This window comes from Pantoea sp. ARC270 (genome assembly GCF_003236725.1).
Lineage (GTDB): Bacteria > Pseudomonadota > Gammaproteobacteria > Enterobacterales > Enterobacteriaceae > Pantoea > Pantoea anthophila.
The window spans coordinates 170,187-218,773 of sequence record NZ_PUGA01000005.1; the positions used below are offsets into that span (position 1 = coordinate 170,187).

Annotated in this window: 41 protein-coding genes (1 of these 41 only partly in view); 21 read left to right on the top strand and 20 right to left on the bottom strand. The window is 57.6% G+C overall.

What is annotated here, in order from left to right:
- On the top strand, positions 1–1,278 hold the 3' portion of the coding sequence (tyrR, locus tag CKF42_RS04275) for a transcriptional regulator TyrR (protein ID WP_058957869.1). Its footprint begins 288 nt before the window's first position; only the last 1,278 of its 1,566 coding nucleotides appear in the window; its start codon lies off the left edge, out of view; its stop codon occupies positions 1,276–1,278.
- 50 nt (positions 1,279–1,328) lie between these two features.
- On the opposite strand, the gene tpx is transcribed toward tyrR, so the two are convergent.
- Entirely contained in the window at positions 1,329–1,832 is a 504-nt protein-coding gene (tpx, locus tag CKF42_RS04280) for a thiol peroxidase (RefSeq protein WP_046101893.1), read from the bottom strand.
- A 146-nt stretch (positions 1,833–1,978) separates the two neighbouring features.
- On the opposite strand from tpx, the gene ycjG reads away from it, so the two are divergent.
- Positions 1,979–2,962 (top strand): L-Ala-D/L-Glu epimerase, encoded by a 984-nt coding sequence (gene ycjG / locus CKF42_RS04285; RefSeq protein ID WP_111207603.1) that lies wholly within the window; start codon positions 1,979–1,981, stop codon positions 2,960–2,962.
- On the opposite strand, the gene mpaA is transcribed toward ycjG, so the two are convergent.
- Positions 2,937–3,644: a murein tripeptide amidase MpaA gene (gene mpaA, locus CKF42_RS04290; protein ID WP_058957867.1), complete on the bottom strand. Its 708-nt coding sequence runs from the start codon at positions 3,642–3,644 to the stop codon at positions 2,937–2,939. The genes ycjG and mpaA overlap by 26 nt on opposite strands.
- A gap of 152 nt (positions 3,645–3,796) precedes the next feature.
- Here mpaA and CKF42_RS04295 point away from each other — a divergent pair, with 152 nt between their 5' ends.
- From CKF42_RS04295 to CKF42_RS21475, 3 genes are all read left to right on the top strand, one after another.
- Complete coding sequence (locus CKF42_RS04295; protein WP_111207604.1) at positions 3,797–5,416, top strand: ABC transporter substrate-binding protein; 1,620 nt, start codon at positions 3,797–3,799, stop codon at positions 5,414–5,416.
- Between the two features lie 118 nt (positions 5,417–5,534).
- Positions 5,535–6,518, top strand: coding sequence for a zinc transporter ZntB (gene zntB / locus CKF42_RS04300; protein ID WP_009090042.1), 984 nt, complete (start codon positions 5,535–5,537; stop codon positions 6,516–6,518).
- 116 nt (positions 6,519–6,634) lie between these two features.
- On the top strand, positions 6,635–6,961 hold the full coding sequence (locus CKF42_RS21475; RefSeq protein WP_140925444.1) for a hypothetical protein: 327 nt from the start codon (positions 6,635–6,637) through the stop codon (positions 6,959–6,961).
- Between the two features lie 46 nt (positions 6,962–7,007).
- Here CKF42_RS21475 and ttcA read toward each other — a convergent pair whose 3' ends face one another.
- The 3 genes from ttcA to CKF42_RS04315 all read right to left on the bottom strand — a co-directional run bounded on the left by ttcA (position 7,008) and on the right by CKF42_RS04315 (position 10,184).
- Positions 7,008–7,943, bottom strand: a complete 936-nt coding sequence (ttcA, locus tag CKF42_RS04305) for a tRNA 2-thiocytidine(32) synthetase TtcA (protein WP_009090046.1) — start codon at positions 7,941–7,943, stop codon at positions 7,008–7,010.
- Between the two features lie 1,093 nt (positions 7,944–9,036).
- Positions 9,037–9,297 carry a hypothetical protein gene (locus CKF42_RS04310; protein WP_009090049.1) on the bottom strand — a complete coding sequence of 87 codons (261 nt, stop codon included), beginning with the start codon at positions 9,295–9,297 and terminating at the stop codon, positions 9,037–9,039.
- Between the two features lie 230 nt (positions 9,298–9,527).
- Complete coding sequence (locus CKF42_RS04315) at positions 9,528–10,184, bottom strand: MgtC/SapB family protein (protein WP_033736241.1); 657 nt, start codon at positions 10,182–10,184, stop codon at positions 9,528–9,530.
- 184 nt (positions 10,185–10,368) lie between these two features.
- Between CKF42_RS04315 and CKF42_RS04320 the strand changes: the two genes are divergently transcribed.
- Positions 10,369–10,644: a DUF333 domain-containing protein gene (locus CKF42_RS04320; protein ID WP_009090053.1), complete on the top strand. Its 276-nt coding sequence runs from the start codon at positions 10,369–10,371 to the stop codon at positions 10,642–10,644.
- A 31-nt stretch (positions 10,645–10,675) separates the two neighbouring features.
- Here CKF42_RS04320 and CKF42_RS04325 read toward each other — a convergent pair whose 3' ends face one another.
- Entirely contained in the window at positions 10,676–11,668 is a 993-nt protein-coding gene (locus CKF42_RS04325; RefSeq protein ID WP_111207605.1) for a 2-hydroxyacid dehydrogenase, read from the bottom strand.
- Between the two features lie 146 nt (positions 11,669–11,814).
- Between CKF42_RS04325 and CKF42_RS04330 the strand changes: the two genes are divergently transcribed.
- From CKF42_RS04330 to CKF42_RS04340, 3 genes are read left to right on the top strand one after another with little or no spacing between them, the layout of a single operon-like run.
- Positions 11,815–14,445 carry a YdbH family protein gene (locus CKF42_RS04330; RefSeq protein WP_111207606.1) on the top strand — a complete coding sequence of 877 codons (2,631 nt, stop codon included), beginning with the start codon at positions 11,815–11,817 and terminating at the stop codon, positions 14,443–14,445.
- Complete coding sequence (locus CKF42_RS04335) at positions 14,442–14,630, top strand: YnbE family lipoprotein (protein WP_009090058.1); 189 nt, start codon at positions 14,442–14,444, stop codon at positions 14,628–14,630. The genes CKF42_RS04330 and CKF42_RS04335 overlap by 4 nt, the downstream gene beginning before the upstream one ends.
- 11 nt (positions 14,631–14,641) lie before the next feature.
- On the top strand, positions 14,642–14,980 hold the full coding sequence (locus CKF42_RS04340) for a YdbL family protein (RefSeq protein WP_111207607.1): 339 nt from the start codon (positions 14,642–14,644) through the stop codon (positions 14,978–14,980).
- Positions 14,981–15,044: 64 nt separating this feature from the next.
- On the opposite strand, the gene CKF42_RS04345 is transcribed toward CKF42_RS04340, so the two are convergent.
- Positions 15,045–15,644, bottom strand: a complete 600-nt coding sequence (locus tag CKF42_RS04345; RefSeq protein ID WP_111207608.1) for an FMN-dependent NADH-azoreductase — start codon at positions 15,642–15,644, stop codon at positions 15,045–15,047.
- Positions 15,645–15,900: 256 nt separating this feature from the next.
- Between CKF42_RS04345 and hrpA the strand changes: the two genes are divergently transcribed.
- Positions 15,901–19,803: an ATP-dependent RNA helicase HrpA gene (hrpA, locus tag CKF42_RS04350; protein ID WP_111207609.1), complete on the top strand. Its 3,903-nt coding sequence runs from the start codon at positions 15,901–15,903 to the stop codon at positions 19,801–19,803.
- Between the two features lie 54 nt (positions 19,804–19,857).
- Here hrpA and CKF42_RS04355 read toward each other — a convergent pair whose 3' ends face one another.
- The 5 genes from CKF42_RS04355 to rstA all read right to left on the bottom strand — a co-directional run bounded on the left by CKF42_RS04355 (position 19,858) and on the right by rstA (position 25,105).
- Entirely contained in the window at positions 19,858–20,667 is an 810-nt protein-coding gene (locus CKF42_RS04355; protein ID WP_009090066.1) for a serine protease, read from the bottom strand.
- A 276-nt stretch (positions 20,668–20,943) separates the two neighbouring features.
- Positions 20,944–21,417, bottom strand: a complete 474-nt coding sequence (gene asr / locus CKF42_RS04360) for an acid resistance repetitive basic protein Asr (RefSeq protein ID WP_058957862.1) — start codon at positions 21,415–21,417, stop codon at positions 20,944–20,946.
- 157 nt (positions 21,418–21,574) lie between these two features.
- The gene (locus tag CKF42_RS04365; protein ID WP_111207610.1) at positions 21,575–23,062 is read right to left on the bottom strand and encodes a carboxypeptidase M32; all 1,488 of its coding nucleotides are present in this window, start codon (positions 23,060–23,062) and stop codon (positions 21,575–21,577) included.
- Between the two features lie 19 nt (positions 23,063–23,081).
- Positions 23,082–24,383, bottom strand: coding sequence for a two-component system sensor histidine kinase RstB (rstB, locus tag CKF42_RS04370; RefSeq protein ID WP_009090073.1), 1,302 nt, complete (start codon positions 24,381–24,383; stop codon positions 23,082–23,084).
- A complete protein-coding gene (gene rstA, locus CKF42_RS04375; protein WP_009090075.1) occupies positions 24,380–25,105 on the bottom strand; it encodes a two-component system response regulator RstA in 726 nt (241 codons plus the stop codon). Before rstA ends, rstB begins: the two co-directional genes overlap by 4 nt.
- A 178-nt stretch (positions 25,106–25,283) precedes the next feature.
- On the opposite strand from rstA, the gene CKF42_RS04380 reads away from it, so the two are divergent.
- On the top strand, positions 25,284–25,697 hold the full coding sequence (locus tag CKF42_RS04380; protein ID WP_111207611.1) for a hypothetical protein: 414 nt from the start codon (positions 25,284–25,286) through the stop codon (positions 25,695–25,697).
- 14 nt (positions 25,698–25,711) lie between these two features.
- Here the strand turns inward: CKF42_RS04380 and CKF42_RS04385 are convergent, their stop codons facing one another.
- Positions 25,712–27,103, bottom strand: a complete 1,392-nt coding sequence (locus CKF42_RS04385; RefSeq protein WP_111207612.1) for a basic amino acid/polyamine antiporter — start codon at positions 27,101–27,103, stop codon at positions 25,712–25,714.
- A 205-nt stretch (positions 27,104–27,308) separates the two neighbouring features.
- Positions 27,309–28,262, bottom strand: a complete 954-nt coding sequence (gene ydgH / locus CKF42_RS04390) for a DUF1471 family protein YdgH (protein WP_046101882.1) — start codon at positions 28,260–28,262, stop codon at positions 27,309–27,311.
- A 542-nt stretch (positions 28,263–28,804) separates the two neighbouring features.
- On the opposite strand from ydgH, the gene pntA reads away from it, so the two are divergent.
- The gene (gene pntA / locus CKF42_RS04395; RefSeq protein ID WP_111207613.1) at positions 28,805–30,337 is read left to right on the top strand and encodes a Re/Si-specific NAD(P)(+) transhydrogenase subunit alpha; all 1,533 of its coding nucleotides are present in this window, start codon (positions 28,805–28,807) and stop codon (positions 30,335–30,337) included.
- 3 nt (positions 30,338–30,340) lie between these two features.
- The gene (pntB, locus tag CKF42_RS04400) at positions 30,341–31,729 is read left to right on the top strand and encodes a Re/Si-specific NAD(P)(+) transhydrogenase subunit beta (protein ID WP_111207614.1); all 1,389 of its coding nucleotides are present in this window, start codon (positions 30,341–30,343) and stop codon (positions 31,727–31,729) included.
- 44 nt (positions 31,730–31,773) lie between these two features.
- On the opposite strand, the gene uspE is transcribed toward pntB, so the two are convergent.
- A complete protein-coding gene (gene uspE / locus CKF42_RS04405) occupies positions 31,774–32,730 on the bottom strand; it encodes a universal stress protein UspE (RefSeq protein ID WP_046101879.1) in 957 nt (318 codons plus the stop codon).
- Between the two features lie 117 nt (positions 32,731–32,847).
- A complete protein-coding gene (locus CKF42_RS04410) occupies positions 32,848–33,600 on the bottom strand; it encodes an FNR family transcription factor (protein ID WP_009090088.1) in 753 nt (250 codons plus the stop codon).
- Between the two features lie 316 nt (positions 33,601–33,916).
- Here CKF42_RS04410 and smrA point away from each other — a divergent pair, with 316 nt between their 5' ends.
- The gene (smrA, locus tag CKF42_RS04415) at positions 33,917–34,483 is read left to right on the top strand and encodes a DNA endonuclease SmrA (protein WP_009090089.1); all 567 of its coding nucleotides are present in this window, start codon (positions 33,917–33,919) and stop codon (positions 34,481–34,483) included.
- Here the strand turns inward: smrA and CKF42_RS04420 are convergent.
- On the bottom strand, positions 34,480–35,400 hold the full coding sequence (locus CKF42_RS04420) for a LysR substrate-binding domain-containing protein (RefSeq protein ID WP_111207615.1): 921 nt from the start codon (positions 35,398–35,400) through the stop codon (positions 34,480–34,482). The two genes, smrA and CKF42_RS04420, sit on opposite strands and share 4 nt — an antisense overlap.
- 322 nt (positions 35,401–35,722) lie before the next feature.
- On the opposite strand from CKF42_RS04420, the gene CKF42_RS04425 reads away from it, so the two are divergent.
- The 4 genes from CKF42_RS04425 (at position 35,723) to CKF42_RS04440 (ending at position 42,234) form a co-directional block, all read left to right on the top strand.
- The gene (locus tag CKF42_RS04425) at positions 35,723–37,057 is read left to right on the top strand and encodes an aromatic acid/H+ symport family MFS transporter (RefSeq protein ID WP_046101878.1); all 1,335 of its coding nucleotides are present in this window, start codon (positions 35,723–35,725) and stop codon (positions 37,055–37,057) included.
- 67 nt (positions 37,058–37,124) lie between these two features.
- The gene (locus CKF42_RS04430; RefSeq protein ID WP_058958406.1) at positions 37,125–38,468 is read left to right on the top strand and encodes a VOC family protein; all 1,344 of its coding nucleotides are present in this window, start codon (positions 37,125–37,127) and stop codon (positions 38,466–38,468) included.
- 363 nt (positions 38,469–38,831) lie between these two features.
- Positions 38,832–40,352, top strand: a complete 1,521-nt coding sequence (locus tag CKF42_RS04435; protein ID WP_111207616.1) for a carboxylesterase/lipase family protein — start codon at positions 38,832–38,834, stop codon at positions 40,350–40,352.
- Positions 40,353–40,569: 217 nt separating this feature from the next.
- Positions 40,570–42,234: a methyl-accepting chemotaxis protein gene (locus CKF42_RS04440; RefSeq protein WP_009090099.1), complete on the top strand. Its 1,665-nt coding sequence runs from the start codon at positions 40,570–40,572 to the stop codon at positions 42,232–42,234.
- Here the strand turns inward: CKF42_RS04440 and CKF42_RS04445 are convergent.
- Positions 42,192–43,073, bottom strand: a complete 882-nt coding sequence (locus tag CKF42_RS04445) for a LysR substrate-binding domain-containing protein (protein ID WP_111207617.1) — start codon at positions 43,071–43,073, stop codon at positions 42,192–42,194. The two genes, CKF42_RS04440 and CKF42_RS04445, sit on opposite strands and share 43 nt — an antisense overlap.
- Positions 43,074–43,198: 125 nt before the next feature.
- On the opposite strand from CKF42_RS04445, the gene CKF42_RS04450 reads away from it, so the two are divergent.
- Both CKF42_RS04450 and CKF42_RS04455 read left to right on the top strand, forming a co-directional pair.
- Positions 43,199–44,365: a methionine aminotransferase gene (locus CKF42_RS04450; protein WP_111207618.1), complete on the top strand. Its 1,167-nt coding sequence runs from the start codon at positions 43,199–43,201 to the stop codon at positions 44,363–44,365.
- 57 nt (positions 44,366–44,422) lie between these two features.
- Positions 44,423–45,199, top strand: a complete 777-nt coding sequence (locus CKF42_RS04455; protein WP_046101873.1) for an ABC transporter substrate-binding protein — start codon at positions 44,423–44,425, stop codon at positions 45,197–45,199.
- 36 nt (positions 45,200–45,235) lie between these two features.
- On the opposite strand, the gene pepT is transcribed toward CKF42_RS04455, so the two are convergent.
- Entirely contained in the window at positions 45,236–46,462 is a 1,227-nt protein-coding gene (pepT, locus tag CKF42_RS04460) for a peptidase T (RefSeq protein WP_111207619.1), read from the bottom strand.
- 127 nt (positions 46,463–46,589) lie between these two features.
- Here pepT and CKF42_RS04465 point away from each other — a divergent pair, with 127 nt between their 5' ends.
- On the top strand, positions 46,590–48,185 hold the full coding sequence (locus CKF42_RS04465) for an ABC transporter substrate-binding protein (protein WP_111207620.1): 1,596 nt from the start codon (positions 46,590–46,592) through the stop codon (positions 48,183–48,185).
- A 46-nt stretch (positions 48,186–48,231) separates the two neighbouring features.
- Here CKF42_RS04465 and CKF42_RS04470 read toward each other — a convergent pair.
- On the bottom strand, positions 48,232–48,587 hold a 356-nt coding region (locus tag CKF42_RS04470; RefSeq protein WP_146239915.1), incomplete at its 5' end, for an aldehyde dehydrogenase family protein.

Genomic DNA, 48,587 nt, shown 5'->3' on the forward strand with positions numbered 1-48,587 from the left:
GATCTGAAAAGTAAGGTTGAGTTAGCTAATCCGGCGGCACAGAACCTCTTCAATCTCGATGAAGAGAAGATGCGCAATTTCAGCGCCGGTCATCTGATCACCGGCTTCAACTTCATGCGCTGGCTGGAGAGCGATCGGGTGGAAGCGCAGGCGCAGCATGTCGTTATTGAGGGCCGGGATTTTCTGATGGAAGCGCGTCCCATCTATCTGCCGGGTGAAGAGGGCCAGAGCGACCGGCCGGTCGGCGCGATGGTGATGCTGAAGTCGACCGCCCGCATGGGCCGTCAGCTGCAGAATCTGGTGGTCACTGACGATTCGGAGTTTGATCACATCATTGCCGTGACGCCGAAAATGCGGCAGGTAGTGGATCAGGCCCGCAAGCTGGCGATGCTGGATGCGCCGTTGCTGATTGTGGGCGACACCGGCACCGGGAAAGACATGCTCGCGCGCGCCTGCCATCTGCGCAGCGCCCGCGGGAAGAATCCTTTCCTGGCGCTGAACTGCGCCTCACTGCCTGACGACGTTGCGGAAAGCGAGCTGTTTGGACATGCTGCGGGCGCCTATCCTAATGCGCTTGAAGGCAAGAAGGGCTTTTTCGAACAGGCGAACGGCGGCTCGGTGCTGCTGGATGAAATCGGTGAGATGTCGCCGAGAATGCAGACCAAACTGTTGCGTTTTCTCAATGACGGCACCTTCCGCCGCGTCGGTGAAGAGCATGAAGTGCATGTGAATGTGCGGGTGATCTGCGCCACGCAGAAGAACCTGATTGAGCTGGTACAGCGCGGAGAGTTCCGCGAAGATCTCTTCTACCGTCTCAACGTCCTGACGCTGCAGTTGCCGCCTCTGCGCGATCGTCCGCAGGATATTCTGCCGCTGACCGAGATGTTTGTTGCCCGCTTTGCGGATGAGCAGGGGATGGCGCGTCCACGTCTCTCTCCGCAGCTCAACGCGTTTCTGACCCGCTATGCCTGGCCGGGCAACGTGCGTCAGTTAAAGAATGCGCTTTACCGGGCGTTAACCCAGCTGGAGGGTTACGAACTGCGTCCTCAGGACATCGTACTGCCTGAGCAGGCGCTGGATGTGTCGCTGGGTGATGAGGCGCTGGAAGGAACGCTGGATCAAATCACCAGCCGTTTTGAGCGCTCAATCCTGACGCGGCTTTACCTCTCCTATCCCAGCACCCGAAAACTGGCAAAACGGCTCGGCGTGTCACACACGGCGATTGCCAACAAGCTGCGGGAATATGGTCTGGGGCAGAAGCGCAGCGACAGCGAATAGGCTATGCGCGAAAGGGAAAAAGCGGATAACCGGGTTATCCGCTTTTTTGATTACTTCAGCGCGGCCAGCGCAGCGTCATAATCAGGTTCGTTGGTGATTTCATCCACCAGCTGGCTGTAAAGCACTTTATCATTCTCATCCAGCACCACCACCGCACGCGCGGTCAGACCTTCCAGCGCACCATCGGCAATTTCCACGCCATAATCATACTTAAACTCTGAGCCGCGCAGCGTCGACAGGGTCACCACGTTGCTCAGGTTCTCTGCGCCACAGAAGCGCGACTGGGCAAACGGCAGGTCAGCAGAGATACATAACACCACGGTGTTATTCAGTTCGCTGGCTGCCTGATTAAATTTACGCACTGATGACGCACACACGCCGGTATCCACACTCGGGAAAATGTTCAGAATTTTGCGTTTTCCTGCATACTCAGAGAGCGCAACGTTAACCAGGTTCTTCGCCACCAGGGTGAACGCTTTGGCTTTATCGCCCGCCTGTGGGAACTGACCTGCAACCGGGACGGCATTACCCTGAAAATGAACAGTCTGAGACATAGTGATTCCTTTTGATGATAAAAAAGTGCTGATACAAAAAGGCTAAACTTAGCCGTTGTTTATGACATAAATGTTAAGGGTTTACGAGTGTAATTGTCGAAATCTCTGTGGCGGTCTGCCACTGCGTCATTCATTCTGGAGTGGAAATGAGAACGGTAAAAAGTTATCCCGAAGCCTGGCCGTTGCATACCCCGTTTGTCATTGCCCGTGGAACCCGAACCGAAGTGAAGGTGGTGGTGGTTGAGATTGAAGAGGCGGGCGTCAAGGGGGTGGGTGAGGCGACGCCTTATGCCCGCTACGGCGAAACCGAGGCCTCTGTACTGGCGCAGATCGCCTCTCTGCTGCCCGCGCTGCAGCAGGGCATGACGCGCGAGGCACTGCAGCAGGCGCTGCCCGCCGGTGCCGCGCGTAACGCTATCGACAGCGCGCTGTGGGATCTCGCCGTTCATCAGCAGAAAAGCAGCCTGTGGCAGCTGAATGGCGTCACCGTGCCCCCGGAGGTGGTGACCGCCCAGACGGTGAGCATCGACACTCCGGCAGCGATGGCCAGCAGCGCGCTGGCGCTGTGGCAGCATGGTGCCACGCTACTGAAAATTAAGCTGGATGATAATTTCATTACCGAGCGGTTGATGGCGATCCGCGCAGCGGTGCCGGAAGCCACCCTGATAGTCGATGCGAACGAATCCTGGCATGCAGAGGGGCTGGCGGCGCGCTGCCAGCTGCTGGCCGATATTGACGTGGCGATGCTGGAGCAGCCGCTGCCCGCCGGTGAAGATGCGGCGCTGGAAAACTTTATTCATCCCCTGCCGATCTGTGCCGATGAGAGCTGTCACACGCGTGACAGCCTGCCGGCGCTGCGCGGCCGTTATGAGATGGTCAATATCAAGCTGGATAAGGCTGGCGGGCTGACCGAAGCGCTGGCGCTGGCCGAAGCGGCGCAGCAGCAGGGCTTTGCGGTCATGCTTGGCTGCATGCTCTGCACCTCGCGGGCGATACGCGCCGCACTGCCGCTGGTGCCGCAGACCCGTTTTGCCGATCTTGATGGCCCGACCTGGCTGGCGGTGGATGCCGAACCACCGATTAACGTGCGGAACGGTCAGTTGCTCATTGCTGCCAGCGCAGCAGGTTAACCATCACCTCAAGGTAGACTTCCGTCGCTTCATCCACGGAGATTACCGGCAGTTCCGCGGTCACGCAGGGCAGGCTGAGATCTTTGCACCAGCTGCCGAAGGAGCCGGGAGTGTCATATCCGACGCTGGTGACGCGGGGGAGGCCGGTGTGGTCGGCCAGCCAGCCGCCTATCTCTGACTGATGCGGGTCATCAATGCACCCCAGCGGCTCATGCCAGGAGACGATCCAGCGTGGTTTGATCTGATGAATCAGGGCGCAGAGCGCCTGGGTTTCCGGTTCTGAGGCGGGATGATTGCCGGTTGAGAGCGCCACATCGCGCGCATCGGCGGCGCTGTTCCAGCGATAAACGGTATCGCCCGACTGCCAGTTTGCGGCCGGAAAGTTACGGTTGAGATCCACACCACTGGCATTCGCGCGCAATCCCAGCTGACAGCCGTCTGGATTAACCGCTAACACCACATGATGCCGCCGCATGCCATCGGGCAGCGTCCGCAATGCGGCGGAGAGCGTGGCGATAGCCGCATTCTCATCCCCATGGGTGCCTGCCAGGATCAGCCCGCTCTCCGAATCGCCCAGCGGAGCCGGAAACCAGAGCAGCGGTGCGCCCAGGAGTGAGCGACCATACTGCTGATACGGAACGTCCAGCTTGCCACGCAGCGGGCGCGGATGAAGTGGCGACATAATGATTTCCTCGAAGGGTTTTATTAAAAGTAGCGGAAAAGCAGAAGGCGGAAAATAGTTATTTATCCATCAGCGATTTGCGTTAAAGTGCCCTGCACAAGCTGCATCGCGATCGGCGTCGTGCAGCGCTTCTTTAGGGTAAAGGAGTGATTATGGTTAAAACCTTTCGCATGACGCTGGCCGCCATCAGTCTGAGCAGCCTCTTCACACCCGCCCTCGCGGCGAATCCACCCGCTGGCGCGCAGCTGGCTGAGCAGCAGCAGATCGTGCGTCATATCAAGGATGAACCCGCTTCGCTCGATCCGCTTAAAGCGGTCGGCCTGCCAGAGATTCAGGTCATTCGCGATCTCTTTGAAGGCCTCACCAATCAGGATGCGCACGGTAAAATCGTACCGGGCGTGGCCCAGAGCTGGAGCAGCAGCGACAACAAAACCTGGATCTTTACGCTGCGCAACAACGCACGCTGGTCGAATGGCGAGCCGGTCACCGCGCAGGATTTTGTTTACAGCTGGCAGCGCCTTGTCGACCCTGAAAACAGTTCACCGTCGGCCTCGTTCGCCGCCTTAAGCGGTATTGAGAACGCGGCGGCGATCGCTAAAGGTCAGATGACACCGGATAAGCTGGGCGTGGTGGCGCAGGATAACAGCCGCCTGAAGGTCACGCTGGATCGTCCGGTGCCGTGGTTCCCGGCGCTGGTGGCTAATGTGGCGCTCTTTCCGGTGCCGCAGAAGACCCTGGCGCAGCAGGGCGACAGCTGGACCGCGCCCGGTAAACTGGTCGGCAACGGGGCCTATCAGCTCAGCGAGCGCGTGGTAAACGAGAAAATTGTCCTGACGCGCAATCCGCACTACTGGGATGATGCCCATTCGGTTTTGACCCGTGTGACGTTTGTTCCGATCAATGAAGAGTCGAGTGCCACCAAGCGTTATCGCGCCAACGACATCGATATCACCGAATCATTTCCTAAAGAGATGTATGGTCTGCTGAAGAAAAGTCTGCCGGGTGAGGTCTACACGCCTGACCAGCTGGGCACCTATTACTATGCGTTTAATACGCAAAAGGGGCCGACGGCTGATGCGCGGGTTCGCAAAGCGCTCTCCTGGTCTATTGATCGCCGGATCATTGCGGAAAAAGTGCTGGGAACCGGTGAAAAACCCGCATGGCACTTTACCCCGGATGTCACCGCTGGCTTCAGGCCGCTGCCTTCTTTCCTGCAGCAACATGACCAGAACAATCTCAACGCGCAGGCAAAAGCACTGCTCACCGCAGCGGGCTATGGCCCGGGTAAACCGCTCAGGCTTAAGCTGCTTTATAACACCTCGGAGAGCCATCAGAAGATTGCTATCGCGGTGGCGTCTATGTGGAAAAAGAACCTTGGCGTGGATGTCTCGCTGGAAAATCAGGAGTGGAAAACCTACATCGACAGTCGTAACAGCGGCAACTTCGATGTGATCCGGGCATCCTGGATCGGCGATTACAATGAGCCGTCCACCTTCCTGAATCTGCTGACCTCCGGCAACAGCAGCAACATTCCCCGCTTCAGCAACGCGGATTACGATGCCGTGCTGGCCAAAGCGAGTCGCGAGACCAGTGACGAGGCGCGCAACAGCGATTATAACCGCGCGGAACAGATTCTGGCGGATCAGGCACCCATCGCCCCGATCTATCAGTACACCAATGGCCGCCTGATTAAACCCTGGGTCAAAGGGTATCCCATCACTAACCCCGAAGATGTCGCCTACAGCCGCGAGCTCTGGATCGAGAAACATTAAGCCTCCGGTGGCTGTTCATCCGGCCACCGGCTGACATCTTTCTACACAGCCCGGAGATTGCAACTCATCGCCGCCACGCTAGACTGTATCGTATTGATTTTGATAGTGAGGGGACGGTGTGGACGTAATTGAAGGAAAAGCATTGCAGGTTTCAGATGCCATCATTTCCTGCCAGCTTGATGGCAAGGGCGGCATGATCCCGATCGCGGAAGATGAGGTGATTCAGTGCGAGCAGCCCTGCTGGCTGCATCTGAACTACACCCATCGTAAAAGCGCAGAGTGGCTGCAGTCGACGCCTCAAATTCCCGATGCCGTCCGTGATGCCCTGGCGGGTGACAGTATGCGTCCGCGCGTCAGCCGTCTGGGTGATGGCTTCATGATTGTGCTGCGCAGCGTTAACCACAACAGCGATGCGCGCCGTGACCAGCTGGTCGTGATGCGGGTCTTTATCAACGACAAGCTGATTGTTTCGACCCGCCGGCGCAAAGTCTCTGCCGTGGATGAAGTACTGACCGACCTGCAGAACGGCAATGGCCCGATCGATTGCGGCAGCTGGCTGGTGGATGTCTGTGATGCCCTGACCGATCACACCAGCGAATTTATCGAAGAGTTGCATGACAAAATCATTGAGCTGGAGGATGCGCTGCTGGATCAGCGGATGCCCGCGCGGGGTGAGCTGGGTCTGCTGCGCAAACAGCTGATTGTGATGCGACGTTATATGGCCCCGCAGCGCGATGTCTATGCCCGGCTGGCGAGCGAAAAACTGGCCTGGATGGATGACAACGAGCGGCGTCGGATGCAGGAGATTGCCGACAGGCTGGGACGCGGGCTGGATGACCTGGATGCTGGCGTGGCGCGAACCGCCATTCTGGCCGATGAGGTTGCCTCTGCCATGGCCGAATCGATGAACCGGCGCACTTATACCATGTCAGTCATGGCAATGATCTTCCTGCCAGCCACCTTCCTGACCGGTCTGTTCGGCGTCAACCTCGGCGGCATTCCGGGCGGAGAATGGCGATACGGCTTTTCCATTTTCTGCCTGCTGCTGGTGGTTCTGGCTGTCGGCGTCGCCGGTTATCTGCGTAAACGGCACTGGCTGTAGCGCGACGGGGAGGGACCATCTCAGTCCAGGCGCTGAAATTCGAGGAAAGGCGGCAAAAGCTGATCGATATCAAGAACCCGATGTTGCCGTTGACGCAAACTCTCTCCCGCAGGTGAATGCAACGTCAAGCGATGGGCGTTGCGCTCCATATTGTCTTACTTCCTGATTTAGAATTAATGCATAGCACATTTAATTCGAAACATGCCGGCCAGTGCGCCGGCTTTTTTTTGCCTGGCTGGCTGGAACGCCGTTCCTTACCTAAGCTTAAAGTCCATTCGCAAGAAAAGGAGTACGGCATGAGCGCGATTTATAACAGCGAGCCGATCCCCACGGATCCGACCCCGATTCCTGACCCGATCCCCCATCCGCAACCTCAGCCCGATCCGCCGACGGATCCGGAGTTTCCGCCGATAATGGATCCACCGCCACACCGCAACATATAAAAAAAGGGCGTGCTGCCAGCAGCACGCCCTTCTGTTTTTCCGGCACTTACTTAATCTGAAGCACATCCAGACGTGCGCCTGTGACAGGGGCATCTTCATCATCGAGCCGCCAGCCTGCCGGCTGCAACGGCAGCGTTTCGCGGTCAAAGGCGATATCGCCCCCGTCCACCACCGCATCGCCATGTTTGATGCCTTTGAAGTCGAACAGATTGACATCGGCGAGGTGCGACGGCACGACATTCTGCATCGCACTGAACATCGTTTCGATACGGCCCGGGTAGCGCTTATCCCAGTCTCGCAGCATATCGGCTACCACCTGCCGCTGCAGGTTTGGCTGAGAACCGCAGAGGTTGCAGGGGATAATCGGGAACTGACGCGCTTCCGAGAAGCGGATGATATCTTTTTCACGGCAGTAGGCCAGCGGGCGGATCACAATCTGCTTGCCATCGTCGCTCATCAGCTTCGGTGGCATGCCTTTCATTTTCCCGCCATAGAACATGTTGAGGAACAGCGTCTGCAGAATGTCATCGCGGTGGTGGCCCAGCGCAATTTTCGTGCAGCCCAGCTCCGTGGCAACGCGGTACAGAATGCCACGGCGCAGGCGTGAGCAGAGAGAGCAGGTGGTTTTCCCTTCCGGAATCTTCTCTTTGACGATGGAGTAGGTATCTTCTTCGATAATCCGGTACTCCACACCCTGAGACTCCAGATAGGCCGGGAGAATATGCTCAGGGAAGCCAGGCTGCTTCTGGTCCAGGTTAACGGCAATCAGGCTGAAACTGACCGGGGCGCTTTTTTGCAGACTGCGCAGAATTTCCAGCATGGTATAGCTGTCTTTTCCGCCCGACAGGCAGACCATGATGCGGTCACCTTCTTCGATCATATTGAAATCTGCAATGGCTTCGCCGACATGACGGCGCAGGCGTTTCTGCAGTTTATTGAGGTTGTACTGTTCTTTCTTGTCAACCGTTTGATTATCTTGCATTTTTACCTATCTCTAAAACCAGAAAGCGTAGCCTGAGGGCAAATCAACGTGCGCATTCAGCCAGCCACTTCTCTGCGGTGTCACGAATATGCAGCGTATGGTACGGATTGTTGCCGCGAATGCCAGTGCCGGAGTGAAGTAATCCATGGATTAAGACGCCAGAGTTCACCTTCCGCACGTTGCGTAAAGGCAAACGGGGAGAGAAAGGGATGTTGCAGCATTTCGCAGTGGCGCATGCGGAGGAGAAAAGTCAGCGTTACGTCCTCAGCTGGCGGGGACCTCTTTCCACTGACAGTCGATTTCATCACTGTGCGAGGAGCAGGAGGGGGATGAAGCCTGGTCAGTCGCGGTTCGCGCGCTATCGTTCTTTGTCGCGCAGCCTGCGATCATAAAAATGAAGGGGAGGATTAACAGATATTTCATTGACGCCACCGGTTCAGCAAATTAACCAGCATGAGCAGGTAAAGATCAATCAGACATAAACAGGCACTATTATATCGGGAGTGAAATTTGACCCATATCAAATTTAAATATTTTGCTTTTTAAATCGGGCGTTCTGCGTGAGTCAGGCTGGGACAGATTAAACGGAGTGATCTGAAAGTCGCACGCGGTTTAATCTGTGTTGAGCGGAAAAGCTTATAATCAGCTTCATCGACAGGCTGGATTAATGGCCTGAATCGAACGCTCTGTTAATTTCAGACTGCACTTTGTTATCTGGAAAAAGAAATAGTAAACAGTCAGTTGTCTATTGCTTAAGAACGTCTTCACCGGATAAAAAAGCATAACGTCAGGCTGGGGTTTATCCAACGTAAAATCAACAGACAGACATCCGGGGCGTCGTTTCGCACATTTCGGCAATACAGCGGAACAAAGGAACCGTTTAATATCCCGCTGTGCAATCAGGTTAAAAAAGGAGTGGTGATTAACCGCGATGAGAAAGCCGGATGACGATCACAAAATAAAAAAGTCTGGTGTGAAATTTTTCATGACGCTGCTGCTTTTTTTAATCTGTTATGTCGCCGTAATGTATGGTGGCGTTCTGCTGCTGCTGAACCGGCACGGCTTACTCCATTTTCTGCTGCACTGAATTTAATTAGCCGCAGGCTTTAAAGATCCAGCGATAGGCATGGTGTAAAAAATGCCTGAGTACGCCAAGAATGTTTTCAGCGCCTTCCTCAGCCAGACATTGTCCGGTTTCGAGCGCATTATTCACCGAGTTGCGATGGTCCAGAATCATGATAATCGCCACCGCAGCCGCGATCAGGATAACCGTTAGCAGGCTTAACCCGCGCCAGTTACTTTTACGTGCGGTAGCGGACAGGGCATTGTCTGCAGGGTCAGAGTCAGGGCGCATTGGTCTCCGGCTGTCATCATTTCGCTGATAAATAATACCGGATTATGTCATTAATTTCTGACCGGCTCCATGTGTCAGGTCAGGGGATGGTCATTCTGAAGGGTGACAGTGGATCAGGCTGTTAACAACGTCGGCAGCAGGCAAGGGGAGCGCCATCGTCTGCGCCAACATTTTCAGGGGGGTTGAACCCACCGGGCTGGCGCACCGGCCCGGTGAGACAGGAGAGATGCTCACATCATCTCCAGCGACTGCACCCCTTTAATCTCCATCACCTTATCGTAAAGATGCGCGTCATTTGACCTGCGCGACAGCGTAACCTGCACGCTGAGTTCACACAGTCCGCTTTCCTGATCGCGATTAATCACCGTCACGTTGCCGTAGCGGATGCCTTCCCGCTGCATCACCAGCAGCACCAGCGGCACACTCTTCGGCTTCAGGAAAACCAGCAGGGTATGGTGTTTACCGATTAAAACGTGGCTCAGACGGCGGAACACTTCCAGCACGACCAGCGCCAGTACGGTGCCATAGATGCCGATCTCATACATGCCGCTGCCGATGACCAGGCCAATCGCTGCGGTTACCCATAAACCCGCCGCCGTGGTTAAGCCTTTCACCACCTGCTTCTGGATCATGATGGTACCCGCGCCAAGGAAGCCCATGCCGCTGACCACCTGCGCCGCAATACGGCTGGGGTCCAGCGCGACATGGTCGCTGTTCAGCATATCGGCAAAGCCATATTTCGACACCAGCATGAACATCGCACTGCCGATCCCGACCAGAATGTGGGTGCGAAGTCCGGCTTCCTTGGCCCGCATCTGCCGCTCCAGGCCGATGAGGCCGCCAAGAATACCGGCCAGCGCAATGCGAATTAACATATCCATTAACATGGCTTTACTCCGAAATAAGGGGGGCCGGAAAAGGGTGACAGTTCAGTGTTACCAGGTAAACAAGATAATTCTGCTTGCAAAACACGCCGCAGAAATTTGTAAAAAGCTGTTTCACCTCTCGACCCCTTGTGCTGCCTGACATATGCTGAGCCAGCCTATTATCCCAATTCCCGGAGTCCGACTGATGAAAGCAGCCACCTTTTTGCTGGCCGGTGCCGCGTTATTCCTCTCTGCCTGCAGCAGCCACAGTGATGATAACGAGCCACCGCAACAAGCCACCGCCGCCCATGTTCAGCCCCGCGTGGTGATGTCTTCTCTGGCAGAAAGCACCTGTGAAAATGCAGGCGGAACCCTGGCTTTTTCGCATCAGCTGGATGGATCCCGGGTGGGGATGTGTCAGTTAGTGAACGGGCGTCGTTGTGATGAGCAGGCGCTGATCGGCGGGCACTGCGCGCGCTGATAGACAGGCCGGATTGCTCCGGCCCGCGCCCTCAGACGGAGAGTCGGTTCGGGCAGTCTTCACCGCGATCGAGCTGACTGAGATTGCTTAACGTGGTTTCAGAAATGGCGGTCAGGGCTTCGGCGGTTAAAAACGCCTGATGGCCTGTGAAGAGCACGTTATGGCACGCCGACAGACGGCGGAAGACATCGTCCTGAATCACATCATTCGACTTATCTTCAAAGAACAGGTCGCGTTCGTTCTCATAAACATCCATGCCGAGCGCGCCAATCTTCTGCTGCTTCAGCGCATCAATCGCCGCCTGTGAATCGATCAGACCACCGCGGCTGGTATTGATAATCATGACGCCGTCACGCATCTGGCTGAACGCCTCGGCGTTGAGCAAATGGTGATTTTCCGGCGTCAGCGGGCAGTGCAGCGTAATGACGTGCGACTCCGCAAACAGCGTCTTCAGATCGACATACTCCGCGCCAAGTTCCAGCGCCTGCTCGCTCGGCCAGGGGTCAAACGCCAGCAGCCGCATGCCAAAGCCCTTCAGGATGCGCATGGTCGCAATGCCGATTTTACCGGTGCCTATTACGCCCGCCGTTTTGTTATGCATATTAAAGCCGGTCAGGCCGTCGAGTGAAAAGTTCGCGTCACGGGTGCGCTGATAGGCGCGATGAATACGGCGGTTCAGCGTCATCATCAGGCCGATAGCATGCTCCGCGACCGCTTCCGGCGAATAGGCGGGCACACGCACCACCTCCAGGCCCAGCTCTTTTGCAGCGTCCAGATCGACATTATTAAAACCGGCACAGCGCAGCGCGATATACTTCACACCCAGCGCGGCCAGCTCTTCCAGCACCGGTCGGCTGCCATCATCATTGACAAAGATGCAGACCGCATCGCAATCCACTGCCGTTTTTGCTGTGCTTTCAGTGAGTAAAAAGTCGAAGAACACCAGTTCAAAGCCGAACTGCTGATTGACCTGCTCAAGGTATTTCTGATCGTAATGCTTGGTGCTGTAAACCGCGATCTTCATCGTTGTGCTCCTGCAGAGGTGATAGACCAAGGATAACGTTTTCTGACGGACTTTGCTGAAACCGCTGAAATGCGTCCGGGGCAGACCTTCACCTCGCGCAATTTACATGCCATCATCATGGTCAGGATAGGGTGAGGAAAAGGATTATGGCTTTTATGCCACGGAGAGTCCGGCGGCGGCTGGCGGCTGTTCTGGCGCTGATTCTGCTGCTGCTCGGCCTGATGTTAACAGTGACACAGTGGCTGCCCCGGCTGGTCGGGATCTGGCTGCCGCAGGAGACCCGCATTGAGCTGACTGGCGCACCGCGCTGGCGGGAGGGAGGCCTGTGGTTGCCAGAAATTCGTTATCTGGCGGGCGACTGTACGCTGGCAACGGTTGAAGCCGTCTCGCTGGGCTGGCATCAGTCGCGCTGGAAACTTAACGCGTCCGCGCTGACGCTGGACAGCGCCTGTCTGCAAAAACTGCCGGCGAACGACGACAATCCCGGTTCGCCCAGAACGCTGGCCGAATGGCAGGCAATGCTGCCGGGTGCCGATGTCCATCTGGATAAGCTGACGGTGGCCCCGTGGCAGACCTACGCGGGTGCACTGGATCTCACGCTGGAAAAAGATCGCCAGCGTCTGACTTATCGGGGTGACAATCTGCAGCTGGCGGCAACGCTGACCGGTCAGCAGCTGGCAGTCGATCATCTGACGCTGACCCATCCGGCACTCTCTGAACCCATCACCCTCAAGGGGCACCTTGAACTTCCCACCTTTGCCAGTGACCTGCCGGTAAATGGCGAGGTGGCCGGACAACTGGCGCTGGCTGCGCTGCCGCATCCGCTTCAGCTCAGCCTCAACTGGCAGCAGCAGCAGGGCGTAGTCGTCGCAACGACGGCGGAACAGGATCGCCCGCTTCTGCGTCTCCCCTGGCAGATCAATCGCGACCAGATTCAGATCGAGAAGGGGGAATATTACTGGCCGTTCGCCGCCCAGCCGCTCTCCGGCTTTGTGAACCTGACGCTGGAGAACTGGCAGTCGGGGCTTGAACAGAGCCAGATCAGCGGACGCCTCAATCTGCTGACCCGCGGGCGCGGCGGCAAGGGCAACGTTGTACTGGGGCTCGGCCCCGGCCACCTCAGCCTGACAGAGAGCCATCTGCCGTTTCAGCTGACCGGCGAAAGTAAGCTGGCGGAACTGCAACTCTACGGCTCCATTCCGGGCGTGCTCAGCGGGTCACTCCTCGATCCTCAGCTGCAACTCCAGCCTAAATCGCTGCTGCGCCTGCGGGGCCGCCTGCTCTCCACGCTGGAGGTGGACGAGGCGCGCTGGCCGCTGGCGGGCGTGCGCCTCTCATCGCAGGGAATTGATGGCCGTCTGCAGGCGATTCTTAACGCGCACGATGCCAGTTTTGGCCGTTTCCGGCTGCATCTCGATGGGCGTGCCAGCGACTTCTGGCCTGATAAGGGCGAATGGAACTGGCGCTACTGGGGCGGAGGCGAGATGCTGCCGCTTCAGGCACGCTGGGATGTCAAAGGCACGGGCGGCTGGCACGATACGCTGATCCATCTGGATACGCTCTCCACCGGGTTTAATCAGCTGGCCTACGGCAGTGTCAACGTCGCCAGTCCGCGTCTGACGCTCACTGAACCGGTTAACTGGCAGCGCGATGCGGCCCACCCGGCGTTTAATGGCCATTTCCGGCTGCAGGCGGGTGAAACCCGGTTCAGCTATGGCGGCAGGCTGGCTGATTCCACGCTCGATTTCGAAGCGAAAGGCCGCGACCCCGGCGACTTTATCTGGCGGGGCAGTCTGAATGCCGGCAGGATTGGCCCGCTGCGGGTCAATGGTCGCTGGGATGGCGAACGGCTGCGCGGTCAGGCCTGGTGGCCGTCACAGTCGCTCCGGGTGTTTCAGCCGTTAATCAGCCCGGACATGAAAATGCAGATTCAGGATGGTCAGCTGCAGGCGCAGTTCGCCTTTTCCGCTGCCCCCGATCAGGGTTTTCAGGCCGGTGGACACTGGTCGGTGAAGCAGGGCAGCGTCTGGACGCCGGACAGCCAGATCAATGGTATCGACTTCTCACTGCCCTTTCGCTTCAGGGCCGGGCAGTGGCAGTTTGGTCAGCATGGCCCGGTTTCTCTGCGCATTGCCGAGGTAAAAAACCAGTTTGCGATGCAGAATATCCGTGCCGATCTGCAGGGCAGCTGGCCGTGGAGCGAAGCCGCGCCGCTGAGGTTGCAGGATGTCAGTCTGGAACTCCTCGGCGGGCAGATTACGCTGCCCGCATTGCAGATGCCACAGCATGAGCCTGCGCGGGTAACGCTGCGTCAAATCAGCCTCAGCGAGCTGGTGACCGCACTGAAGCCTAAGCAGTTCGCCATGTCGGGACGGGTTAACGGTGAACTGCCGCTGTGGCTCAATAATCCCCGCTGGCTGGTCGAGAAAGGGTGGATAGCCAACAGCGGCCCTCTGACTTTCCGGCTGGACAACGATATGGCGGATGCGATTACCCGTAATAACGTCGCCACCGGCGCGGCGCTGGACTGGCTACGCTATATGGAGATCTCCCGCAGCTGGGCGACGATTAATCTGGATAACCTCGGCGACCTGAGCATGACAGCAGAGGTGCAGGGCGTCAGCCGGTTCAGCAACCGTCGTCAGACGGTGAATCTTAACTACCATCATCAGGAAAATCTGTTTCAGCTCTGGCGCAGCCTGCGCTTTGGCGATAATTTGCAATCCTGGCTGGAACAACACGCGACTTTGCCATCGAACAAGGACACTTCACCATGAGCCTGAGGGCACTACTGGTTCTGGCAGCCGGACTGCTGAGCATCGGCTGCGTGCCGCGCATTGAGGTTACGGCACCCAAAGATCCCATCACCATCAATATGAACGTAAAAATTGAGCATGAGATCCACATCAAGGTGGATAAAGACGTGGAAGCGTTACTGAAAAACCAGAGCGGTCTGTTCTGAGGAGAGCACGTATGAGACGCAAAAGCGCGGCGCTGCTACTCGCGCTGATGATGATGCAGCCCGCCTGGGCGCTGACGCTGGATCAGGCCCGGCAGTCGGGGCTGGTGGGCGAAACGCTCTCCGGCTACCTTGCGGCGCGCGCCGGAGACAGCGAAACCCAGGCACTGGTGCAGCGCATCAACGCCGGACGGCATCAGCAATATCAGCGGCTGGCAGAACAGAACAATCTCTCCACGGCAGATATCGCCAGCATTGCCGGGCAGAAACTGGTGAGCCGGGCGGCGGTGGGGGAATATGTGCGGGGCATTAACGGTCAGTGGCTGAGAAAAGAGGCTCCTAGCACGCCCTAAGCCGTAAAAAAAACCGGGCGCGTGGCCCGGTTGATTGTGCGTCTCATCCTGAGATGAGCGCCTTTTAAGCGGTGACGATCTGTTTGATCGCGTCTTTCGCTTCAGCGGTCGCTTTGCTGGCCACTTCTGGACCGTAGGCGATACCTTCAGCAAACACGAACTTAACGTCAGTGATGCCGATGAAGCCCAGGAACAGCTTAACGTATGGCGTCAGCAGATCGGTCGGGGTGTCTTTGTGAATCCCGCCACGGCTGGTGATCACAACCGCTTTTTTCCCTTTAACCAGACCTTCCGGGCCTGCTTCGGTGTAGCGGAACGTCACGCCTGCACGGGCAATCAGGTCGAAATAGTTTTTCAGCTGGGTCGGGATGTTGAAATTGTACATCGGTGCCGCAATAACCACTTCGTCATGTGCCTGCAGTTCTTCAATCAGCGCGTTGGAGAGATCCAGCGCTTCCTGCTGACGCGGAGACAGCGGCGTGTCAGAAGGACGCATAGCACCGACCAGTTCACCATCCAGAACCGGAATCGGGTTCGCCGCCAGATCACGAACGGTCACGTCTTTACCCTGGGCTTTTGCCTGTTCAACGTAGAAGTCAGCAAGCTGGCCTGATTGTGAGTAGCCTGCGAGGATGCTTGATTTCAGAACTAAAACTTTGCTCATGGTGATTTCCTGTCTGTAACGCGGAAGGGTTTCCGCTCAATGGTTTACACTCTACGGTTATCAATGGCGCGGTGAAAGCGCAATATTTCGAGAGCTATGTTCGAATTTATTGAATAAGCGTAACCGGGGCACGTCCCCGGAACAGTTCAGAATGTGCTATTATGCGCGCAATTATTTTCACTGAATCAGCTGGTTATCCCGGCGTCCAGGGCGCTGTTTCTGCAGCGACACTGTCTGAGTAAGGTACGTCACTATTATGTCATCTCCCGATACGTCTCCACTGACCGCGCTCCGGGCCAGGCTCGACGGCTTAATGCTTCGCGATCGCCAGCGGCTGCAGCGCCGTCTGCAGGGGGCCAGAAAAGTCAAAAGCCCCGAGGCACAACAGGGCATAGCCCGCGAGCTGGAGCAGGACGTTTTCGCCGCTGAACAGCGTGTCGCCCAGCGGCGCGCGGCGACGCCAGCCATCACCTTCCCGGACAATTTGCCTGTCAGCCAGAAACAGCAGGATATCGCTGAGGCGATTCGCGATCACCAGGTCGTGATTGTGGCCGGGGAAACCGGCTCCGGTAAAACCACTCAGCTGCCGAAAATCTGTCTGGCGCTGGGGCGCGGCGTGACCGGATTGATTGGTCACACCCAGCCCCGTCGCCTGGCGGCACGCACCGTGGCCAATCGCATCGCCGATGAGCTGAATACCTCGCCCGGCGGCTGTGTCGGCTATAAAGTGCGGTTTAATGACCAGGTGAGCGAGCTGACCCAAGTCAAGCTGATGACCGATGGGATCCTGCTGGCGGAGATCCAGCAGGATCGTCTGCTGATGCAATATGACACCATCATCATCGACGAAGCGCACGAGCGCAGCCTGAATATCGACTTCCTGCTCGGTTATCTGCGTGAGCTGCTGCCGCGGCGTCCCGATCTCAAGGTGATCATCACCTCTGCGACCATCGACCCGCAGCGTTTCTCGCGGCATTTCAACAATGCGCCGGTTATCGAAGTCTCCGGCCGCACCTTCCCGGTGGAAGTGCGCTACCGGCCGGTGGTTGAAGAGGCGGAGGATGGCGACCGTGACCAGCTGCAGGCGATCTTTGATGCCGTCGATGAACTCGGACAGGAGAGCCGGGGCGATATTCTGATCTTCATGAGCGGCGAGCGCGAAATCCGCGATACCGCCGACGCGCTGAATAAACGCGACCTGCCGCACACTGAAGTGCTGCCGCTGTATGCACGACTGTCGAACGCCGAACAGAACCGGGTGTTTCAGTCACACAGTGGCCGCCGCATCGTGCTGGCCACCAACGTGGCGGAAACCTCGCTGACGGTGCCCGGCATCAAATATGTGATTGACCCCGGCACTGCGCGTATCAGCCGCTACAGCTTCCGCACCAAAGTGCAGCGTCTGCCGATTGAGCCGATTTCTCAGGCCTCGGCCAATCAGCGTAAAGGACGATGCGGACGTGTTTCCGACGGTATCTGTATCCGCCTCTACTCGGAAGAGGATTTCCTGAGTCGTCCGGCCTTTACTGACCCCGAAATTCTGCGCACCAACCTGGCGTCGGTGATCCTGCAGATGACCTCGCTGGGGCTAGGCGATATCGCGGCGTTCCCCTTTGTGGAAGCGCCCGATAAGCGCAATATTCAGGATGGTATCCGCCTGCTGGAAGAGCTGGGCGCGCTGACGCTGAATGAAGAGACGGGTCACTACACCCTCACCGGCTCCGGGCGACAGCTGGCGCAGTTGCCGGTCGATCCGCGCCTGGCGCGAATGGTGCTGGAGGCGCAGCGGCTGGGCTGTGTGCGCGAAGTGATGATCATCACTGCGGGCCTGTCGATTCAGGACCCCCGCGAGCGTCCGGCAGAGAAGAAGCAGGCCTCTGATGAAAAACACCGGCGCTTTGCTGACAAAGATTCCGACTTCCTGGCCTATGTCAATCTGTGGAACTATCTGGCGGAGCAGCAGAAAGCCCTGTCCGGCAACCTGTTCCGACGCCAGTGCAAAAGCGACTTTCTCAACTATCTGCGCGTGCGGGAGTGGCAGGATATCTATACTCAGCTGCGGCAGGTGGTGCGCGAACTGGGTATTCCGGTCAACAGCGAACCGGCTCCGTTACAGCAGGTTCACTGTGCGCTGTTGAGCGGTCTGCTGTCGCACATCGGGCAGAAAGATGCCGACAAGCAGGAGTATACCGGCGCGCGCAATACCCGCTTCGCCATCTTCCCCGGCTCCGGACTGTTTAAGAAGCCGCCGAAGTGGACCATGGTGGCAGAGCTGGTCGAAACCAGCCGCCTCTGGGGGCGGACGGCGGGACGCATTGAGCCGGAGTGGATTGAACCGCTGGCGCAGCATCTGACGAAGCGCAGCTACAGCGAACCGCACTGGGAGAAATCGCAGGGGGCGGTGATGGCAACCGAGAAGGTCACGCTCTACGGCCTGCCGATTGTTGCCGCGCGCAAGGTCAACTACGGCAGCATCGATCCCACCCTGAGCCGCGAACTCTTTATCCGTCACGCCCTCGTCGAGGGCGACTGGCAGACGCGTCACGCTTTCTTCCGCGCCAACCAGAAACTGCGCAGCGAAGTAGAAGATCTGGAGCATAAATCCCGTCGCCGCGACATTCTGGTCGATGACGAAACGCTGTTTGCTTTTTATGACCAGCGCATCGGCAAAGAGGTGGTCTCGGCCAGGCATTTTGACAGCTGGTGGAAACGGGCCAGCCGCGATAACGCCGATCTGCTCAACTTCGACAGGCAGATGCTCATCAAAGAGGGCGCGGACAAGGTCAGTCAGCTCGACTATCCCAACTTCTGGCATCAGGGCAACCTGAAACTGAAGCTGAGTTACCAGTTCGAGCCAGGCGCAGATGCCGATGGCGTGACGGTCCATATACCGCTGCCGTTGCTGAATCAGGTTGAGGATAGCGGCTTTGAATGGCAGATCCCCGGCGTGCGCCGTGAGCTGATTATTGCGCTGATTAAGTCGCTGCCGAAACCCCTGCGCCGCCATCTGGTGCCTGCTCCCAACTACGCCGAGGCGTTTCTGGGAAGGGTAACGGCGATGGAGATGCCGCTGGCAGATGCGCTGGCGCGCGAGTTTCGCCGCATGACCGGCGTTACGCTGGAGCGGGAGAACTGGCAGTGGGATCAGGTTCCCGATCATCTGAAAATGACCTTCCGGGTAGTCGACGAGCACAATCGTAAATTGCTGGAAGGCAAGGACCTCACCACGCTCAAGGCCCGGCTGAAAGACAAGGTGCAGGAGACGCTGTCGAAAGTGGCCGATGACGGGCTGGAACAGAGCGGGCTGCATCTCTGGAGCTTTGGCGAACTGCCTCGCAGCTATGAACAGAAGCGCGGCAGTTACCAGGTGAAAGCCTGGCCTGCGCTGGTGGATGAAAAAGAGAGCGTCGCGATCCGCCTGTTTGACAGCGAGCAGGAGCAGCAAAAAATGATGTGGCGCGGTCAGCGTCGTCTGCTGCTGCTGAATGTGCCGTCGCCGGTGAAGTATCTGCACGAGAAGTTACCGAACAAGGCCAAACTCGGACTCTACTTTAACCCCTATGGCAAAGTGCTGGAGCTGATCGACGACTGCATCGCCTGCGGCATCGATAAACTGATGGGGGAAGCGGGCGGCCCTGCCTGGGATCAGGCCTCGTTCGAGCAGCTGCGTGACAAAGTCCGCGGGGAGCTTAATGAGACCGTAGTGACGATAGCTAAGCAGGTAGAGCAGATTCTGACGGCGGTCTTTAACATCAATAAACGGCTGAAAGGCCGGGTGGATATGACCATGGCGCTGGCGCTGTCCGATATCAAAGCGCAGTTAAACGGACTGGTCTATCGGGGCTTTGTCACCGGCAACGGCTGGCAGCGACTGGCCGACACGCTGCGTTATCTGCAGGGTATCGAGCGGCGACTGGAGAAACTGCCTGCCGATCCGCACAGCGATCGGGCGCGGATGCTGAAAGTTCAGGCGGTGGAACAGGCGTACCAGGCGTGGCGCAACAAGCTGCCGCCGCAGCGTCAGGATGATGAAGAGGTGCTCAGCATTCGCTGGATGATTGAAGAGCTGCGCATCAGCTACTTTGCTCAGCAGCTGGGTACGCCTTATCCGATCTCGGATAAGCGTATTCTGCAGACGATGGAGCAGATAGCGGGCTGAAAGCCGGGTGCGCACGGAGCGTGCGCACCCGACAGCCGCTCAGGCTGCACGCAATTACTGCGCGAGGGATTCCAGCTTATCTTTAAATGAGGTGACCGCAATCGCGCGGTTGTCCGCCAGATAGCGATCCTTTGCCGCGGGCGCGGAGCTCTGCACCGCAATCAGCTGCCAGCCTTTGTCGCTGTTGAGCAGCAGCGGTGAACCGCTGTCGCCAGGCAGGGTGTCGCACTGATGTGACAGCACGGCGCGCTGCGCCCAGCCGGTAATCAGACAGTTGCTGTGGGAATAGAGGGTATCCAGATGATCGGCCGGATAGCCCGCCTGCGTCACTTTACGACCGGTCAGCTTCAGGGCGGCCGTCAGGTCGCTGCGTGAGCCCTCAAACAGCGGGATAGGGGTAATGGCCGACGGTGGATTGCGTAATATTACAATGCCATAGTCATACGGGGCCGCACTGCTCGGCACGATCCAGCCTTCACCATCCGCCTTTAACTTAGAGGCCAGCGAGGGCTCAACCCGCGCATCAATGTCATGCAGTTCATAGCGCCAGCCTTTGTCGCTGGCCATAAAACGCAGCGCAACCGGCTTATCAAAGTTACCCGGCGGGGCGAGCAGACAGTGTCCGGCCGTCAGCGCCAGATGGGGAGAGATGAGCGTGGCTGTACAGAGGTTACCGCTTTCTGTTTCGAGCTGACCAATCGCATCCCAGGGAGCAGCGGTGATATCCGTGATTGCCTGGCGATGATCCTTGCCGAAGAACAGCATCTTAATTTCAGCCGGTGTCGGCGAATCATCGTCATCATCGGCATGAACCGTCGTGGCAAAGCTGAAAAGTCCAACCATTAACAAGGTAGCCAGGCGCATAGAAATCTCAATGGCGAGAAAATAGACGTTATTGTTATCACGTAAGAACGGTAACTATAGTCGGTGAGCGTTAAAAAAGGGAGTTTTATCGGTTAATCAGTACGCTACAGCAGTTAAATAAAGAAGCTGGCAGCAACAATGCCACACAGGATCATCACAAGCAGAATAATTTCGAAGCGATAGCGACGCACCATTTCATCCACTCCAGTAAAGAAACACCCGGCAGAACCGGGTGTTTTTAAGCATTATCGCGTGGCTGTGCGCCTGAGGGCGATCTTATTTAGCCGCTGATTTAACAACTTTCTTATGGTGAACTTTCTTAGCAGCCTGCGCTTTCTGAGCAGGTTTTACCGCTTTTTTGTGATGAACTTTTTTCGCAGCCTGGGCTTTCTGTGCAGCGGGCTGAGTGGCTTTTTTGTGGTGAACTTTTTTAGCTGCCTGCGCTTTCTGGGCAGCAGGTTTTACCGCTTTCTTGTGGTGAACTTTTTTTGCTGCCTGCGCTTTCTGAGCAGCATCTTTTTTCACCGCTTTTTTGTGGTGAGTCTTTTTAGCAGCCTGCGCTTTCTGTGCTGCTTTATGGTGTTTCTTGTGTGCAGTTTTGTGAACGGTTTTAGCCGGTGCAGCTGCGGTGGTTGTGGTGGTCGCTGTTGCGGCTGGCGCAGCGGCTGGCGCAGCTGTGGTTTCAGCAGCGAAAGCAACAGAAGACATACCCATAGCAGCGGCGACAACCAGTGCAAATAATTTTTTCATTGCAAATCCCTCGGACTCTTTTTTCATGTGTAGCCCACTGCGGGGCCGGTGAAGAGACTATAGGGAAATCAACAAAGCCTGTCCGTGGGTGTTTGGTATCGGCGTGTAACCGATTGTACAAAGGAGGGAAAGGGCGGCGTGATGGCCGCCCGGAGGGTCAGTTCTTCAGATAACGCTGTTCAAGATGCTGGCGGAAATAAGCCGGGTTCAGCGCTTCGCCTGTCGCATTGATCAGCAGCTGGTCGGTGGAGAAGCGGCTGCCGTGCTGCCAGATGTTCTGTTGCAGCCAGTCGAATACCGGTTGCAGTTCGCCGTGCTGAATCAGTTCGCTGAGCTGAGGAATGGCGGTCTGGACCGAGCGGAACAGCTGCGCGGCGTACATCGCGCCCAGCGTGTAAGTGGGGAAGTAGCCAAACGCGCCATCGGTCCAGTGAATATCCTGCATACAGCCATCGCGGTAGTTGCCACGGGTATCCAGACCCAGCGACTGCATCATCTTCTCATCCCACAGCGCCGGAATATCCTCAACCTCAATCTCCCCTTCAATCAGCGCCTGTTCGATTTCGTAGCGCAGAATGACATGAGCCGGGTAGCTCAGCTCATCGGCGTCCACCCGGATCAGGCCCGGCTTCACCTGCTGGGTCAGACGGATGAAATTATCCGCCTGCAGGGCAGGCTGGTCGCCAAAGGTGGCGATGATGCTCGGCAGAATGCGCTGCAAAAATTCGCGGCTGCGACCGAGCTGCATCTCCATGAACAGGCTTTGTGACTCGTGGATGGCGGTGGAACGCGCCAGCGCCACCGGCTGTCCTCGCCACTGCTGCGGCAGATTCTGCTCATAGCGGGCGTGGCCGGTTTCATGGATCACACCCATCATGGCGCTGAGAAACTCAGCCTCATTGTAACGGGTGGTGATGCGTACATCTTCCGGCACGCCGCCGCAGAAAGGATGCGCGCTGATATCCAGGCGACCATGATTGAAGTCGAAGCCCAGCGTTTCCATGATGCTCAGCCCGAGCTGGCGCTGCGCAGGCACGGCGAATGGCCCCTGCGGCGTGACGATCGGCTGCTGCGCCTGCTTCTCCACAACCTGCTGTAACAGATCGGGCAGCCAGCTTTTCAGTTCGACAAACGTCGCATCCAGCCTGGCGCGGGTCATGCCCGGTTCATAGAGATCGAGCAGGGCATCGTAACGCGAGCAGCCGCTGGCATCGGCGCGTCGCTGCGCCTCTTCGCGGCTCAGACGCACCACCTCTTTCAGGTTGGTGGCAAAGCCCTGCCAGTCGTTAGCCGGGCGCTGAGTGCGCCACGCATGTTCACACACCGAACCGGCAATCGACTTGGCTTCCACAAAGTCGTCAGGCAGCAGGCTGGCCTGCTGGTAAGCACGCTGCATTTCATGAAGATTGGCCCGCTCAACATCGTTCAGCGACGCCTGCTCTGCGGCCTTCAGCCACTCTCCGACCTGGGGAGCCGTCAGGATCTGATGCTGCAGAACGCTCATCTCGGCCAGCGCTTCACCCCGCGCCTGACTGCCGCCTGGCGGCATCGTGGTCTGCATATCACAGCCGGCGATGGCCGTGACATGGCTGAAACGGGAGAGGCGCTGGAAGGTCGCGCTAAGGTGTTGATACGCTGAGGTCACGTGAGACTCCTTGTAGTGTTTAACGCAGCGGAATTTCCCGCAAGGGTAGATCAACCGGCCAGCAAAAGCGAACGCTGGCTCCGCCCAGCGGGCTGGCCTCAATGGTGACCTGGCCGCTCAGCGCCTGCGCAATAGAGTGGACAATCGCCAGCCCCAGTCCGCAGCCACCCGTCGCGCGATCGCGGCTCGGATCGAGCCGGACAAAAGGTTCGAAGACCCGTTCCCGCTCTTCTGGCGGAATGCCCGGACCATCATCCTCCACTTGCAGGCAGCCGGTTGCGCCGTCGAACCATAAGCTCACCCGCAGTCGCTGCTGCGCATAACGCAGCGCATTATTGACCAGATTATCCAGCACCCGCTCCATCAGGCGGCTGTCAGAAATCCCGATATTTTCACGCTGCGGCAGATCGAGATCGATCCGGACATCGGGATTGATGGTGCGGAAGTCATCGAGGCGCTCGCGCAGCCAGCTGGCGAGATCCTGCGACTTCAGATTGAGGTCCACGCGTGGCCGATCCAGCCGCGCATAGGTCAGCAGCTCCTCAATCAGGCTTTCAAGCTGGCCGATGTCGCGGTTCAGCGCCACCCGTTCGGCGTCCGTGAGGTTATCGCTCATCTCCAGCCGGTAGCGCAGACGCACCAGCGGCGTCCGCAGCTCATGGGCGATGCCGTCGATCAGCTGCTTCTTACTGGCGACCAGGGTGTTGATGTTTTCCGCCATCTGGTTAAAGGCGATACCCAGCCGGAACAGGCTGGAAGTGCTGTCAAAATGGGTGCGCACATCCAGCTCACCGCGACCAAAGCGCTGAGCCGCTTTTTCCAGCCGCTGCATCTCCTGCCAGTGGGGGCGCAGCCAGATAAACACCGGCAGCGCCAGTGACATGCCGATAAAGACCAGCAGGGCAATATCGAGCAGTCGCATCTGATGCAGATAGAACAGATAGGGGATAGGCCCGACCGACAGCACGTAGTGGCTGCGCGGGATATGCTGCAAAAAGGTGTACTGGTCGTCGAGCGCCACAATCTCACCGGCGTGCAGGCGGCGCATATTGGTCTCATCGAGCTGGAATTTGTTCATCGGCTCGATATGCAGGTCAAACGAGAGGCCAAGATCGAGGCTCTTAATGGTTTTGTTCCAGTCGCGCGGCGGGATCTCCCGCAGTTCGCTGCGGATCAGATAGAGCGAGCTGGCCATCAGGTCATTCATCGACTGTCGGCCTGCGCGCTCGGCGGTGAACTTATAGACCAGTCCCACCAGCAGCGCCATCACCAGAAAGCAGACAAACAGCAGCAGATAGAACTGAATAAAAAGCTTTCTCATAGGACGCGGGTATCCCAGGCCTGAGGCGCAAACAGGTAGCCTTTGTTGCGGATGGTCTTGATACGAAACGGCTCGGTGGCGCTGTCGTGCAGCTTTTTGCGCAGGCGGGAAATGGCTACGTCGATGCTGCGATCCAGACCGTCATAGCTGACGCCGCGCAGGGTTTTCAGCAGCGCATCGCGGTTAAGCGTCTGACCGGCATGGCTGGCGAGGACCCAGAGCAGGTCAAAATCGGCCGTAGAGAGGGCGATCTGTTCGTCAAACAGCGTCACCTGTCTATTCAGGGCATCGATGGTCAGCGAGCCGAAACGCAGCATACGGTTCGCGGCAGGAATGGCGGGCGCATCTTCCGGCTGCGTCTGCTGAGACTGACGCAGATGCAGGCGCAGACGGGCGAGCAGGACCGCGGGTGGCGTGGTCTTCAGGATGTAATCCTGCGCGCCCATCTCCAGCGCCAGAATATGATTCATGTCGCTGTCGAGTGAGGTGAGCAGCACAATGGGCCCCTGCCAGTTGGCCCGTAAATCACGGCAGATCGTCATGCCATCCTTGCCGGGCAGCATGATATCCAGCATCACCAGATCGGGTTGCTGCTCGGCAATCACCGCTTCAGCGCGGTCGCCGCGCGTCTCAACAATCACTTCAATGTCATGACGACCCAGGTAGGCCGCAATCAGTGAACCCACTTCGGGTTCATCTTCTACATAAACAATTTTGTTCATAGTTTACAAAGCAGAGACAGGGATGGACGAAAGCATATCTTTTCCTGGTCCTGAGCTCTACGCTACCGCACGAAATATCCTTAGCTTGCTGGTATATAACCGGCAAAATGTGCAATCATTAGCGCGGCCTTTTTGCGCCAGGTTTGGGATATCGTTGATTATTATGAGGAGCATTAGTGTGTCTGATAAAGAGCTGGCATCAGCCATATACCCTGACCGCATCTGCTTCAATTACAGTGACTTTCTTTCCGCTTCCTGCAAAAAACGCTGGAGCTTTGTCGATGCGATTTATGGCGTGATGCCGATATTCGGCATGGTGACACGGAAATCAGCACACCGCTTACAGGGCAGTGACGACCCGTTAAAAGAATTAGCATTACAAATCATTTCTACCCAGGTGAGTGACGAAATTAACATCGCGCGCCTGGTCACCCTCGCGGAACAGCAGCAGATCAGCCGCTTTGATATCCAGCTCCCTTATCCGCTGTCGGCGGAGCAGCTGGATGCCATTCATCATGAATATGCCAAGCCGCTGAATCTCACACAGCAGGATGACCTGCTGTGTGTGTCGATTCCGGTGCAGTCACACTAAGCGCACCTTCCGCGTTACCTCGTCAGCTGCCACACGGCGGGCAGCGTCGCCGCGATCAGTAATCCCATCACAATCCGCTCCGGTGCGGTCAGTGCAGAGGTCGCGCGGCCTCCCCGGCGGGCAAAGAGAAACAGCAGCAGGCCCGGGGTATAGAGCACCACCGACATCATCAGATGCAGGGGGCCTGAGGCATAAAGCAGCCAGATGCCATAGAGGCTGGCACCGAGACCGATCGCCATTGCCAGCGGCTTGTGCTGTCCGCGCACGACTTTGATCAGATACAACCCCACCAGCAGATAGGGCACCAGAATCATCTCCGAGGCAATGGTCAGCAGATTGTTGTAATCCGCGCCGGTCACGGCGATCAGAATCAGGCAGACCTGAATACTGCCATTGGTCAGCCACAATGAGGCGGCGGGCGCGTTGTGGCGGTTTTGCCGGGCAATGCTGCGTGGAAAGGCACCCTGCTGCGCGGCAATCAGCGGCACTTCGGCAGCCATAATCGTCCAGCTCAGATAGGCGCCGCAGACGGAGATGATCAGGCCGATGGCAATCACCGCATCGCCCCAGTGTCCCATCAGTCGCGTCATCAGTCCTGCCATGGAGGGGTTGCGCATCCCGGCCAGTTCTGCACGGGGCACCACGCCCAGCGACAGCAGCGTCACCAGCAGATAAACCAGCAGGGCGGCCAGCACCGCCAGCAGGGTAGCGCGTCCCACATCTTTTTTCTGACGTGCGCGGGCAGAAACCACCACGGCACCCTCAACCCCGATAAAGACCCACAGAGTGATCAGCATCGTCTGTTTGACCTGTTCCCACAGGGGTTGCCCCAGCGTGACGCCGGAAAAGTCGACCCGGAAGCGATCGTAGTTAAACGCCATCACCGCCAGCACGATAAACAGCAGCAGCGGCACCAGTTTGCCCAGCGTCGCCATCAGATTGATACTGGCCGCAGTCTGTACCCCGCGCAGTACCAGCCAGTGAACCAGCCACAGCAGCACCGAGGCCCCCAGCATCGCCTGCCAGGTGTTGCCATCCCCAAAGATCACCCGATCCGGGGTATCTGTGAAAAAGCTCAGGGCGGAGAAGACGATCACCAGATAGGAGACGTTGGCGATGACAGCACAGAGCCAGTAGCCCCATGCGGAGCAGAAGCCTGTCAGTTCACCGAACCCGGCGCGGGCGTAGGTGAAGATGCCGCCGTCAAGTTCAGGTTTCAGGCGGGTCAGCAGCAGCATCGCCAGCGACAGAAAGATGATGCCGACGCCGGTAATCAGCCAGCCCAGCAGCAGCGCCGCCGGACCCGCCACCGCAGCCATATTTTGCGGCAGACTGAACACGCCGGCACCCAGCATGGAACTGAGTACCAGCGCCGTCAGCGCACCGAGACCTAATTTTTTCTCCAAAACAACCTTCCCGCTAGCATATATGGCTGGATAAATCGGATTTCATCGCTGGGTTATCGCAGACTCGCGGCAGAAAACAGGGACAAACTCCGGCAAAACAGGCGGCAGATTTTACGGAGTGTGGCGGGGGATGGCAATGCGTGACTATGCAAATCCGCGCAGGAATTATGCAAACAGCAGGGCGGCGGGCGCCGCCCTGAAGAGATTACTTAAACAGGTCAGCGGTGACGGTCAGGTTACCGCCACTCTGGTTCTGCCACTGACGGGTCACGTGATAGAACTTCGCACCTTTATCAGACGCACGCTTCGCCACTTCTTCAGAAACTTCGGTAGGGGAACCGAAGTGACCGGTAAACGTCACGGTGTCGAATGGCTGCATCTGCGCGGCCGTAATCGCGTTCACTTCCTGCACGGATTTGCCGTTTGGCAGATTCACCGTGTAACGCTTGCCGGTTGAGCTCTGGGTTTCGAAGAAGCGGCCCACTTTATTGCTCGGTGTCTCAGAGGAGGCGACGCCAGGGATTTCAACCTGAGCGGCCGCTGCGCCACCCGCAGCCAGTGCAGCTTTACCCGCTTCTGAGTCGGCAGGAATCGCGTTCGGCGTCTGAACCACACGCGCTTTAGCATCCGCTTTATAGACGTAGGCCGTGATGTACTGGTTGCCGCCGCTGTTGGCGTCAATCTGACGAACAATAAAGAATGAGGCGGCGCCTTTCTCTTTAGCCGCTTTTGAAATTGCATCGTTGACATCAGGCTGGCTGGCAAAGAAGCCGCTGACGGAAACGGTGTCGAAAGGTTCGAGCTTATAAGCTTCAGCCTTTGGCAGTTCGTTGACGCCGTTAAAGCGACGGTATTGGGTGGTTTCGGAAGCGGCCGGGGCATCAGCCTTGTAGAGGTCGGCAGTAACGCGCCAGTTGCCGCTGTTGCCGTTGCTGTCGTTGATGCCCTGAATGTAGAAAGAAGCAGCGCCCATCTCATCTGCACGCTTAGAGACCGCATCGGCTGCGTCGCCAATTGCGTTGAAACGGCCGGTGATATTAATACGTTCGAATGGCTTCAACGCGGCCGCTTTTTCTGGCGTTAACTCCTGCGCAGCGAATGCATTAGCTGCCAGCAGGGACAACAGAGTGGACGCCAGAATAGTGTTCTTCAGCTTCATAAAAATAATCCTTCGCCTTACGCAAAAATGAGTACGAAAACGTGCTGGACTCTTGATGTATAACAGATTAGCCGCTGATTATTGCATGTTATAAACAGACTGTCGCAGCGATTTTTTGCGCGATATCGCGTTATTTACCTCCCTGTTTTTCATCTGACTGTCATGAAATGCGTTTAAGGCGTCATTTCTGGACGCTGTTACCACTAAAAACGGTAACACTTAGCGCTATAACAGTTAATGCATTGTTAATTAAGGGTTTTTATTGTTGATTAATTCGTCCGGAGCGCAATTTTCATAGCAGATTATCTGCTGATGACGCGTTTTAATAGCGTAATAATGCAGGATTTCAAAGCGAATACTGAATAATCAGGTGAATGTCTCCATCTGCGGTTACCGCAGTGGATCAGGCGTCACAATTTAAGTAGGTTATAAACACTTTGAAATATCTGCAATTCGACTATAAGCAGCTGAAACCGCGTTTCGGCTGCGCTGTCGTGGTGCGGATTCGGGCCATCATCCTTTAACCGATGAAAGGAAACACTATGTTAATTGGAATACCCAAGGAAAGGTTGCCAAACGAGTCGCGCGTGGCAGCCACGCCAAAGACCGTGGAACAACTTATCAAACTGGGTTTCAGCGTCACGCTTGAGCACGACGCCGGTAAACGCGCCAGTTTTGATGACGAAAGTTACCTTGCTGCGGGTGCCACCCTCAGCGACCGTCAGCAGGTCTGGCAGGCCGATATCGTCATGAAGGTAAACGCACCCGATGAGGACGAAATTGCGCTGACCCGTGCAGGCAGCACGCTGGTCAGTTTTATCTGGCCCGCCCAGAATCCGGCGCTGCTGGAAAAGCTGGCTGCCCGTCAGGTGACGGTGATGGCGATGGATTCGGTGCCGCGTATTTCGCGCGCGCAGTCGCTGGATGCCCTGAGCTCGATGGCCAACATCGCCGGTTATCGCGCTATCGTCGAGGCGGCACATGAATTTGGCCGCTTCTTTACCGGTCAGATTACCGCGGCAGGTAAAGTGCCACCGGCAAAAGTGATGGTGATTGGGGCTGGCGTGGCGGGACTGGCTGCGATAGGCGCGGCGGGCAGCCTGGGCGCCATCGTCCGGGCGTTTGATACCCGTCCCGAAGTCAAAGAGCAGGTGCAGAGTATGGGCGCCGAATTCCTCGAACTCGATTTTGAAGAGGAGGCGGGCAGTGGGGATGGCTATGCCAGAGTCATGTCCGACGCCTTTATCAAAGCGGAGATGGCGCTGTTCGCCAGCCAGGCCAGAGAGGTGGACATCATTGTCACCACCGCGCTCATCCCAGGCAAACCGGCTCCGAAACTGATCACCGAAGAGATGATCGCCAGCATGAAGCCGGGCAGTGTGATTGTGGATCTGGCGGCGCAGACCGGCGGCAACTGTGCGCTGACCGTTGCCGACCAGGTGACCGTGACACCGAATGGCGTGAAAATTATCGGCTATACCGATCTGCCCAGCCGGCTGGCGACGCAGTCCTCCCAGCTGTACGGCACCAATCTGGTCAACCTGCTCAGGCTGCTCTGCAAAGAGAAAAATGGCGCAATCCAGGTCGATTTTGAGGATGTAGTGGTGCGGGGCGTGACGGTGGTGCGCGACGGCGAAATCACCTGGCCCGCGCCGCCGATTCAGGTCTCTGCTGCCCCTCAGGCCAGACCTGCCGCCGCGAAACCCGCTGAGAAACCGGAAGCAAAACCGGCCTCGCCGTGGCGCACCGCGCTGCTGATGGCTCTGGCGATTGTGCTGTTTGGCTGGCTGGCCAGCGTGGCACCGGCGGAGTTCCTCTCCCATTTTACCGTGTTCGCGCTCTCCTGCGTGGTTGGCTACTACGTGGTCTGGAACGTCAGCCATGCACTGCATACCCCCCTGATGTCCGTGACCAATGCCATCTCCGGCATCATCGTCATCGGAGCGGTTTTGCAGATGGGGCACGGTGGCTGGATCACCTTCATCTCCTTTATTGCCGTGCTGATTGCCAGCATCAATATCTTTGGTGGCTTCACCGTCACGCAGCGCATGCTGAAAATGTTTCGTAAGGGGTAATTCATGTCTGGCGGATTAGTCACTGCAGCCTATATTGTGGCTGCCATTCTGTTCATCTGTAGTCTTGCTGGTCTTTCGCGTCATGAGACCGCTAAACGGGGCAACATTTTCGGCATCAGCGGGATGGCGCTTGCCCTCATCGCAACCATCTTCGGCCCGGACAGCGGCAATGTGGCCTGGATCCTGCTGGCGATGGTAATTGGCGGTGCAATCGGCATTCGCCTGGCAAAAAAAGTCGAAATGACCGAAATGCCAGAGCTGGTGGCGATTCTGCACAGCTTTGTGGGTCTGGCCGCGGTGCTGGTCGGGCTTAACAGCTATATCGACCATGCGCCAGGCCTGCCGGCCGCGATGGAGAATATCCATCTCAGCGAAGTCTTTATCGGGATATTTATCGGTGCCGTTACCTTTACCGGCTCACTGGTGGCGTTTGGCAAGCTGTGCGGCAAAATCTCCTCACGACCGCTGACGTTGCCCCACCGTCATAAGCTCAATCTGCTGGCGCTGGTCGTCTCCTTCCTGCTGCTGCTCTGGTTTGTTGACACCAGCAGCACCGCGGCGCAGGTGTTTGCCCTGCTGCTGATGACGGTCATTGCGCTGGCCTTTGGCTGGCATCTGGTTGCCTCCATTGGCGGTGCAGATATGCCGGTTGTGGTGTCGATGCTTAACTCTTACTCAGGCTGGGCTGCGGCCGCGGCCGGTTTTATGCTCAGCAATGACCTGCTGATCGTGACCGGTGCGCTGGTGGGCTCATCCGGTGCGATCCTCTCCTACATCATGTGTAAAGCGATGAACCGTTCGTTCATCAGCGTGATTGCGGGCGGCTTTGGCACCGAAGCCAGCAGCGGCGATGAGAGTCAGGAAGCAGGAGAACATCGCGAGATCTCCCCTGAAGAGACGGCTGAGATGCTGAAGTCCTCTGCGTCGGTGATTATCACGCCAGGCTACGGCATGGCGGTGGCACAGGCACAGTATCCGGTGGCGGATCTGACCGCCCGACTGCGTGCACTCGGCATCCGGGTGCGCTTCGGTATTCATCCCGTGGCGGGCCGCCTGCCAGGACACATGAACGTGCTGCTGGCAGAGGCCAAAGTGCCGTATGACGTGGTGCTGGAGATGGATGAGATCAACGATGACTTCAGTGAAACCGATACGGTGCTGGTTATCGGCGCGAATGACACGGTGAACCCGGCGGCGCAGGATGATCCCCGCAGCCCGATTGCCGGCATGCCGGTGCTGGAGGTGTGGAAAGCACACAATGTGGTGGTCTTCAAACGTTCCATGAACACCGGCTATGCCGGGGTGCAGAATCCGCTGTTCTTCAAAGAGAACAGTCAGATGCTGTTTGGCGATGCCAAAGCCAGCGTCGAAGCGATTATCAAAGCGCTGTAACAGAAAAGGGGCGGCTAATCAGCCGCCCCTTTTTTTGCGGAGGTTTAATCCTCCTCATCCTCTTCATCATCCAGATCAATTGGCGACTTGAAATCGTCTGGCTTAATCGCCAGCAGATCGCAGCGCAGGTGATCGATCACCTGTTCCGCCGTATTACCCAGGAACGCTGCCGAAAGTCCGGTGCGTCCGATGGTGCCCAGCACCACCACACCGGCTCCCAGATGCGAAGCCAGATCCGGGATAACCTCTTCAGGCAGCCCTTTGGCAACGTGGGTGAACTCTTCACCAATGGAAAACTTCTGCCGCAACGCTTTCATGGCCACCAGATGCTGACCGCGGATGGCGTCGTTATAGACGCTGGGGTCGAAATCAGGCAGCTCAATCGCGATGTTGATCGGCGTAATCGGGTAGGCACCCACCAGATGCACCTCGGTCTGGTTGACCTTTTCGGCCAGCTTCACCGTTTCACGAATCAGCTTCTGATTCAGGCCATCATGATGCGGCTCTTCGCTGGCAAGATTGACGGCGACGATAGCTTTACCGCCCTCCGGCCAGGGCTGATCTTTCACCATCCAGACCGGGCAGGGGCATTTACGCAACAGATGCCAGTCGGTGGGGGTAAAAATCACGGACTCCAGGCGGTCATGCTGGTGGGCCATTTTCAGCACAAGGTCATGCTGATGGGCGAGCACTTCCTGAATAATCGCTTCATAGGGGCGGTTATGCCAGATAACCTTGATGTCGATTTCGACACCGGCATCCAGATAGGCGCGGGCCTGTTCACGAATCCATTCGGTGCGCTGGCTGATGACGCCCTGACGCATGGAGGCGCGTTCGTCCGGCGACAGCAGGGTGGTCATCTCATAGGAAAAGTCATAGATAGGCAGAAAGGCTTTAATTCTCCCGCCAATACGTTGATTCAGATAGACCGCACGTCGCAGCGCGGGCTGATCGTCTTGCTGGGCATCAATGGCGACCAGAATATTTTGGTACTGGGACATGAGGCGTTCTCCTTAAACCAGAGCGACTGGAATAAAGATAGCCTATGTTGCACAGGGGAAGAAGTGAAAAAGTTACTGCCGGATCAACAAAATAAGATTTATTGATCCGGCGGCGGATCAGGCGGCCTGATGGCTCTGACCCGCTAACTCTTCCAGCAGGGCGTGGTTCTCAATGGTGATATATTTGCCTTTTACCGCCAGCATGCCGGACTTCTGGAAACGACCCAGCAGACGGCTGATCGTTTCAACCGTCAGGCCCAGATAATTACCGATGTCGCCACGCGTCATGGTGAGGCGGAATTCACGCTGTGAGAAGCCGCGCTGGCCGAAGCGGCGGGAGAGGTTCCAGATAAAGGCCGCCAAGCGCTCCTCTGCGTTTTTCTTGGAGAGCAGCAGGATCATATCCTGGTCGCCTTTGATTTCACCGCTCATCAGACGCATCATCTGCTGACGCAGGGCAGGCATTTTGCCTGACAGGTCATCCAGGGTTTCAAAAGGAATTTCACAGACCATCGCGGTTTCCAGCGCCTGCGCAAAGCTGGGATGGCTGGCACCCATGATGGCATCAAAGCCGACTAAATCACCCGCCAGATGGAAGCCGGTAATCTGCTCATCACCCTGCTCAGTAATGGTGTAGCTTTTGATCGTGCCGGAACGGATGGCGTACAGCGACTTCAGTTCGTCACCCGCTTTGAAAAGCGTTTGCCCTTTCTGAATCGGTTTTTTACGCTCAATGATGTTGTCGAGCTGATCCAGCTCATGTTCATTTAGCGTGAAGGGGATGCAGAGCTGACTGATGCTGCAATCCTGGCAGTGAATGGCACAACCGCCCGACTGAATACGACGAATGCTGCGTTTTTCAGGGATCATAATGGTTCGCTCGACGATTATTGACTGGGGTCAATTTTAACATTTTTTGAGCTGAAGGGAACTCATCCGAGCAGTTTTACACTTACAAAAACCAGGGATGATTCACACATCGCTAAACGCAGATGTGACGGGCTTCTCAGAACGGCACCATGCAAAAGTGTCACGAAAAGTTTCCGTTTTTTTGATCGGTTACCCGAAAAGCTGCGGCCAGTCATAATCAGAAAAGTGGGCTGGCCCGGTGTTTACACCTTTTGCTACGCTATCGGGTAAGACCTGTTTTTGTACGCTATCAATTTTAATCAGGTGTGAGAAAACCATGAACCTTGATGATAACGATCTGTTTCGGGATGCCATGGGTGATGTCACGCCGCTGAAAGACACCACCACAACCCTGTGGCTTAAATCCCCCTCAACCAAAGCGCCACGCAAAGCACCCGATGAGTCGGTGCTGGAGAACTTTCTCACCCGGGGCGATCTGGAGATTATTCCGCTCAATACGCCGCTGGAGTATAAAGCCGACGGCATTCAGCAGGGCATCGTCGATAAGCTGCGCAGAGGGGAGTATAAGCTGGATGCCAGTCTCAACCTGCTGCGGCAACCGGTCGAAACCTGCCGTCAGGCGCTGTTTAACTTTATGATGCAGGCGCACAAACTGGGTTTACGCAACCTGCTGATCATCCACGGCAAGGGCCGCGATGATGAATCGCACGCCAATATCGTGCGCAGCTATCTGGCGCGGTGGCTGCAGCAGTTCGATGACGTTCAGACTTTCTGTGTGGCGCAGACCCGGCACGGTGGCGCCGGGGCGCTCTATGTCGGGCTGCGGAAAACGGACAAGGCGCGACTGGAAAACCGCGAGCGGCATGCCAAACGCAGCCGCTAGCTGTGAAATTTACGGATGGTCGACATTAACACTTCGGCACTCAGGCTCAGTTCCGCGCCGGTGCGGGTGATGATACCGACCGGTTCACCCGGTCCGGAGGAGTGAATCGGCAGGGCACAGACGGCATTGTGGCTGAGGTCCTCTTTGATGGCCCCGGACGGCACAAACCAGATGTAGTCGTAGCGCAGCGCCAGCTGACGCGCCAGTGAGGTGGAGGAGGTTTCAATACAGTGGGGCGGCAGCGTGCAGCCCTGTTCATCAAGCATCTGCTGCGCGATGCGGCGCGGGGCGGTGCCTTCCGGTGAGATCACCACCGGCCACTGCATCGCCCGGGATAAGGTGACATTGTCACCTAAGAGGGGGTGTTCCGGCCTCACCACCAGCTTCAGAGACTCCAGAAACAGCAATTCGTAGGTGAGACCGGTCATCATGTCGCTGTCAGCCATACGGCCGATACCGATATCAAACTCGCCGCCGCGCAGGCCAGCCAGCAGGACGTTGTTATGCAGCGTCGCCACCTGAATGGTGGTATTGGGTTGCAGCTGATGAAAACGATCCAGAATGCGTGGCAGCATGCCCATCGCCGCCGTGGTGAGCGCCCCCAGCCTGATAATGGCCGGGGCGTCACCCGGCTGCTCATTGAAACTTTGTCCGGCATGGTTCAGTGCATCCAGAACCCGAACCGCATGGGTCAGAAACTGCTCTCCCATGGTGGTCAGCTGCGCGCCCAGCCGCCCGCGTTCAAAGAGGCGGGCACCCGTCAGCTCCTCCAGCTCGTTCAGGGTTTTCGAGAGGGCGGGCTGACTCAGGCTGAGGGTCTCTGCCGCCCGTCCAAGCGTGCCTTGCTGCGCAACCGCAACAAAGGTGTGAAGGTGGCGCAAGCGAATGCGCTGATTGAAAAGGATATTTTTGTCCATAGCGTAAACTTAATGAGAATGGCCGACATTAAGCAATACTTTAAAATGAAATCTGTTAACTTTGCTGCAAATTTTATTTAACAAAGAGGGTAAATCTGGCCTTTCTTTAGTTAACTGACTGATCTGACTGACTTATGCCATCCCTCCCGCCGTCACCGCCCATCACCCGCCAGTGTAATATCAGGCACTTACCGCGCTGAAACTGAAGAATTCTCATCACCCGATAAAAATCTGACCGCTTAAGGTTAACGATGGGCTATCATAAGCGCCGTTTTTTTTACTTAAACTGATGTCCGATCCCGTTACTCCCGAGGAGTGTCCATTGACCAGCGTCGAGGCGGTAGATGTCCGCCAGCTTATCAACCAGCAGGGGCTCAGCCACTGGCAAAAGCGGCTTATTGCACTCTGTTTTATCGTGGTGGCACTCGATGGCATGGACATTGCGATTATGGGATTTATCGCGCCAACGCTGAAAGCAGCCTGGGGCGTAAGCAATCATCAGCTGGGGGGCGTCATCAGCGCCGCGCTGATCGGCCTGGCACTGGGTGCGATGGTGGCAGGGCCGCTTGCTGACCGTTATGGCCGGCGCATGATGATTATCTTCAGCGTCTTCTTTTTTGGTCTCTGGACGCTGGCAACCGCCTTTTCTCAGAACATCGAACAGATGATGCTGTTTCGCTTTCTGACCGGGCTGGGACTGGGGGCCGCGATGCCCAACGTTGGCACGCTGGTCGCGGAGTATGCGCCCGAACGTCGTCGCGCCTTCATTATCACCGTGGTCTTCTGCGGTTTCACCTTCGGCGCGGCCAGCGGCGGTTTTGCCGCCTCCTGGCTGTTGCCCCGCTATGACTGGCATTCGGTCCTGCTGCTGGGCGGTATCCTGCCGCTGCTGGTGCTCCCTTTTCTGATCCGTGGTCTGCCGGAGTCGGTGCGATTTCTGATCGGTCGTGGCGCGCCGGCTGCACGCATTCACGCCATCCTGGAGCGGATGCTGCCGGGCAAAACCGCACCCGACTGCGCCTTTCACGCACCTGAAGCCAGCGTGCCGGTGCGTGGCGCAATCGGTACCGTGCTTTCGCGCCGCTATCTGTTTGGCAGCGTGATGCTGTGGGGCGGCTATTTTATGGGCCTGTTCATGGTCTACCTGATTGGCAGCTGGCTGCCCTCACTGGTCAACACCCTGGGCATGTCGGTCACCGAAGCGGCGATCATTACTGCGATGTATCAGGCGGGTGGGACCCTCGGATCGCTCTTTGCGGGCTGGATGATGGATCGTTTCAACGCCAATCTGGCGCTGGCGGCGATCTACGGCTGTGGCGGCCTGTTTATTGTCGCCCTGGGCTTCTCACCGGCCGAAGTCGGTATGATGAGCGCTATCGCCTTTTGCAGTGGCTTTTGCTTTAACGGGGCCAACACCGGGATGAATGCGTTATCTGCCAGCTACTATCCCACCCATGCCCGCGCCACCGGCTCCAGCTGGATGCATGCTGTGGGTCGCGTCGGGGCGATCCTGAGTGCTTTCGTGGGAGCAGAGATGATGTCTCTGGGCTGGTCGTTCAGCGTGATCTTTCTGCTGCTGGCGATACCGGCGGTGATCACCACCCTGATGCTGCTGCTGAAAAACCGTTACGGCTTTAAGCCGATCACAGATTCGTGATTTTTTCCGCTGAGACCGGCGCGTTGCATTACATTAGCTGCAACGCTCACGGTGTCAGGTGGATAAGATGGAAAACTTTCTCAGTGCGGATCGCATCCGTACCCGTTTCTCTCAGGCGATGTCAGCGATGTATCAGCAGGAGGTGCCGCAGTACGGCACGCTGATGCAGCTGGTCGCCACCGTCAACGAACGCACGCTGGACGCAGACTGTGCGCTGAAAGATCGCCTTACGGCCGCAGATGAGATTGACCGGCTCAATATTGAGCGTCACGGTGCCATTCGGGTCGGGACGGCGGATGAACTCGCCACGCTGCGCCAGCTGTTTGCGGTCATGGGCATGTCCCCGGTGGGCTATTACGATCTCTCTCAGGCAGGCGTGCCGGTTCACTCCACCGCGTTCCGACCGGTCGATGACGCGGCGCTGCGTCGCAATCCCTTCCGGGTTTTCACCTCACTGTTGCGTCCTGAACTGATCGACGATCCCGCGCTGCGCGAGAAGGCGACAACGATTCTGGCCGCGCGTGACATTTTTACTCCCCGCTGCCGGGCGCTGCTGCGGGTGCATCAGGAGCAGGGCGGCTTCACCGCCGACCAGGCGGAGGCCTTTGTTACCGAAGCGCTGGAAACGTTTCGCTGGCACGCTCACAGCCCTGTCGACAGTCAGACCTATCAGGCGCTTAATCAGCAGCATCGCCTGATCGCCGATGTGGTCTGCTTTCCCGGCTGCCACATCAACCATCTTACGCCGCGCACGCTGGATATCGACCGTGTCCAGCAGCTGATGCCGTCGCGCGGCATCGATCCGAAAACGCTGATCGAGGGGCCGCCACGTCGTCAGGTGCCGATCCTGCTGCGTCAGACCAGCTTCAGGGCGCTTGAAGAAGCGATCATCTTTCAGGATGGACATCCGGGCACCCACACTGCGCGCTTCGGGGAAATTGAGCAGCGAGGCGTTGCGCTGACGCCGAAAGGCCGGGCGCTCTACGACCGGCTGCTGAGTGAGGCGGGCAGCGGTCAGGATAACGAGCAGCATCAGCAGCACCTGGCCGCGATTTTCCGTGACTTCCCCGACGATGAGACGACGCTGCGTCAGCAGGGGCTGGCCTGGTTCCATTATCGCCTGAGTGAAAAGGGCATGATGACACCGCCCGCTCAGGGTGAATCCCTGGAAACGCTGATTGCCCAGGGCCGGGTGGTGGCCGATCCCATCGTCTATGAGGATTTTCTGCCGGTCAGTGCGGCGGGGATCTTTCAGTCTAACCTGGGGGACCAGGCGCAGGTGCGTTCTGCGGGACAGGCGAGCCGACAGGCCTTTGAGGCGGCGCTGGGCTGTGAGGTGCTGGATGAGATGGCGCTTTACGAAGCGCGCCAGCATCGCTCGCTGGCGCAGTGTGGGTTACGCCCGGCATAGATCCAGCGCAGATTCACGTTGTCTGCTGACCCGTGCCGGTAAAGCGCAAATCCTCGCTTTACCGGCCTGCACAGGTTTAGCGCTGTGATTACCCCGATTGATTAATGCCATCAGGGGGTCCGGCGCGCCCGCTGGCGGGGAAAACCGTCAGTCCCCCCTCAGCGCTGTGCGGTCACCTCACTCTCCCGCCATTTTAAAGATAAACAGAATTAATCGGAAACCGCCCCTGACTCCCGCAACTGGCTGCTGAGCATGATGAGGGCTGCCGGGCGTTGTTCAGCATATTCTGCAAATCCCGCCTGAACCTGGACAATGCAGACGGGCCTGCAAATAATGGAGGAACGAGTAAACAGGGAATCAGGAATGAAAAACGAAACAGGTCTGAGGATCATGACTGCCGAAGGGGAGTTACGTGGAAGCATGGACGATGACCTTTTCGTATTCAAAGGCATACCTTATGCAGCACCGCCCGTGGGCGCGTTACGCTGGCGGCCACCCCAGCCGGTCACACCCTGGCAGCAGGTGCGTGACGCGACACAGTTTGGTGCCTCCGGCTGGCAGAATCGGGCCTGGTGTGAGGCTGTCGGCGGAGGCAATCCCGGCGAGTTCAGTGAAGACTGCCTCTATCTTAACGTCTGGACACCCGATGTGGAGCCCGCCCGACCGCTACCGGTGATGGTCTGGCTGCACGGCGGTGGCTTTACCATTGGCGCAGGCGGACTGGCCCCCTATAACGGCAAACCCCTGGCGTCACGTGGCGCAGTGGTGGTGACCCTGAACTACCGGCTGGGCCATCTCGGCTTCTTCTCTCATCCCGCGCTGGATGCGGAATACCCTGTTGCCGGCACGGTGAACAATTTTGGTCTGCTCGACCAGATCGCCGCCCTGCAGTGGGTTCAGCGCAATATTCCCGCTTTTGGCGGCGATCGTCGCAATGTGACCCTGTTCGGTGAATCGGCCGGCGCGCGCAGCGTGCTGTCACTCTGCTGTTCGCCGCTGGCAGAAGGGTTGTTTCACAAGGGCATTGTCCAGAGCGCCTACAGCCTGCCTGATACCCCGCTGAAAAAGGCGCGTCAGCAGGGTGTGGCGGTGGCACGACACTTTGGCCTGCCGTCTGATGTCACCGCAGAGCAGTTGCGCGCGCTGCCTGCCGATGCCTTCTGGTCGCTGGAGGGGACGCTGGCGATCCCGCCGGTGCCGATTGCCGGGGACGCCGTTCTGCCCGAGCCGATGCTGAAAACCTTCCTGGCGGCTAAACAGCACCGTCTGCCGCTGATGGCGGGCAGCAACAGTGATGAGGCCAGCGTGCTGGACTATTTTGGTGTGGATGCCACTGCCGTGCTGCATCAGTTGCGTGACAAAAACCGGCTGGCCTACCGGACACTTAAATGGATGTATGACATCCATGACGACCGACTGCTGGGACGAGCCGTGGCGCGCGATATGGCCTTCAGCCTGATGCCGTGGCTGGTGATGCGGGCGCAGTATCGTGTCGGCATGCCGGGCTGGCGCTACTGGTTTGATTATGTCTCTGAGCACGCCCGCGACCTCTATCCCCATGGTGCCTGGCACGGTAATGAAGTGCCGTATGTGCTGGATACGCTGAGTCAGATGCCCGATCCCGACGAAGCCCGGCCGTTCAGTGAGGCGGACAGGGCGTTTGCGGCGCAGGTCAGCGACTACTGGTTCAGGTTTGCCCGCGACGCCACGGAATATACGCATCAGCTGGACGGTGAGGTAGTCTGGCCCGCGTGGCACCCCGGCAATGACGTGACAATGTCACTTGGTGACGACCGCCAGCACGCCCTGAAGCTGAAGCGAAACTTTATGCGTGCCCGCCTGCGCCTCTTCCGGTTACTGATGACGCGCATGGTCAGGCTTTAGTGGGGATTTAATGATTAGCTCGCTAACCATTAAATAAAGCGAATGGAAAAAATCTGCTTTTTTAATCCTAACTGATTGATGTAGCGTTTTTTTAACCGAAATCTGACATCCGGACGCTGTAAAATATTAGGTAACAAAACAGTTACATCTTCACAATTCCATGCCGATAAACCTCCTATGCCCGACACTCGCGGGTCAACGTGTATAGGATTTTGGTATGGGAATGCTTAAAAATTTTACCATCAGAGCAGTGATGCTCTCCATTCTGGGACTGTTCTGCTTACTCTGGAGCGGCGTCGGGCTCTATAGCATCCACTCGCTTGGCGCGCTGAGCGAAGGCAATGATGTTGACCGTCATCTGGTTGAACAGATGACGGTTCTGAGCAAAGGGAACGATCAATATTTCCGCGTCGTGACGCGCCTGTCGCGCGTTATGGAAGGTAAAGCTGCCGGTAAAACATTAACGGATGAAGCCTATGCCCCGGTGCAGCAGGCGCTGGACAGCATGACGCAGCAACTGGCGCGCTTTAAGCAGCTGGCACCGGGCCCGATGAACCCGGAGGTGGTGGATAGCGTGATTCAGAGCTGGCAGAAACTGCTGGACGAAGGCGTGACCCCGCAGCTGCAGCTGGCCCGTCAGGCGTCGCCGGATGCCTATCGCCAGCAGGCGAACAACGTGACCCCGCCGCTGAGCCGCGCATTTGGCGTGAGTGCCGACAAATTTAACCAGGGTGCGGCTGAAAAACTCGATACCACCCGCGTGGAGGTCGATCATCTCACCTCCATTACCAAGACGATTATCACCATTGCAGTGATCATCGGCCTGCTGATTCTGCTGTTTACCGATCGCTATCTGGTGGCGATGCTGGTGCGTCCGCTGGAGAGCATCCGCACGCACTTCGCGGTCATTGCCACGGGCGATCTGAGCCAGCCGGTGACCGATTTTGGCCGCAACTGCGTCGGTAAACTGGTGCCGCTGTTGGGTGCGATGCAGGACAGCCTGCGCGAAGCGGTCAGTGCGATTCGCAACGGCACGGAAAATATCTCCCGTGGCGCGGCGGAGATCTCTGCCGGAAACAACGATCTCTCTTCCCGTACCGAAGAGCAGGCCTCCGCGCTGGAACAGACTGCGGCCAGCATGGAGGAACTGACGGCGACCGTGAAATTCAACGCCGACAATGCGCGCCAGGCCAGCCTGCTGGCCGAGACCGCGACCACGACAGCGCAGCGTGGTGGTCAGCTGGTGAGTGAAGTGATCAGCACCATGGATGGCATCTCCGGCAGCTCGAAGAAAATTGCTGAGATCACCAACGTGATTAACGGTATCGCCTTCCAGACCAACATTCTGGCCCTCAACGCCGCGGTTGAAGCGGCGCGTGCCGGGGAACAGGGGCGCGGATTTGCGGTGGTGGCTTCAGAGGTGCGGAGTCTGGCTCAGCGCAGTGCTAACGCCGCCAAAGAGATCGCCACGCTGATCGAAGAGTCGGTTCAGCGGGTGGATAAAGGCGCCGAACTGGTCAGCACCACGGGTGGCACCATGAACAACATCCTGAAATCGGTGCAGGATGTGGATGCCATCATGAAACAGATCGCCTCTGCCTCGGAAGAGCAAAGCAAGGGCATCTCTCAGGTTGGCACGGCAGTGACCGAAATGGACAGCGTGACCCAGCAGAACGCCTCACTGGTCGAAGAGGTCTCTGCGGCGGCCAGTGCGCTCGCCCTGCAGACGGAAGCGCTCCAGGCGTCGGTGTCGAAGTTCCGCCTTTCCGGCACCAGCCAGCCTGCGCCGGTCATCAGCCACAAGCCCACCGCGCCGAAAGCGCCAGCGCTGAGCGTGGCTCAGGCTAAACCTGTGGATAATGGCGACTGGGTCACCTTCTGATCCCGGCACAGCCACGCCACCAGTTCCGCCAGGAAGGGTGGCGCATCCTGCGGCGCCCGCTGCAGTAAACTGTAAACGGCGCCGGTTTTCACCTCGCCAGCGAACGGCTTAATCAGCCTGCCGCTGGCGATGTCACTCTCCACCAGATTGCTGTCGGCAATCGCCACCCCAAATCCCTGAATCGCCGCGCTGATCGCTAAGTCCATGGTGGAAAAATGCTGATTGCGCTGCATCTTCAGCGTCACCTGCTGCGCCTCCAGCCAGCACTGCCAGTCACGTTTGTCCTCTGTGGGATGCAGAAACGTCATCGTCTCCAGCGCCGCCGGGTCGTCTGGTGCGGGCTGAACCGCCGCCATGACCGGCGTCAGTGACTCGCTGAACAGGGTGATCCCGTCGGGCTGTGGCTTGCCATAAACAATCGCCGCATCAAAGTTTCCCAGCCGGGCTGCGTGATCCAGCGTGGTGGTCAGCGCCACATGCAGTTCCGGCCGCTGCTGCTCCAGCGCGATCAGCCGGGGAACCAGCCAGCGCATCGCGCAGCTCGGCGCTTTCAGCCGAATGCTGACCTGCGTGCGCCGCACCTTCTCGCTGGCCTGCACCATCATCTCAAATCCCTGACGCAGTTCCGGCAGCAGCGCGCTGCCCTGGGCGGTCAGCCGCAGCCCGCGGGCATGACGGTCGAACAGCGTTACCCCCAGCCACTGCTCCAGCGCGGCAATTTTGCGGCTCACGGCCCCTTGGGTCAGACAGAGTTCACCGGCCGCGTGGGTCAGGTTGAGATGACGAGCGGTCACCAGAAAAGCGTGGATGGCATTAAGCGGCAGCGATGAGCGCGACACAATAAACCTCAGCTATGCATTTTTGTCATGGCTATTATGACGACATTTCGCTTGCCGACTCAAGCCGCAGCCCGTTGAATAGTTTTTTACCGGATCAGACCGGCTATGTTTCTGATGGAGAGAGTATGTCCCTGAAAACGCCTGTTGCTGTTCACTCAAAACTGCCGGATGTCGGCACCACTATTTTTAGCGTGATTGGCCAGCTGTCAGCGCAGCATCAGGCGATTAACCTGTCGCAGGGCGCACCGGGTTTTCCCTGTGACCCGGCGCTGGTCGCCTCCGTCAGCCGCGCGATGGAGGAGGGGCACAATCAGTATGCTCCCATGATGGGGCTGCCCGCCCTGCGTGAAGCGCTCGCCACGAAAGTCGAGGCGCTTTATGGCGCGAAATACGATCCCGCCAGCGAAGTGCTGATCACCGGCAGCGCCAGTCAGGGGATCTATATGGCGATCACCGCGCTGGTGCATCAGGGGGATGAGGTGATCTTCTTTGAGCCAGCCTTCGACAGCTATGCGCCAGTCGTCCGGTTGCAGGGCGGAAAGCCGGTCGGGCTGAAGCTGGCGGTGCCTTCCTTTGCGATCGACTGGGAGGCATTACGGGCTGCGATTACGCCGCGCACCCGCATGATCATCATCAATACGCCACACAACCCCAGCGCGCAGGTGCTGACGCCTGAGGATCTGAACCAGCTGGCAGCCTTAATCCGCAACACAGACATCGTGGTGCTCTCGGATGAGGTTTACGAGCACATTCTGTTTGATGGCCGCCCGCACTGCGGGATGGCGACGCATCCGGAGCTGGCTGCGCGCAGCGTTATCGTCTCCTCGTTTGGCAAAACCTTTCACGTTACCGGCTGGCGGGTGGGCTACTGTCTGGCCCCGGCGGCGCTGATGAGCGAACTGGTTAAAGTGCATCAGTTCATGATGTACGCCGCCGATACGCCGATGCAGGTGGGCTTCGCACACTATCTGCAGACACCGGATCATTATCTGTCGCTCAGCGCATTCTATCAGCAGAAACGCGACCGGCTGATTGCGCTGATGCAGGATTCGCCCTTCAGGCTGCTGCCGAGCGCCGGTTCGTTCTTTATGCTCGCCAGCTACGGACATTTCAGTGACGAACCCGACAGTGAAATGGTAAAACGTCTTATCGTCGATCACGGCGTGGCGACCATTCCGCTGTCGGCGTTTTATATGGATGGCACAGACAACAAACTGATTCGTCTCTCTTTTGCAAAGGACGAGGCGACGCTGGAAGCTGGCGCAGCAGCGCTGAGTGCGTTTTCCTGCTGAATCACGTGATAGCGTGAAGCCGGGGAAACGGGTAAATAATACTTTTCGGGGCTAATAATGAAGAAACTTAACGCGCTTTTCCTCGCTCTGGGCATGATGACATCGCTACAGGCACTGGCACAGGATTTACGTTACGGCGTGGAGTCACAATATCCCCCGTTTGAAAGTCGCAACGCGAAGGGCGAACTCGAAGGCTTTGATATTGAGCTGGGTAATGCAATCTGTCAGGCGGGCAAATTTACCTGCCACTGGGTTGAGAGCAGCTTTGATGCGCTAATCCCGGCGCTGCAGGCCAAAAAGTTCGACGCGATTAACTCGGCGATGAACATTACTGAAGCGCGCGCCAGAAGCATCGCCTTTACCCAGCCCATCTACCGTATTCCGACAATGTTAGTGGCGAAGACCGGCGAGAATCTGGCCCCGACCGCTGACGGCCTGAAGGGCAAAAATATCGGGGTTCTGCAGGGGTCCATTCAGGAAACTTACGCGAAGAAGCACTGGGAGCCGCAGGGCGTGACGGTGACCTCTTATCAGGATCAGAACCAGGTTTACAACGACATGGTCGCGGGGCGTCTTGACGGCACGCTGGTGATGTCTGCTGCCGGTCAGTCCGGCTTCCTCGATAAGCCACAGGGCAAAGGTTTCGGCTTTGTCGGCAAACCGGTCGAGGATGACGCGATTCTCGGCTCCGGCATCGGCTACGGACTGCGTAAGGATGACACCCAGCTGAAACAGTCGCTGGATGCGGCAATTGCCAAAGTGCAGAGCGATGGCACCATTAAAAAGCTGGCGGAAAAGTATTTCCCTGGCATTGATGTCAGCGCGAAACCCTGACCTTAATCGGGCGCGAAATGCGCCCGACTTTCCGCTTTACTCTGCCGCCAGATGGCAGAGTTTCTCCGCGACCTGATAAGACTTCACAAACGAGGAGATGGGCAGAAACTCAAAGCGCGAATGGAAATTATGCGCGCCGGTAAAGAAGTTCGGCGTCAGCAAGCCTTTGGCCGAGAGGGCCGCGCCGTCCGTTCCTCCGCGCATCGGGATCACTTTGGGTTCAATCTCCAGCGCGGCAAAGGCCGTGAAGATCAGATCGATCGCCCGCCGATCCTCACCCAGCGCATTGCTGATGTTGCTGTAAATATCACTGATGGTGATGCTGACCTCACCGGTCGGATAACGCGCCGCAATATCCCTGGCTGCCGCTTCTAACTGCTCTTTGCGTGCCGCAAAGCGGGTCAGGTCAAAATCGCGGATGGAGGCTTTCAGGGCCGCCCGACTGGCGTTGGCCTGAATCTCGTTAAACCAGATATAGCCCTCACGTCCTTCGGTATGCTCCGGGGTCTGCTGGCGGTCAAACAGGCTGATATAGTCGTGCGCCATCAGCAGGGGATTTACCAGCACCCCTTTGCCCGACATCGGATGCGCCGGCACGCCGGTAAACACGATTTCTGCGGCGGCGCCATTGAAGTTCTCATAGACCACTTCGCCCAGTTCACAGCAGTCGATGGTCCAGGCAAAGTCCACGTTAAAGCGCGTTTCCAGATCCAGCGCTTTCGCCCCGCGCAGACCGATCTCCTCATCCGGCACAAAGGCCACCACGATATCGCCATGGTCGCCGCTGAGGTTTGCCATCAGCGTCATCACCACAGCCACGGCGGCTTTGTTGTCTGCGCCCAGCACGCTGGTGCCGTCGCTGAAAATCACCGGCTCACCGATGTAGGGCGCGATCTCCGGATGTTCATCGCGGCGCAGCCAGATATCCTGCTGTGCGTTGAGACAGAGATCCTCGCCCTGCCAGGTGAGGATCTGCGGATGGATATCGGGCGACAGACCGACATCAACGGTGTCGATATGGGTAATAAAGCCGATGCGTGGCGCGTCAGGGCGGTTGCCGCGCTTCACGGCGGTCACGGTGGCATGTTCATCCACCACCACCTGATCCAGTCCCAGCGCACGCAACTCCTCCGCCAGCAGGGCAGCCATGGCGTGCTGGCTCGGTGTGCTGGGCAGGGTGGTGGATTTGGCATCGCTCTGGCTGCTGACGGCGAGGTAACGGAAAAAACGTTCGGTGAGCTGCGACTCAGGTTTGTCTGTCATCACTATTCCTTATTAGTCAGCTACAGGCAGGGTTCGCTATGGTGCCGAATCGTGCTATCAATGAAGCATCTGAATGATTCATTTAGATATTGTGCCCACCAGAAGTCAATACAAAGCGAGGATGATAATGAAAACAAAGATAGCCACCTTAGCGCTGATGACGGCAGGCGTCGCGCTGGCTGGCAGCGTGAACGCCAGAACCCTGGTTTACTGCTCTGAAGGTTCGCCAGAAAACTTCAATCCTCAGCTCTACACCTCCGGGACCAGTGTGGATGCCAGCGCCGTGCCGGTGTTCAACCGGCTGGTGGATTTTACTCCCGGCACCACCGAGCTGGTGCCCAGTCTGGCTGAACGCTGGGAGATCAGCCCTGACGGCAAGGTTTATACCTTCCATCTGCGGCACAACGTAAAGTTTCAGAGTAATAAGGCGTTTAAACCCAGCCGCGACTTTAACGCCGATGATGTGATTTTCTCGTTTATGCGCCAGATGGACCCGAAAAACCCCTACCACAACGTCTCTGGCGGCACCTACTCGAACTTTGAAAGTCTGGAACTCTCTACCCTGATCAAAAGCATCGACCGGGTGGACGATCACACCGTCCGCTTTACGCTCTCACATCCTGAAGCGCCGTTTCTGGCCGATCTCGCCTGGTATTTCGCCTCTATCCACTCAGCCGAATATGCTGATGCCATGCTGAAGGCGGGAACGCCGGAGAAGGTGGATATGAATCCGATTGGTACCGGCCCGTTTGAGCTGGTGCAGTATCAGAAGGATTCTCGCATTCTCTACAAGGCGTTTCCGGACTACTGGCAGGGCAAGGCGAAGATTGATCGGCTGGTGTTCAGCATTACGCCGGATGCTTCCGTGCGGTATGCCAAACTGGAGAAGAACGAGTGTCAGGTGATGCCGTTCCCTAATCCCGCCGATCTGGAGAAGATGCGCGCTAACCCCGACATCACCCTGGAACAGAAGGCGGGACTGAACACCGGTTTCCTGGCGTTTAACACCACTAAAGCTCCCACCGACAATGTCAAAGTGCGCCAGGCGCTGGCGATGGCCATTAACAAACCGGCCATCATTGAGGCGATTTTCAAAGGCACCGGCACGGTCGCAAAAAATATCCTGCCGCCGGGCGTCTGGAGCGCCGACAAAGATCTGAAAGATTACGACTACGATCCAGAGCAGGCCAAAGTCCTGTTGCAGCAGGCGGGGGTCAAACCGGGCACGGAGATCGCGCTCTGGGCGATGCCGGTGCAGCGCCCCTATAACCCTAACGCGCGCCGCATGGCGGAGATGATTCAGGCGGACTGGGCCAAAGTCGGCATCAAAGCCAGCATCGTCAGCTACGAGTGGGGCGAATACCTGAAACGGGTACGCAGCGGCGAGCATCAGGCGGCACTCATGGGCTGGACCACTGCGACCGGCGATCCGGATAACTTCTTTGGCCCGCTTTACAGCTGCACGTCGGCACAGGGCGGGTCTAACTCGTCGAAATGGTGCTATCAGCCATTTGAAAAGTTAATTACCGAAGCGCGTGCCGAACCGGATCAGGGCAAACGCACCGCACTCTATCTGCAGGCGCAGCAGATGATGCATGATCAGATGCCCGCGGTGATGATTGCGCACTCGACGATCTTCGAGCCGGTGCGCAAATCGGTCAGCGGCTATCAGGTCGATCCCTTTGGCAAACACATCTTCTATCCGGTCGACATCAGTCAGTGAGTCGCGAACAGAAAGATTAAGCGGGCCGCCTGTGCGGCCCGTTTTGTTAATGGCCCTGCAGGTAGGCGACATGGGTCTGCAGATAGGCCTCCAGACCATGTTTACCATCGGCACCGCCAATGCCCGATTTGCGCCATCCGGCATGAAAGCCCTGCATGGCCTCAAAATTTTCACGGTTAACATAGGTTTCGCCAAACTTCAGCTTACGCAGGGCGTAGAGCGTGGTGTTGAGATCCTGCGTATAGAGGGAAGAGGTCAGCCCATACTGGCAGTCGTTTGCCAGGGCTATCGCCTCATCCAGCGTTTTAAAGCTCATCACCGGCAGCACAGGCCCGAATATCTCCTCCTGCATAATCGGCATCTCCTGTCGAACCCCGGTCAGCAGCGTGGGCTGGAAGAAAA

What these genes read in the sequence shown, in the direction of transcription:
- CKF42_RS04455 (WP_046101873.1), top strand. Translation starts at nt 44,423, where the DNA reads ATGAAGAAACTTAACGCGCTTTTCCTCGCTCTGGGCATGATGACATCG.
- pepT (WP_111207619.1), bottom strand. Translation starts at nt 46,462, where the DNA reads ATGACAGACAAACCTGAGTCGCAGCTCACCGAACGTTTTTTCCGTTAC.
- CKF42_RS04355 (WP_009090066.1), bottom strand. Translation starts at nt 20,667, where the DNA reads ATGCGCCTGGCTACCTTGTTAATGGTTGGACTTTTCAGCTTTGCCACG.
- CKF42_RS04410 (WP_009090088.1), bottom strand. Translation starts at nt 33,600, where the DNA reads ATGATCCCTGAAAAACGCAGCATTCGTCGTATTCAGTCGGGCGGTTGT.
- rstA (WP_009090075.1), bottom strand. Translation starts at nt 25,105, where the DNA reads ATGAACAAAATTGTTTATGTAGAAGATGAACCCGAAGTGGGTTCACTG.
- CKF42_RS04315 (WP_033736241.1), bottom strand. Translation starts at nt 10,184, where the DNA reads ATGTTAATGGATATGTTAATTCGCATTGCGCTGGCCGGTATTCTTGGC.
- tpx (WP_046101893.1), bottom strand. Translation starts at nt 1,832, where the DNA reads ATGTCTCAGACTGTTCATTTTCAGGGTAATGCCGTCCCGGTTGCAGGT.
- ydgH (WP_046101882.1), bottom strand. Translation starts at nt 28,262, where the DNA reads ATGAAGCTGAAGAACACTATTCTGGCGTCCACTCTGTTGTCCCTGCTG.
- CKF42_RS04295 (WP_111207604.1), top strand. Translation starts at nt 3,797, where the DNA reads ATGGTTAAAACCTTTCGCATGACGCTGGCCGCCATCAGTCTGAGCAGC.
- CKF42_RS04320 (WP_009090053.1), top strand. Translation starts at nt 10,369, where the DNA reads ATGAAAGCAGCCACCTTTTTGCTGGCCGGTGCCGCGTTATTCCTCTCT.
- pntB (WP_111207614.1), top strand. Translation starts at nt 30,341, where the DNA reads ATGTCTGGCGGATTAGTCACTGCAGCCTATATTGTGGCTGCCATTCTG.
- CKF42_RS04450 (WP_111207618.1), top strand. Translation starts at nt 43,199, where the DNA reads ATGTCCCTGAAAACGCCTGTTGCTGTTCACTCAAAACTGCCGGATGTC.
- CKF42_RS04340 (WP_111207607.1), top strand. Translation starts at nt 14,642, where the DNA reads ATGAGACGCAAAAGCGCGGCGCTGCTACTCGCGCTGATGATGATGCAG.
- CKF42_RS04420 (WP_111207615.1), bottom strand. Translation starts at nt 35,400, where the DNA reads ATGGACAAAAATATCCTTTTCAATCAGCGCATTCGCTTGCGCCACCTT.
- rstB (WP_009090073.1), bottom strand. Translation starts at nt 24,383, where the DNA reads ATGAGAAAGCTTTTTATTCAGTTCTATCTGCTGCTGTTTGTCTGCTTT.
- asr (WP_058957862.1), bottom strand. Translation starts at nt 21,417, where the DNA reads ATGAAAAAATTATTTGCACTGGTTGTCGCCGCTGCTATGGGTATGTCT.
- CKF42_RS04330 (WP_111207606.1), top strand. Translation starts at nt 11,815, where the DNA reads ATGGCTTTTATGCCACGGAGAGTCCGGCGGCGGCTGGCGGCTGTTCTG.
- ttcA (WP_009090046.1), bottom strand. Translation starts at nt 7,943, where the DNA reads ATGCAAGATAATCAAACGGTTGACAAGAAAGAACAGTACAACCTCAAT.
- hrpA (WP_111207609.1), top strand. Translation starts at nt 15,901, where the DNA reads ATGTCATCTCCCGATACGTCTCCACTGACCGCGCTCCGGGCCAGGCTC.
- CKF42_RS04310 (WP_009090049.1), bottom strand. Translation starts at nt 9,297, where the DNA reads ATGCGCCCTGACTCTGACCCTGCAGACAATGCCCTGTCCGCTACCGCA.
- CKF42_RS21475 (WP_140925444.1), top strand. Translation starts at nt 6,635, where the DNA reads ATGCAACGTCAAGCGATGGGCGTTGCGCTCCATATTGTCTTACTTCCT.
- CKF42_RS04335 (WP_009090058.1), top strand. Translation starts at nt 14,442, where the DNA reads ATGAGCCTGAGGGCACTACTGGTTCTGGCAGCCGGACTGCTGAGCATC.
- CKF42_RS04325 (WP_111207605.1), bottom strand. Translation starts at nt 11,668, where the DNA reads ATGAAGATCGCGGTTTACAGCACCAAGCATTACGATCAGAAATACCTT.
- CKF42_RS04465 (WP_111207620.1), top strand. Translation starts at nt 46,590, where the DNA reads ATGAAAACAAAGATAGCCACCTTAGCGCTGATGACGGCAGGCGTCGCG.
- ycjG (WP_111207603.1), top strand. Translation starts at nt 1,979, where the DNA reads ATGAGAACGGTAAAAAGTTATCCCGAAGCCTGGCCGTTGCATACCCCG.
- pntA (WP_111207613.1), top strand. Translation starts at nt 28,805, where the DNA reads ATGTTAATTGGAATACCCAAGGAAAGGTTGCCAAACGAGTCGCGCGTG.
- CKF42_RS04430 (WP_058958406.1), top strand. Translation starts at nt 37,125, where the DNA reads ATGGAAAACTTTCTCAGTGCGGATCGCATCCGTACCCGTTTCTCTCAG.
- CKF42_RS04435 (WP_111207616.1), top strand. Translation starts at nt 38,832, where the DNA reads ATGAAAAACGAAACAGGTCTGAGGATCATGACTGCCGAAGGGGAGTTA.
- mpaA (WP_058957867.1), bottom strand. Translation starts at nt 3,644, where the DNA reads ATGTCGCCACTTCATCCGCGCCCGCTGCGTGGCAAGCTGGACGTTCCG.
- CKF42_RS04440 (WP_009090099.1), top strand. Translation starts at nt 40,570, where the DNA reads ATGGGAATGCTTAAAAATTTTACCATCAGAGCAGTGATGCTCTCCATT.
- smrA (WP_009090089.1), top strand. Translation starts at nt 33,917, where the DNA reads ATGAACCTTGATGATAACGATCTGTTTCGGGATGCCATGGGTGATGTC.
- uspE (WP_046101879.1), bottom strand. Translation starts at nt 32,730, where the DNA reads ATGTCCCAGTACCAAAATATTCTGGTCGCCATTGATGCCCAGCAAGAC.
- CKF42_RS04345 (WP_111207608.1), bottom strand. Translation starts at nt 15,644, where the DNA reads ATGAGCAAAGTTTTAGTTCTGAAATCAAGCATCCTCGCAGGCTACTCA.